This is a genomic window from uncultured Sphingomonas sp., from assembly GCF_913774285.1.
Taxonomy (GTDB): Bacteria; Pseudomonadota; Alphaproteobacteria; order Sphingomonadales; family Sphingomonadaceae; genus Sphingomonas.
This window is the reverse complement of the sequence record NZ_CAJYHX010000028.1, coordinates 278531-334429: the sequence shown is the minus strand read 5'-3', so window position 1 is coordinate 334429 and position 55899 is coordinate 278531. Positions and strand designations below refer to the sequence as shown.

Genomic DNA, 55899 nt, shown 5'->3' with positions numbered 1-55899 from the left:
CGATGATCGACGCCTGGTTCGCGCATATCGACCGCGCGATGCTCGACGAGCTTTCGCTGGAGGCGCTGGCGGGCATGAAGATCCGCGCGCGTATCACCGCGCTGGTCGAGGCGCGGCTGGCGCTGCTCGCCCCCTATCGCGACGCGCTGCGCCGGGCGCTGGCAATCCTCGCCATGCCGCAGAACCTCGCGCGGGCGAGCAAGCTCGGCTGGCGCGCGGCCGATGCGATGTGGCGCGCGGCCGGCGACACCGCCACCGACTATAACCACTATACCAAGCGGATGACGCTCGGCAGCGTCTATGCCGCGACGATCGCCGTGTTCGTGCAGGACGAGAGTGAGGAATGGGCGGACACCCGCGCCTTCCTCGCGCGGCGGATCGAGGGGATCATGCGGTTCGAGAAGGCCAAGGCCGGGTTCGTGAGCCGCACGACCAACCGGCCGAGCCTCTCCCGCTTCATCGGCCGGCTGCGCTACCCGGCGATCTGAGGCCGCGCCGGGCTAGCCCGGTCCGCTACCATGCGTTCGCCGTCGATCGTGATCGGGCTGGCGAGGCCCGGCAGCCCGTCGCGCACGATCGCCATGCCGCGCGCGATCACCTGCGGATCGGCGAACACCTCGTCGACGCGGTTGATCGGCCCCGCCGGCACGCCCTGCGCCTCCAGCGCCTCGTAGAGATCGGCCTTGGTCCAATCGAGGATCGCGCGGGCGAGCTGCGGGATCAGCGCATCGCGATTCGTCACGCGCGCCGGGTTGGTCGCGAAGCGTGCATCGCTCACCAGATCGAGGCCGAGGATCGAGCAGAGCTTGGCGAACTGCGAGTCATTGCCCACCGCCACGATCAGCTCGCCGTCGCGGCAGGCAAAGGCCTGATAGGGCACCAGATTCGCATGCCCGTTGCCCATGCGGTGCGGCACCGTGCCGCTCGCCATCCAGTTGAGCGCCTGGTTGGCGAGCACCGCTACCTGCGTATCGAGCAGCGCCATATCAATATGCGCACCCACCCCCTCCACATCGCGGCGACGGAGCGCGGCGAGGATCGCCACGGCCGAATACACGCCGGTGAAAATGTCGGCATAGGCGACGCCAGCCTTCTGGGGCGCACCGTCGGGCTCGCCGGTGAGGCTCATCGCCCCGCCCATGCCCTGGATGATGAAGTCATAGCCGGCGCGGCCCGCATAGGGCCCGGTCTGGCCGAAGCCGGTGATCGAACAGACGATCAGGCGCGGGTTGGCAGCGCGCAGGCTGGCCGCATCGAGCCCGTACTTCACCAGCCCGCCGACCTTGTAGTTCTCGATCACGACATCGGCATCGGCGATCAGCGCGCGGGCGGCCGCCTGCCCCTCGGGCGTGGCAATGTCGATGCCCACGCTGGTCTTGCCGCGGTTGCAGGCGTGGAAATAGGCGGCATCGCGGTTCGCGCCCTTGGCATCGTGGAGGAAGGGCGGGCCCCAGTGACGGGTGTCGTCCCCTGCCCCGGGCCGCTCGACCTTCACCACCTCGGCGCCCAGGTCGGCGAGCAGTTGCCCGCACCACGGCCCGGCCAGGATGCGGGCGAGCTCGACGACCTTGATGCCGGCGAGCGGCTTCACGAGCGCCGGATCTCGTAGACGACGTGCGGCTTGTTCTCGCCGGCCGTGATACGCGGCAGCGTGCCCGGGCGCAGCACGCCGCCGACTTTCTCCATCGCGCGGCGCGAGCGGACATTGTCCGCCCCCACCATGAACGTCGCGGTCGCAACCTCGCGGTGGATATGGGCGAGCATCAACGCCTTGATCTCGCGATTGTAGCGCCCGCCCCAATAGGCACGGGCGAGATAGGTCCAGCCGATCTCGATCTCGTCGGCCTCCGGTACCCAGTTGTCGTAGCGCGACGCGCCGATCACCGCGCCGCTCGCCCGATCCAGGATCGTCAGGCCGCCCCCGCTTCCCAGGCAGGCATCGAAAAAGGCATCGAACACCGGCCGCTGCCAGCGATCATGCGCCGGGTGCACCTCCCAGACAAGAGGATCGCTGGCAACCGCATAGAGCGGTTCCCGATCGGCCTCCGTCATTGGCCGGATGCGGACGAGAACGCCCTCCAGCACCGGCTGCCGATCGGGCGCCATCAGAACGCCGCGATGCCGGTGATCGCCCGGCCGAGGATCAGCCCGTGCACGTCGTGCGTGCCCTCATAGGTGTTCACCGTCTCGAGGTTGATCGCATGGCGGATCACATGGAATTCGGCCGAGATGCCGTTGCCGCCGTGCATGTCGCGTGCAGTGCGCGCGATCTCCAGCGCCTTGCCGCAATTGTTGCGCTTGATGATGCTGATTGCTTCCGGGCTGAGCGTGCCCGCATCGAACATCCGGCCGCAGCGCAGCGCCGCCTGCAGCCCGAGCGCGATCTCAGTCTCCATATTGGCGAGCTTGAGCTGCACCAGCTGGGTCGCCGCGAGCGGCCGGCCGAACTGATGGCGATCGAGCGTATATTGCCGCGCGGCATGGAAACATGCCTCGGCCGCGCCCATCGTACCCCAGGCGATGCCGTAGCGCGCGCGGTTGAGGCAGCCGAACGGACCCTTCAGCCCCTGGACGTTGGGGAGCAGCGCATCTTCGCCGACTTCCACGCCGTCCATCACGATCTCGCCAGTCACCGAAGCGCGCAAGCTCAGCTTGCCCTCGATCTTCGGGCTGGTGAGACGCTTCATGCCGCGCTCCAGCACGAAGCCGCGGATCGCGCCGTCATGCGCATCGCTCTTCGCCCAGACGACGAAGACGTCGGCGATCGGCGAATTGGTGATCCACATCTTGGCGCCGGTGATCCGGTAGCCGCCGTCGATCTTCTCGGCGCGGGTGCGCATGCCGGCGGGATCGGAGCCCGCATCGGGCTCGGTGAGGCCGAAGCAGCCGACCCATTCGCCGCTCGCCAGCTTGGGTAGGTACTTCCGCCGCTGCTCCTCGCTGCCATAGGCATGGATCGGATGCATGACGAGCGAGCTCTGCACGCTCATCGCCGAGCGATAGCCCGAATCGACCCGCTCCACTTCGCGTGCGACCAGCCCATAGGCGACATAGCCGAGGCCTGCCCCGCCATAGGTTTCGGGGATCGTCGGCCCGAGCAGACCCAGCGTGCCCATCTCGGCCATGATCTCGCGGTCGAAGCGTTCCTCAAGATATGCGGAGGTCACGCGCGGGAGCAACTCGCCCTGCGCATAATCGCGTGCGGCGTCGCGCACCATCCGCTCTTCGTCGGTCAGCTCGCCGTCGAGCCCGAACGGATCCTGCCAGTCGAACCGGCCCATCTCTGCCATTTCAGTCGTTCCTCGGTGTCTCCGGTGCCGGGGCGGGGGCGGGTGCCGGCGCCACGACCGGGGGTTTGGGCGGCGTTGCAGCGGCCGCCTTCTCTATTTCGTCCAGCGCCTTGCGCGCGTTCACATAGCGCGAGGCGGCACTGGTCCAGCCCTCCGCTATCGACGCGCCGGGCATGTGCATCACTTCGGCGATCGCGGTCTCGACATTGCCGGCGGCCAGGGCACTGCGGGCGCGGCGCAGCCGCTCGGCCGGGCGGGGGCTCGGCATGCCGGCCTGATGCAACACGAACAGATCGCCCACGAAGCTGCGGAAACGCACCCACAGGCTGTCATCGGGCGCGGCGCCGAGCCTCGGCGCGATCGTGTCGAGCGCGATGCGCAGGTCTTCGATTGTCAGCGGGTCGTGCGCGGCGGTGGCGATCGCGGCCACCGCCTGCGGGTGCCGTTCGCCGAAGCGCGCGCGGAGCTGCTGCTCCAGGCTGCCCAGCGGCTGGCCGCGCTCGATGGCACGGCGCACGGCGGCGGCGACCATCAGCCGTTCGGCCTGGGTGGAGTATTGCGCCGCATTGCGTGCGCTCTCGTCAGCCTGGCGCAGCTCCAGCTCCAGCGCGTCGAGCCGCGCGGCGAGCTGGCTTTCGCGGGCATCGAGCGTCGCGACGTCGGTGGCGGGGGCCAGCACCGGCGGCGGCACCTTCAGCGGCTGGACTGACGGCGAGGCGGCCGCGGCGGGCTGGTTCGGATCGTTCGCCGTGCTCTTGAGATGCGGGCCGGCCAGCTCGATCGCGCCCGCCGTCAAGGCGACGCCGGCAAGGAAGCCCAGCCCGACGGGGATCATTCGATTACGGCGCGGACTCAGGGTTCGGACCGGCTCGGGCGCCAGGGGCTCGTCGCTCATGGCCGCCCTTTTCGCCGCGCGGGCTTCCCGGGTCAACCAGCCCCGCGGGTCAATCGGCGAGCGCGACGGCGAGGTCGAGCAGCGCTTCGGTTTCCGGGCACGCCGCAACGGCGGTCACTGCCCAGCCCTGCCCCGCCCCGGCGGCGGCAGCCTCGCTCACCGCCGCGAGCCGGACAGTGCCGCGATCGTGGACGAGTTCCGCCAGCCGTGCGCCGGCGCGAGCGGACTGAACGAGGGCCACACAGCCCGCCAGCGCCGCGACGTCCGCGACGGAAACCGGCAGCACTTCGCTGGCATAGACCGGGATCACGTCGGCCACGATGCCGCCGGCATGCAGCGTCCGCTCCTGACCCGCGAGGTGCAGCGCACGGTGGACGCCCGCCGCCTCGGCCTGCGCGACCAGCGCCGCCGCTCCGGCACCGCCGGTGGCGATCACATCGAAATGCGCGCGCCGCGCGGCGGAGGCCGTGGCTTCCCCCACGGCGTGCACGGGCAGTCCCCGCAATGTCGCCAGCCCCTCGCCCGCAAGCCGGACCGCATTGGCGCTCGTCAGGATCAGCGCGTCATAGCCCGCAGGATCCGGCACGTCCCACGCCAGCGGCCGCGTCGCGAACAGCGGCAGGCGGATCGCGGTGCGTCCGCGTCCCTCTACGGCGGCGGCGGTGATGCGGTTGCCGGGCTCGGGCCGCAGCACCGCGATGGGACGGCTCATCCGGCGAACAGCGCACGCACCGCCTCGGGCGCGCGGTCGAGCAAGTCGCGGGCTAGCGTCGCGGGCAGCATCGCATCCTCGGGCGCGCCTTCGATCATGCCATGGACATGCGCGCTGCCGTCGGCGGCGTAGAGCTCGGCCTCGATGGTGAGGATCGCGCCCTCGATCGTCGCCAGTGCGGCGACCGGCGAATGGCAGTCGGCCATCAGCGCGGCGAGCAGCGCGCGCTCGGCCAGCACACAGGCACGCGTCTTCGGATGGTCGATCGCGGCGAGCAGCCCGAGCATCCGAGAATCGTCGGCACGTGCCTCGATCCCCACTGCCCCTTGGGCCGGAGCCGGCAGCATCACGTTGGTCGGCAGGATGTGGCCGACATCGAATCGCCCCAGCCGCTCCAGCCCCGCCGAGGCGAGCAATGTCGCATCCGCCTCGCCCGCCGCCAGCTTGGCGAGCCGGGTGTCGACATTGCCGCGGAACAGCACCGTGGTCACGTCGGGCCGGTGGCGCTTCACCTGCGCGGCGCGTCGCGGCGAGGCGGTGCCGATCACCGCACCGGGCTTGAGCGCAGCGAGCGTTTCGGCGCCGACCAGCCGGTCGCGCACGTCCGCGCGGGGCAGCATCGCGGCAATGGCAATGGCTTCGGGGCGGACGGTCTCGACATCCTTCATCGAGTGCACCGCGCAGTCGATCTCGCCTTCGAGGAGCGCGCGATCGAGCTCCTTGGTCCACAGCGCCTTGCCGCCGATCTCGGCGAGCGGACGGTCCTGCACCTTGTCGCCGGTGGTGCGGACGATGACGATCTCGCCGTCGATGCCGTGCGCGGCCTTGAGCGCGTCGCGCACCATATGCGCCTGGGTAAGAGCGAGCGGCGACCCGCGCGTGCCGATGCGAAGTGCAGTCATGGGGCAGGTGCTAGGGTCACGCGAAAGCGAGGGCAATGGGGGTCTTCGCGGATCCAAACGCCCTCGGCCTCTGGACCCCGCCGCCAAGCGGCTTAGATGGGAGACATGGCACTCATCCTCGGACTTGAATCGAGCTGCGACGAAACCGCGGCGGCCCTGGTGGAAAGCGACGGCACGATCCGCGCGCACAAGCTGGCGCGACAGGAAGAGGCGCACCGGCCCTATGGCGGCGTCGTGCCGGAGATCGCCGCGCGGGCGCATGTCGAGACGCTGGGGCCGCTGGTCGAGGCGGCGTTGGAGGAGGCGGGCGTGACGCTGGCCGAAGTCGACGCGATCGCCGCGACCGCAGGTCCCGGGCTGATCGGCGGGGTTATGGTGGGGCTCGTCACCGGCAAGGCGCTGGCGCTCGCCGCGGGCAAGCCGCTGGTGGCGGTGAATCATCTGGAGGGCCATGCGCTGTCACCCCGGCTCGGCGATCGCAGCCTGGAATTTCCGTACCTGCTGCTGCTCGTCTCGGGCGGGCATTGTCAGCTGCTGCTGGTCGAGGGTGTCGGCCGCTATCGCCGGCTCGCCACCACGATCGACGATGCCGCGGGCGAGGCGTTCGACAAGACCGCCAAGCTGCTCGGCCTCGGCTTCCCCGGCGGCCCGGCGGTGGAGAAGGCGGCCGAACGCGGCAACCCCAAGGCGGTGCCGCTGCCGCGCCCGCTGGTCGGGTCGGGCGAGCCGCATTTCTCCTTCGCGGGCCTCAAGAGCGCGGTCGCGCGGGCGGTGAACGACCATAGCGCCGAGGATCTCGCCGCCTCGTTCCAGCAGGCGGTCGTCGATTGCCTGGTCGATCGCACCCGGCTGGCGCTGGCGGTGACCCGCCCGACGGCGCTGGTCGTGGCGGGCGGCGTCGCGGCCAATACGGCGGTGCGGACGGCACTGGAGTCGCTGGCAGCCGAGCATGCCCTGCCCTTCGTCGCGCCGCCGCTCTGGCTGTGCACCGACAATGCGGCAATGATCGCCTGGGCCGGCGCCGAGCGCTTCGCCCAGGGACTTACCGATCCGCTCGATTTCCCGGCGCGGCCGCGCTGGCCGCTCGACCCCGATGCGGAAAAGGTGCGTGGTGCGGGAGTGAAGGCATGAAGATAGGGGTGATCGGCGGCGGCGCCTGGGGCACTGCGCTGGCGCAAGTGGCGGCCCGAGGTGATGCGCCGGTGCTGCTCTGGGCGCGCGAGCCCGAGGTGGTGGAGAGCATCAACACCAACCACGAGAACCGCCAGTTTCTCGCCGGCGTGCCGCTCTCGCCGAGCATTCGCGCGACGGGCAGCCTGGGCGATCTCGCCGGCTGCGACGCGCTGCTGGTGGTGGCGCCGGCGCAGCACGTTCGGTCGGTACTGGCCGAGATGACCGTGGGCGCGACCCCGCTGGTGCTGTGCGCCAAGGGGATCGAGGCGGGCACCCGGCTGCTGGTCGGCGAAGTCGCCCGCAGCGTGGCGCCGGAAGCGCCGATCGCGGTGCTGTCCGGCCCCACCTTCGCGCATGAAGTAGCGGCGGGGAAGCCGACGGCGGTGACGCTGGCGTGCGAAGATACGGACCTGCGCACGCGGTTGAGCGACCGGCTCGGTGCGCCCGCCTTCCGCCCCTATGCCTCGGCCGATGTGATCGGGGCGGAGATCGGCGGTGCGGTGAAGAATGTGCTCGCCATCGCTTGCGGGGTGGTCGAGGGCGCCGGGCTCGGCCTTAACGCCCGCGCCGCGCTGATCGCGCGGGGCTTTGCCGAGATGACGCGCTTCGGCCTGGCGCGGGGTGCGCAGGCGGAGACACTGACCGGGCTGTCGGGGTTGGGCGACCTGGTACTCACCTGCTCCTCGACCAACTCGCGCAACTTCTCGCTGGGGGTGGGCCTGGGCCAGGGCCGCAGCGCCGCCGAGCTGCTGTCGGATCGCAAGACCGTGGCCGAGGGCGCGTTCACCGCACCCGTGTTGCGCGAGGCGGCGGCCGAAGCGGGGGTGGAGATGCCGGTGACGCTGGCGGTCAATGCGCTGCTCGAAGGCGCGCCGGTGGCCGAGGTGATCGACGCGCTGCTCAGCCGTCCGCTAAGGGCGGAGGCGGTTTGAGTTCCCTCTAGCCCCTCTCCTGAAGGGGAGGGGTTCAAGAAATCAAACGTTACAACAACCCCAGCCCCGCCAGCTCTCCCATCAGCGACGGCGGCAGTTCGTCCGCCCCGCCCTCCAGATCGCCCAGGTCGCGCGGCGCGTCGGCATCCTCGAGATAGCGCCAGCCCTGGTGCGCCCGCTTGGGCCGCGCCTGGACCAGCACCAGCTTGGGCTCCAGCAGGATCGCGGTGCGCCCACCCTCCGCCTCGCCGAAGCCTAGAATCGGCGAGCGGCCGACCAGCTGGTGCTTGAGGATCCAGAACAACGAGCCGCCGTCGATCTCTTCGTGCCGCTTGGGCAAATAGCGCGTGGTCAGCGCAACGCCGCCCGCGGCAGCGCGCGCCTCCAGTCGGGATCGCAGGAAATCGACGCTGTCGCAGGCAAAGGCGACCTTGGTGAGATGGAGTGGCACGGGGCCGATTTGGGCGGTCCCTGCCCCGCGATCAAGTCAGCCGCCGAGGCCCACCAAGGTTGCCAGGCCGAGGAAGGAGAAGAATCCCATCACGTCGGTCATCATCGTGACGAACACCGCCGAGGATACGGCGGGATCGACGCGCAGCCGATCCAGCGTCACCGGGATCAGCACCCCCGAAAGCCCCGCGATCACGTTGTTGATCACCATCGCCGCCGCGATCACGACCGCCAGCCACGGGATGCCATAGACCAGCATCGTCCCCGCCCCAATCGCCAGCCCCAGCGACGCGCCGTTGGCGGCGGCGATGCGCAGCTCGCGCCAGATCATCCGCAAGGTGTTCGATTCGGTCAGCTGGTTGGTCGCGATCGCGCGAACGACCACCGCCAGCGTCTGCGTGCCGGCGTTGCCGCCCATGCCCGAGACGATCGGCATCAGCACCGCGAGCAGCGCGAACTTGGCGATCTCGCCCTGGAACAGCCCGACCACCGAGGCGGCCAACATCGCGGTGCCGAGGTTGACGAACAGCCAGGTCAGCCGCGTCCTGACCGTCAGCAGCACCGGCTCGTTGATGTCGCCCTCGCCCGCGCCCGACAGGCGGAGGATGTCCTCGCCGGCTTCCTGCGAGATGATGTGGACGATGTCGTCCACCGTGATCATGCCGACCAGCCGCCCGCTGAGATCGACCACCGCAGCGGAGATCAGCGCGTATTTCTGGAAGCGCAACGCCACTTCCTCCTGGTCCATGTCGACCGGGATCAGCGTCTGCTCGCGCTTCATCACGTCGCTGATCGTGATGCCGCGCGGGGTGCGCAGGATCCAGGAAAGCTCGCAGGTGCCGATCGGCTTGTGCGAGGGATCGACGACGAAGATTTCCCAGAAATCGGTGGTCAGCTCGTCATTGCCGCGCAGATAGTCGAGCACGTCGCCGACGGTCCAATGCTCGGGCACCGCGATCAGCTCGCGCTGCATCAGGCGGCCGGCGGATTCCTCGGGGTAGGACAGCGCCTCCTCGATCGCGGCGCGGTCGTCGGGGTCGAGCGCGCGGAGCACCTCGCGCTGGTCCTCGACATCCATGTCCTCGATGATGGCAACGGCGTCGTCGGTATCGAGTTCGGCGGCGATATCGGCCACCTGATGCGGCTCGAGCGCGTCGACCAGCGCCTCGCGCACCCAGTCGTTCATCTCGGCGAGCACGTCGCCGTCGATCAGGTCGGAAATCGCGGTGACGACATCGGCCCGCCGCTCGGACGGCACCAGCTCGATCAGGTCGGCGATGTCGGCGGGGTGGAGCGGCGCGACCAGCACATGCGCGGCCTCGTCGTTGCCCTCGTCCACCGCATCCAGCACCGCGCTGACGAATTCGGGCTTGAGTCGATCGTCCTCGTCGAGCTGGCTCTCGGGCGCGGCGGCCTCTTCGTGCAGTTCGGTCTCGCTCACCGTCCGACCTCCCGTGCTGCGGCCTCGTCGGGGGGTCGCTGCCACCCTCAGCCCGGATTTGCAAGTCGGCAGCGCACCGCTTAGGGCATCGCTGCAGTTTTAGAGAAGAGGTGCCCCATGGCCGATCCCACTACGCTCGTACTCACGCTCGACACCGGCGACGTCCGCATCCGCCTGCGCCCCGACCTCGCGCCCAACCATGTCGCGCGCATCGCCGGTCTTGCCGACGAGGGCTTCTACGACGGCGTGATCTTCCACCGCGTGATCAACGGCTTCATGGCGCAGGGTGGCGATCCCTCGGGCACCGGCATGGGCGGTTCGGACAAGCCGGACCTGGCGCAGGAATTCTCGAAGGAGCCGCATGTCCGCGGCGTCTGCTCGATGGCGCGCACCAACAATCCGAACAGCGCCAACTCGCAGTTCTTCATCTGCCTCGACGACGCGACCTTCCTCGACGGCCAGTACACCGTCTGGGGCGAAGTGATCGACGGCATGGACCATGTCGACGCGCTGCCCAAGGGCGAGCCGCCCGCGAAACCCGGCAAGATCGTCAAGGCCCGCACCGAGGCTTGAGGCGTGCTCCGTCTCCCGCTTCGTTGAGGCGGGAGAGGCTGGCGCGGCGGTCGGCGATGAAGCCCAAGGGGATTGCACCGCCTTCCCACTACCCACCGTCATCCCCGCGATAGCGGGGATCCATTGACGCCGAAGCGTCGTTTCTTTCCCCAGCGTCCTGGCAAATGGATTCCCGCCTTCGCGGGAATGACGATGGTGCGGAAGGCGAATGCGCCCTCCTCGCTTCATGAGATGGTAAGCCCGCCACGCCTATGGCTTCGTGCTCCACTCCGGTGACCGGCATGTTGCAAACCATTCGCAATCGCAATAATTCCTAAAAGGGTGGATTTCGCGCGCGCGCTGTGCTTAGGCGGGCGCGATCCTTTCCCCGTTCCCTTGAAAAGGCGGACTGCTCCCATGAACATCCACGAATATCAGGCCAAGGAACTGCTCGCGAAGTTCGGCGTGCCCGTGCCGGCCGGCTTTGCCGCGATGAGCGTCGAGGAGGCCGTCGAAGCCTCGAAGAAGCTGCCTGGGCCGCTCTATGTCGTGAAGGCGCAGATCCATGCCGGCGGCCGCGGCAAGGGCAAGTTCAAGGAACTGCCGGCCGAAGCCAAGGGCGGCGTCCGCCTCGCCAAGACCGAGGACGAAGTCCGCCACGCGGCGACCGAGATGCTCGGCAACACGCTGGTGACGATCCAGACCGGCGCCGCCGGCAAGCAGGTCAACCGCCTGTACGTCACCGACGGCGTCGACATCGCCAAGGAATTCTACCTCGCGCTGCTGGTCGATCGCGCCACCGGCCGCGTTGCCTTCGTCGTCTCGACCGAGGGCGGCATGGACATCGAAACCGTCGCGCATGACACGCCGGAGAAGATCCACACCTTCGACGTCGATCCCGCGACCGGCTTCATGCCGCACCATGGCCGCGCCGTCGCCAACGCGCTGGGCCTGGAGGGCGATCTCGCCAAGCAGGCGCAGAGCCTCGCCGGCAAGGTGTACGACACCTTCCTCGGCACCGACGCCTCGCAGATCGAGATCAACCCGCTCGCCGTCACCGACGACAACAAGCTGATGGTGCTCGACGCCAAGGTCGGCTTCGATTCGAACGCGATGTACCGTCACAAGGACCTGATGGAACTGCGCGACGAAACCGAAGAGGATCCGATGGAGCTCGAGGCGTCGAAGTACGACCTCGCCTATATCAAGCTCGACGGCGACATCGGCTGCATGGTCAACGGCGCCGGCCTGGCGATGGCCACCATGGACATCATCAAGCTGAACGGCATGTTCCCGGCCAACTTCCTCGACGTGGGCGGCGGCGCGAACAAGGAGAAGGTCACCGCGGCGTTCAAGATCATCCTGAGCGATCCGGCGGTGAAGGGCATCCTCGTCAACATCTTCGGCGGCATCATGCGCTGCGACATCATCGCGGAAGGCATCGTCGCTGCCGCCAAGGAAGTGAACCTCTCGGTGCCGCTGGTCGTGCGCCTCGAGGGCACCAACGTGCAGCAGGGCAAGGACATCCTGGCCAATTCGGGCCTGCCGATCGTCGCCGCCAACGACCTGGGCGACGCCGCCCAGAAGATCGTGGCGGAGGTGAAGAACGCGGCGTGAGCGAGGTGGCCGCCTCGGCTGTGAAGACGGTCGAAGGCGGCTGCCGCTGCGCCCGCGTGCGGTTCCGGGTGACGGGCGATGCGCTCGTCACCATGGCCTGCCATTGCACCGGCTGCCAGCGCATGACCGCCAGCGCCTATTCGCTGAGCGGGCTCTATCCGGCAGAAGCGTTCGCGGTAATCGAGGGCACGCCGGTGATCGGTGGCCTGCATGGCCCCACGCGGCATTTCCACTGCGACCATTGCAAGAGCTGGCTGTTCACCCGACCCGAGGGTCTGGACGCCTTCGTGAATATCCGCAGCACGATGCTCGACGCCCCGATGTCCGCCCCGCCCTTCCTCGAGACCTTCACCGAGGAAGCGCTGCCCTGGGCCGCGACTGGCGCTTCGTACAGCTATCCAAAATTTCCGCCCCCGGAATCCTTCGGCACGCTGATGCAGGCGTACGCCGAATCGCTTGCGAGCGGTTGACGTTCGCGTAAACGTAACCCAATTGTCCGGGGATAACCCTGGCAGACAGGAAGGATGCGAATGAAGGTCCTGGTACCGGTCAAGCGCGTGCTTGATTACAACGTGAAGCCCCGCGTGAAAGCGGACGGGACGGGCGTCGATCTGGCGAACGTCAAGATGAGCATGAACCCCTTCGACGAAATCGCGATCGAGGAAGCGGTTCGGCTGAAGGAGAAGGGCGCGGCGACCGAGATCGTCGTGGTCACGATCGGCGTCGCCAAGGCGGAAACCGACGTGCTGCTCACCGCGCGCGCCATGGGCGCCGATCGCGGCATCCTGATCCAGACCGACGACGAGGTCGAGCCGCTGGCGGTCGCCAAGCTGCTCGCCAAGGTGGCCGAAGAGGAGCAGCCCGGGCTGATCATCCTCGGCAAGCAGGCGATCGACGACGATTCGAACCAGACCGGCCAGATGCTGGCCGCACTGCTCGGCTGGGCGCAGGGCACCTTCGCCTCCAAGGTCGAGATCGCCGGGGATCGCGTGCACGTGACCCGCGAGATCGACGGCGGCCTCGAGACCGTGGACCTCAAGATGCCGGCGATCGTCACCACCGATCTCCGACTTAACGAGCCGCGCTACGCCACGCTGCCGAACATCATGAAGGCCAAGACCAAGCCGGTCGCGAAGAAGACCGTCGCCGACTACGGCGTCGACGTCACCCCGCGCCTCAAGACGCTGAAGGTGGTCGAGCCGGCCAAGCGCCAGGCAGGCATCAAGGTGGGCTCGGTCGACGAGCTGGTCGAGAAGCTCAAGGGCATGGGAGTCGCGTGATGAAGACACTGGTTTGGGTCGAACACGACCATCAGAGCGTCAAGGACGCGACGCTTTCCACCGTCACCGCCGCGGCAAAGCTGGGTGAAGTCCACCTGCTCGTCGCCGGCAAGGGTGTCTCGGCAGTGGCCGAGGCCGCGGCGCAGATCGAAGGCGTGGGCAAGGTCCATGTCGCCGACGACGCGGCATACGAGCATTTCCTGGCGGAGAACGTCGCGCCGCTGGTCGTCCAGCTGATGGGCGATCACGATGCCGTGCTGTTCCCGGCGACCACGACGGGGAAAAACGTGGCGCCGCGCGTCGCCGCCGCGCTCGACGTGATGCAGATTTCCGACATCCTCTCGGTCGAGGGTCCGGATACCTTCACCCGGCCGATCTATGCCGGCAACGCGATCGCCACCGTGCAGACCAGCGACAAGAAGCTGGCGATCACCGTGCGCGGCACCGCCTTCGACAAGGCAGCCGCAACCGGCGGCAGCGGCACGGTGAAAGCCGTCGCGGCCGCGGGTGACAAGGGTCTGTCGACCTTCGTCGGCTCGGAAATCGCCGCGTCGGAGCGTCCGGAGCTGACTAGCGCCAAGATCATCGTCTCGGGCGGCCGCGCGCTCGGCTCGCAGGAGCAGTTCCACGCGCTGATCGATCCGCTGGCGGACAAGCTGGGTGCTGCCGTCGGCGCCAGCCGCGCAGCAGTGGACGCAGGGTACGCGCCGAACGACTATCAGGTTGGCCAGACCGGCAAGATCGTGGCACCCATGGTCTATGTCGCGGTCGGCATCTCGGGCGCGATCCAGCATCTCGCCGGCATGAAGGATTCGAAGACGATCGTCGCGATCAACAAGGACGAGGACGCCCCCATCTTCCAGGTGGCGGACATCGGCCTGGTCGGCGACCTGTTCACGCTGGTGCCGGAGCTGACCGAAAAGCTCTGAAGCTCGCGTGACGCTTGACTTCGAACGCGATGGGGCGGCGCACCTTGCCGGTGCAGCCGCCCCTTTTCTTGCAGAGCTGCGCGCACTGGCGGCTGCGCTGCCGGCCGGCAAAGCCGGGCTCCGCCTGCACGGTATCGAAAGCCTTGCTGAGCTCCTCGCTCCTGACGCTCTCGGCGCGGCGGCCGCCCACCGCTTGGGCATGGCGGCCCAGCCGGTGCGCGCGATCTGGTTCGACAAGAGCGCCGCGAACAACTGGGCACTAGGCTGGCATCAGGATCGCACCACCGCTGTCCAACAACGTGCCGAGGTGCCGGGCTACGGCCCCTGGTCGACCAAGCAGGGGTTGCTCCATGTCGAGCCCCCATTCTCGGTCCTTGAGTCGATGGTGACGCTGCGGATCCATCTCGATCCGGTACCCGAGGACAACGCGCCGCTGCTCGTGGCCCCCGGATCGCAACGGTTGGGAAAGATTCCGGAAGCAGGAATAGCCGCGACGGTGAAAGCATGCGGCGCCGCGACCTGCCTGGCCGAGGCCGGTGACGTTTGGGCGTATCAAACGCCTATCCTGCATGCTTCGGCCGCGAGCCTTGCAGATGGCCACCGGCGGGTGCTGCAGGTTGACTACTCTACGTTGGACTTGCCCGCGCCCTTGGCGTGGCTTGGCATCTGAGGCGTAAACCCGCCGGCGAGGAGGGTCGCCGGCGGGTCGGGCCTCGCCCAAAGGGGGGAGCGCGCGAGGCCCTCGACAGCGGTCAGGGCATGAGGACGCTGTCGATCACGTGGATCACGCCGTTCGACTGGTTCACGTCGGCGATGGTGATCTTGGCCTTGCCGCCCTTGGCGTCCTGGATCCACCAGCCGCCGCTCGGGCCCTTCATGATCGTGATCGGCTCACCCTCGACGGTGGTGAGCGTCGCCTTGCCGCCATGCGCCTTGGCATTGGCCGCGATCTGCGCCGCACTCATCTTGCCCGCGACGACATGGTAGGTGAGAATCTTGGTGAGCGTCGCCTTGTTCTCAGGCTTCACCAGCGTGTCGACGGTACCGGCAGGCAGCTTGGCGAAGGCGGCGTTGGTCGGCGCGAAGACGGTGAACGGACCCGGCCCCGATAGCGTGTCGACCAGCCCCGCGGCCTTCACGGCGGCGACCAGCGTGGTATGATCCTTCGAGTTCACCGCATTCTGGACGATGTTCTTGGTCGGATACATCGCGGCGCCGCCGACCATCGGGAATTTCTGCACGGCCGCAACAGCGCCGGTGGCGAGCAGCGCGGCACCGACGATTCCGGTGACCGAGGCGAGACGGGTCTTGCGCATCTTCTAGCTTCCTCTTGCTACGCACCCCTCTTTGCGGAGATGCGCCGGAGCTACGGGACGGCCGGCGCCCCGGATGCAGCGATTCTTAAAGAATGGTGATTTTTCCTGCCGCGACCGGCGGGCCGCTCGGTCCGGCATGCGGCGCGGTGTCGGCGTCTTCCATCGTCACCGCCAGCGTTGCCCCTTCGGCGAGCAGCGCGCGCTGCGCCGGCGCCACCGCCATGTCGCGGTTCCCCTGTGCGGCAACCAGGCCGAGCGACACCGGCTTGCCGCCCGCCGGGATCACCCACAGCTCGGGCGCGCGGCGGCTGGCCGGCATCGCTTCGGTGCGGACGTGGAGCATGCCCTGCTCGGCATCGTAGCGCGCGGCGAAGGCGGCACCCGCGGTACCGGTGATCTGCGCGACGACGACCGGCGGCGGCGGCAGCACCACCGGCTGCGGCACCGGGCGCAGCAGCAGGATCGCGAGCAGCACTGCCGCGGCCGCGCTCGCCGCGATCGCCGTGGCGCGCCAGCGGCGCAGCGCGACGACGGTGCCGTGATCCTCGCCGGGGAGCCGCGCCTCGATCCGCTGCCACAGCCCGGCCGATACGGGCGCATCGACGCCGCCCAGCGCCAGCGGCGCGAAATCGAGCACCCAGCGCTCCACCGCAGCGGCAAAAGCAGGGTCCGCCAGTTGTCGGCGGCGGGCAATGGCGAGATCCTCGGCCGCCAGCAAGCCGAGCGCGAGTTCGGCGGCGAGCGCGATGTCCTCGTCTTCGAGGCGGAGCGGATCAGCCATCGCCGAGGCACCCCCGCAATTGCAGCAGCCCGCGCCGGATCCAGCTCTTCATCGTACCCAGCGGCACCGCGGCGGCGGCGGCGAGCTCGGGATAGGTGCGGCCTTGGAAAAAGGCAGCGCGGATCGCCCCGCGCGGCTTTTCCTCCAGCGCCTCGAGGCAATCGAAGATGCGCGCCTGCGTCTCCCCCGCTTCGAGCAGCGTCTCCGCAGAGGGACGGCCGTCAGGCAGTTCGAGCGCGGCTTCGACCGGTGCAGTCTCGCCCAGTCCGCGGGCGCGGCGCCAGTCGATGGCGGTGTTGCGGGCGATCGTGCACAGCCAGGTGATCGGGCTGGCGCGCGACGCGTCGAAGCGCCCTGCCCTGTCCCACACCTTCAGATACACTTCCTGCATCACATCCTCTGCGGCCTCGCGGTCCTGGCAGATACGCAGGCAGACGCCCATCAGCTTCGCCGCCGTCAGATCATAGACGGTTTTGAGCGCCTTGCGGTCACCGCTCGCGACTTCGCCGAGCGCTTGGACGAGCCGGGCGCGCGCGCCGTCGCCGGCCGAAGGAGTGGAAGAAGCCACGCGCGCAACCTAGCGAATCATGCAAGGGGAGCAAGCGCGGCGTGACGGGCGCCGCGTGCGACGAGCAACGCGGCCATCCTGCGCCTCGACGTCGCGGTTCGTCGCGTCGGTGGTGGCCCTGCCCGCCCCGCTTCCCCTATAGCGGCGCGATGCTTCGCCTTCCCCTGATCCCGATGCTGCTGGCGCTGCTCTGCGCCGCCCTCCCCGCCCAGGCCCAGCAGAACGCCTTCGACCTGGTCGGACCGGACCTGAAGCTGACGGTGACGCGGGGCAGCACGACACTGCCGATCGGCGCGGTCCCGTCGCTCCAGCCGGGCGACAAGGTGACGGCCGAGGCGGCGCTGCCGCCCGACCAGGCCGCGCATTATCTGCTGGTCGTCGCCTTCCTGCGCGGCGCAACCAACCCGCCGCCCAAGGACTGGTTCTTCGTCGCCGAGACCTGGCGCAAAAAGAAGAACAAGCTCGAGCTAACGGTGCCGGAGGGCGCCGAGCAGGCGGTGCTGCTGCTCGCGCCCGACACCGGCGGCGGGTTCGATGCAGTGCGCGATGCGGTGCGGGGGCGGCCGGGCGTGTTCGTGCGGGTGGCGCAGGATCTGTTCCAGGCCTCGCTCGATCGCGCCCGGCTCGATGCGTTCGTCACCGCCATCGCGCGGATCGGCGACACCGCGCCCGAGCGGCTCGCCACCGCCGCGCCGGTGCTCGCCAATGCGCTGCGGATTAAGCTCAACGCCGAATGCCTGTCGCGCCCGCGCGGGCTGCAGGCGGCCTGCCTTACTCAGAATCGCGATTCGCTGGTGCTGCAGACCCAGCGCGGCACCACGCTGGCGGAGACGCTGACCGGCACGCCCGCCGACCTCGCCTACAGCATCGCCGCGACGCCCCAGGCGGGGGGCGGCTATTACAGCTCCTATATCGGGCTGGCGCGCGACGTCGCCAAGCTGTTCGGCGCGTTTCGCAGCCCGCAATATCAGTATCTGCCGGCGCTGGCGCTGGGCCGCGGCGACACGCTGAAGCTGCTGCTCAACGCCGCCCCCTCCTTCCAGAGCCCGCGTTCGGTGCTGGCCGCACCGCTGCCGCCGATCGGCCCCGCCACGCCGCCGATCTGGCAGGCCGGCGGCCCGACACCGGTGTGCCTCGCCAAGCCCGATCTGGTGCTGCCGCTGGAGGACGCGCCGCTCCTGTACGCCACCGATTTCGGGCGGTCGCTGTCGGTAAGGGTGACCAGCAATGAAGGGGCGACACGCGACGTGCCCGTGCTGCCCGATGTCGAAAAGGGCGGCGTGAAGCTGGACGGCGCGGTGCCGGCGGACCTGGGTACGGTCTCCAACGCAGTGCTGCAGGGGCGCTGGGGCTTCGATGCCTTCACCGGACCGCGGCTGCCGGTGCAGCTCGACAAGATGGGAGCGTGGCGCGCGGTGCCGGACAGCAACGTCGTCGTCGGGCGCGAGCATCCGCTGGTGCTGCGCGGCGGCGCGGCGTTCTGCGTCAGCCAGATCGCGCTGAGCGATGCGGCCGGCACGCGCACGCCGGTGCCGTTCAAGGTGACCGGCCAGGATGAGCTGACCATGACGCTGCCGCTCAAGGACGCCAAGCCCGGCGCGCTGACGCTGAACATCGCCCGCTTCGGCAGCGCGCCGCCGGACACGATCCCGCTGGTCGCCCGGCTGGAGGCGAGCCGGCTCGATCGCTTCGTGGTGCACGAAGGCGATGCCGAGGGCATACTGGAAGGCGCCCGGCTCGACCAGGTGGCCGGGCTCGACTGGCACGGGCTGCACTTCGCGCCCGGCGCCCTGTCGCGCGGCGGCGACGGCGACCGGCTGGTGCTAACGGCGGAGGCTCCGATCCCCGCCGGTGACGGCGAGGCGGTGGTGCGGCTCCGTGACGGCCGCAGCGTCAAGCTGGCGGTCCGTGCGACGGCGCCGCGCCCCGTAGCGACGCTGCTCAGCCGCGCGGTGAGCGGCAAGCCGGTCACCGGCGCATTGCCGATCACCCTGCCCGACGGCGTGCTGCCCGCCGACGCGTCGATCGACTTCTCGTTCAAGGTGATTCGCGGCACACTGGGGGATGGCGGCGGCGTCGAGATCGCCGGCGCCGAGGGCCCGACCGCCCGACTCGGATTCCGCGACGGCGCGCTGCAGCGTGTGGGCGCCGATGTGGTGGTCGCGCATTTCGCTCCGCGCGCACTGCTGGGCGCCGGCATTGCGGGGCCGCTGCGCTACCGGCTGGTACAGGACGGCACGCCCGGCGACTGGCAGCCCTTGGTCATCCTCGCCCGGCTGCCGCTACTGTCCGGCCTGAGCTGCCCGGGCGACGGCGCGCCGTGCACGCTTGCCGGCCAGGACCTGTTCGTCGTCGCGGCGCTGAGCGATTCGCCCGATTTCGCCCGGTCGACGCCGGTGCCGCTAGGCTTTGTCGGCGGCACGATCCCGGTGCCCGCGCCGACGACGGGCACGTTATATTTGCGCCTCCACGATGCGCCGGAGGCCATCGCGCGCGTGTCCCTTCCCAAATGAACCGAAGTATCTTTCGGGCACGTTGACGACTCACCCGCGCGTCGATCATGATCTTTCTCGTCACGACGCAGAAACGTGACAACAATCGACACATCGTCGGAGGAGAAGGAACCATGATCGTCAAGGCCCTCAAATTGATAGCGCTACCATCGTTGCTTGCGATGGGGGTAGCGGTCGGTAGTGCCCAAGCGCAAACGATCTGTTCGAACCAGACCGGCACCAACAACGGGTTCTTCTTCACCTTCTTTCGTGATTCCGGTTCGGGGTGCATGACGCTCGGCAGTGGCGGCAATTACAGCGTCAACTGGAACCTGGGATCGAGCGGCAACCTCGTCGTGGGCAAGGGCTGGCAGACGGGATCGATCAACCGGGTCGTCGGCTATAATGCGGGCGTGTTCGTGCCGGGCAACAACGGCTATCTCGCGCTCTACGGCTGGTCGACCAACCCGCTGGTCGAATATTATGTCGTCGATAATTGGGGCAATTTCACGCCGCCGGGCAATGCGCAGCAGCTCGGCACGGTGAACACCGATGGCGGCAGCTACCGCATCTACCGCACCCAGCGGGTCAACGCGCCGTCGATCATCGGCAACGCTACCTTCTACCAATATTGGAGCGTGCGGACCGCCAAGCGGGCGACCGGCACCAACAACACGATCACCTTCCGCAACCATGTGAATGCCTGGGCCAATGTCGGCATGAATCTCGGCACGATGAACTATCAGGTGCTGGCGACCGAAGGCTTCGGCAGCGTCGGCAATTCCAACGTCACCGTCTGGCAGCAGTGACGGCACGGGTGGGAGGGCACCCGGCCCTCCCGCCCAAGCTCATTGCACCGTCGGCAGTGCCGCGCGGCAATCCTCGGCGCATTCGCGGCACATTGTCGCGCAGAGCTTGCAATGTTCGTGGTCGTGCTTGGCGCATTCCTCGGCACAGAGCTCGCAGGCGCGGATGCACGTCTCCAGCATCGCCCGCAGCATCGCGATGTTCTGCCCGGTGCGCCGCGTCGCCAGCCGCGCCGTCGCCCCACAGACGTCGGCACAGTCGAGACAGGTGCGCACGCACTGCCGCATGTCCATCGCCTCGGCGACGCAGGCATCGGCGCAGCTGGTGCACATCAGCGAACACAGCATCGCATGGCGCGCCGCCTTGGCGAGTTGGGCATTGGCATCGGCGCCCACATCGGGGTGCAGCGCGATCATCTTCTCAAGCGACATGGATGACTCCTTGCTGGCCGGCATCGGTTCGCCTCCAACGGCTCGCGCATCCTACGGTTCAGAAGAAATGCCGTGGAACCAGCACGATGCGCCGCCCGTTACCGAACGTAACAGGAACATCCGGAGGCGATCATGGCCGAGACACTGCATAACCCGAAGCTCGACGAACATCCCGGCTCGAACACCGAGAAGGATCCCGACGACTGGGTCTCGGGTGACGATCCGATGACCGGCGCCCAGGCCTCCTACCTCACCACGCTGCTCGAGGAAGCGGGCGAGACGCCGATCGAGGGCGATCTCAACAAGGCGGAGGCCTCGAAGCGGATCGATGCACTCAAGGAACAGCTCGGCCGCTGATGGGCGGCAGGCTCAGCCCGCCTTGGCGAGGGTGTCGAACGCCTTGAGGCGGGTAAGCAGCGCGCGCATCTGGTCGAGCGGCACCATGTTGGGGCCGTCGCTGGGGGCGGTGTCGGGCGCCTGGTGCGTCTCGATGAACACCGCCGCCACGCCTACCGCCACCGCCGCGCGCGCGAGGACCGGCACGAACTCGCGCTGACCGCCCGAGCTGGTGCCCTGCCCGCCCGGCTGCTGCACCGAATGGGTGGCGTCGAACATCACCGGATAGCCGGTCTCCGCCAGGATCGGCAGCGACCGCATGTCGCTGACTAGCGTATTGTAGCCGAAGCTGGCCCCGCGTTCGCACAGGATGATGTTGTCGTTGCCCGTGGAGGCGAGCTTGCCGGCGACGTTCTTCATGTCCCAAGGCGCGAGGAACTGGCCCTTCTTGACGTTCACCGCACGGCCGGTCTGGCCGGCGGCGAGGAGCAGGTCGGTCTGGCGGCACAAGAACGCCGGGATCTGCAGCACGTCGACCACTTCGGCCACCGGCGCGCACTGGCCGGCATCGTGGACGTCGGTCAGCACCGGGCAGCCGAACGCGGCCTTCAGCTCGGCGAACACCTTGAGCGCCGCGTCCATGCCGATGCCGCGCGGCGCGTCGATCGAGGTGCGGTTCCCCTTGTCGAACGAGGTCTTGTAGAGGAAGCCGATGCCGAGCTCGGCGCACAGCGTGGTCAGTGCCTCGGCCATGAAGAAGGCATGGTCGCGGCTCTCCATCGCGCAGGGGCCGGCGACGAGCACGAACGGCTTGTCGTTGGCGATCTCCAGGGCACCGACCTTGACCGTCTTCATCGTCAAATCCATCAGAACGCGCCGCAATCGGCGAGAATGGCATCCACGTCGCGGCCGCGCGCCGCCTGCATGCGAATGGTGGCTTCGTTGGATAGCACGTCCCACGCCGCCGCTTCGATTTCGGGCCACAGCGCCCGCGGCACCGCGACGATGCCATCATGATCGGCGAAGACCACGTCGCCATTGGCGATGCGCACCTCGCCCATGGTGATCGGGCGGTTCATCGCCTTGACGGTGCCTTCATATTTGATGTCGTCGCAGGTCTGGCTGCGGGCATAGACCGGCAGGCCCAGCGCGCGCACGTCGGCGGTGTCGCGTGTCGCCCCGTCGATCACCGCGCCCACCGCACCCGATCGGATCGCGAGATTGGCGTTGAGGTCGCCGAAATAGGCGAAATCGGGCAGCTCGGTCGCGACCATGATCACGTCGCCGGGCCGCACGAAGCGATAGGATTGCAGCGCGCCGTAGATGCCGTTCCACGCGCCGCCCGGCTCGCGATCGGGCCGGTTGGGCAGCGCGGCAAGCTCAAGCGTCTTGGCGCGGCCGAGGAACTTGCCCCCCGTGGTCGGGCGCAGCGCCTTGGGCAGCACCACCCGGTGGCCGCGCTCCTTGAGGATGTCCGACAGCACCGGCGACGAGAGATGCGGCAGCATGGCCCGGAAGCGCGTCACTTCCGCCTGGCGGAAGCCGGCGGCCACCGTTTCTGCGATCACCAGGTCATGATGATGGTTGATGTCGATCTGCTCGATCGGATCGAGATCGAACAGGATCGGGCGCGTGCCAAAGCGGCGCGTCGCTGCGCCCTCGCCGGTGCGGCGGACGATGTAGAGGCTCATCGCCTCGACGATCGTCTCCGGCAATTCGACGCTGTTCGGAATGCGGCCCGTGCCATAGGCGGGCACCTGCCCGTCCCAGCAATATTGCTTGGCGCGGGTGACCGCGACGAGGCTGTCCGCCTCCGGATCGGCGAGCAGCCGCTCGATTGCCCGGCCGATCGTGTCGGCGGTGACGAAGGGCGCGGTGCAGAGCAGCTGGATCCAGATGTCCGCGTCCGGGCGCTGCGCACATTCCCAGGCGAACATGCCGTGCCCGTCGGTCGCGTTGGTCGCCAGTTCCGCCGGGCGCTGGAGCCAGGTGACGGGCAGGTCGCTCGCCAGCTCGGCCATCGCCGCGCTTTCGGTATCGAGGCAGACCTCGCTGATCGCCGGGCAATCGAGCGCCTGGAGCAGCTTGCGGCGGAACAGATGCTCGCCGTCGAGGATGCGGGTGTTCTTGTCGGAAACGCGCTCGCTGCTGCCCTTGGCGGGAACGAAGGCAACGATCTTCAGGGGCTTAGCCATTCAACATGTCCTTGGCATGCAGCATGCCGTGCAAAAGGCCCGCACCATCGACCACGGGCAGGACCGAGTAGCCGCCCTCGCGCTCGCGCAACAGCAGCAGCGCATCGCCGAGGGTGGCGGCGACATCGATCACGCGCGGGTGCGGCTGCATCAGCGTGCTGGCGGGGGTGTCGTAGACGTCGCGGCGAGACTGAAAGTGCCGGCGGATGTCACCGTCGACGACCAGGCCAAGTAATTTGCCGTCTTCCCGCACCACGCACGCAGCCCCCATCCGGCCACGCGACATGGTGCTGAGCAGATCCGCGACCGGTGCGTTGGGCCCAACCACCGGCAATTCGTCGCCGGTGCGCATCAGCGTGCGCAGCGGCAGCGACTGCCGACCGAGCAACCCGGCGGGATGGTGGCGAAGGAAATCGGCGCGGGTGAAGCCGCGGCTGCGGCTGGCGGTGACTGCCAGTGCATCGCCGATCGCCAGCTGCAGCGTGGTACTGGCGGTGGGCGCCATGCCGATATGATCGGCCTCGCAGGTGGTGCAGGCGGGAATCAGGATGTCCACCGCGCGGCCGAGCGGCGAGTCGGGGCGGCCGACCACGCCGATCAGCACGCAGGCCCGGCCCTTCAGCACCGGCAGGATGCGCAGGATCTCGTCGGTGGTGCCGCTGTTCGAGAAGAGCAGCACGACATTGCCGTCCTGCACCGCGCCGAGATCGCCATGCGCCGCCTCTGCCGCGTTGAGCGCATAGGCAGGCGTGCCGAGGCTGGAGAAGGTCGCCGCGACCTTGGCGGCAATCAGGCCGGACTTGCCCATGCCGAGGCAGGTGAGCGGGCTTGCCTGCCCGACGATCACCGCCACGGCATCGGCGAGCGACGGCGGCAATGCGGCTTCGAAGGTCTGGAGCGCGCGGCGTTCGGCGGCGATCACCTCGGCCGCCCAGGCGAGTGCAGGCGCGGGAGCAAGCTCGGCGTGCGGCGCAATCACGGTATGCTTCATGCCCCGCGGCCCCCGGCGGTGGGCCGCCCGCAGGAATGCGCGTCGGACAAGGGGGATGCCGCCAATGCCTGCTCCGTTACGAACCCGGGCCAAGACGCCCCTAGTGTCTCTTATAGGAACAGCCACCTTCCGACCGGGCGGGCCGCTAGGAAAAACTTGCCTAGTGCGGGACATGCTCGGAACCCTCGGCACGGCCTCCCGTTTGGCGGGCATTCCCCCCATGATCCGATCTCGGAGCACCCCAATGGCCGACCCGCAACGATCCTCGCGCCTGCTCACCGTGCTGGCTGCGATCCTCGCGCTGGTGGGCCCGGCGATCGGCGGCGGCGGCCTGTGGCTCGCGCTGCTGGGGGGATCGATCTATTATCTGCTCGCCGGGCTGGCGCTGCTCGCTACCGCCTGGCTGCTGTATCGGCGGCGCGCGACCGCGCTGACGCTCTATGCGGTGCTGCTGGTCGCGACGATGGTCTGGGCGGTGGCCGAGGCCGGGTGGGATTTCTGGGCGCTCGCCCCGCGCGGCGACATCCTCGTGCCGCTCGGCATCGTGCTGGCGCTGCCCTTCGTCACCCGGCGGCTGGGCTCGCCGCGCTGGCCGGGGCGCGCCTGGCCGCTGGTCGGCAGCCTCGGCATTGCCGCCCTCGTGCTGCTCGCCACCGCCTTCACCAACCCGCACGACCTGACCGGCGAACTTCCCGGCGCGCGCGGGATCGCGCCGGCGAGCGTGCTCGGCGGCACGCCCAAGGAGGACTGGAACGCCTATGGCCGCTCGTGGCGCGGCGATCGCTGGTCGCCGATCGACCAGATCACGCCTGCGAACGCCGCCAAGCTGGAAAAGGCCTGGGAATTCCACACCGGCGACCTCAAGACGAGCGCCGATCCGGACGAGTTCACCTATGAGGTGACGCCGATCAAGGTCGGCAACCTCGTCTATCTCTGCTCGCCGCACAACATCGTCTTCGCGCTCGACGCGGAGAGCGGCAAGCAGGTCTGGCGCTACGATCCGCAGATCCGCGCCTCGCAGGAGATGCAGCATCTCACTTGTCGCGGCGTCTCCTACCACAGCAACGGCGCGGCGCCCGGCACCGGCGGCATGTGCGACAACCGGCTGATCATGGGCACCAACGACGCGCGGCTGATCGCGCTTGACGCCGCCAGCGGCCGCCCCTGCCCCGGCTTCGGCACCAACGGCCAGGTCGATGTGTGGCCCGGCCTGCCCGGCCAGCAGCGCGGCTGGTGGCAGATCACCTCGCCGCCCGTCATCATCGGCAATCTCGCGGTGTTCGGCGGCGCGGTCTATGACAACAAGACGACCTTCATGCCCTCGGGCGTGGTGCGCGCCTATGACGTGAACACGGGCCGCGCGGTCTGGGCGTTCGACCCCGCCAACCCCAACGATACCACCCCCAAGGCGCCCGGCACCGGCCGCTACACCCCCTCCAGCCCGAACAGCTGGACGATCGCCGCCGCCGATCCGGCGCTGGGCCTGGTCTACATCCCCACCGGCATGGCCGCGATCGACCAATGGGGCGGCCGCCGCACGCCCGAGACCGAGCGCTTCGCCACCTCCGTGATCGCGCTCGAAGCGGCGACCGGCAAGGTCCGCTGGACCTTCCAGACCGTCCACCACGACCTGTGGGACATGGACGTCCCTGCCCAGCCCGCGCTGGTCGACCTCAACCTGCCCGGCAAGGGCCGGGTGCCGGCGCTGATCCAGTCGACCAAGACCGGCAACCTGTTCGTGCTCGATCGCCGCACGGGCCAGCCGGTGGTGCCGGTGCGCGAGATCCCGGTGCCGCAGGGCGCCGCGCCTGGTGACCGCACCTCGCCCACCCAGCCCGAATCCGCGCTCAGCCTGATGCAGAAGAAGCGCGTCACCGATGCCGACATGTGGGGGGCGACCATGTTCGACCAGCTCGCCTGCCGCATCAAGTTCAAGCGGCTGCGCTACGAAGGGCCCTACACCCCGCCCTCGCAGCAGGGCACATTGGTCTTCCCCGGCAATTTCGGCGTGATGGACTGGGGCGGCATGGCGATCGATCCGGTGCGCATGATCGCCTTCGCGCATCCCAATTACATGGCGTTCGTCGATCGGCTGGTGCCGCGCAAGGAATCGGATGCGGCGCCCCACGGCCAGCGCGGTCCGGCCGGCGGCTCGGACTTCAGCGGCTCGGACATCAAGGGCTTCAACCCGAACACCGGCGCGCCGTTCGCGGTGGCGCTCAATCCCTTCCTTTCCGCGCTCGGCCTGCCGTGCCAGGCGCCGCCCTGGGGCTATGTCGCCGGCATCGACCTGGTGAGCGGCAAGACCGTGTGGCAGCACCGCAACGGCACCTCGCGCGACCAGACCCCGGTGCCGCTGCCATTCAAGCTGGGCGTGCCCTCGCTCGGCGGGCCGATGCTGACCGCGGGCGGCGTGGCGTTCATGGGATCGGCGCTCGATTACTATCTTCGCGCCTATGACGTGACGACCGGCAAGGTGCTGTGGCGCGGCCGCCTGCCGGCCGGCGGGCAGGCAACACCGATGAGCTACTGGTCTGCGAAGAGCGGCCGCCAGTTCGTTGTCATCGCAGCGGGCGGCCATGGCTCGCTGGGCACCAAGCGGGGCGATTCGATCGTTGCCTATGCTCTGCCCAAGGGTGCGCAGTGACTCTCCCGAGTCGTTACGCTCTGCGTATTGATCCAGGATATGGGTTTGACTTTCCCGGTGAAATACACCCCTGATCCGGAACGGGCAGGATCGGCCCGCAGAACGGGGACGGATCACTTTGCGACGCTCGCTGATCCTGATGGGTCTTACCGGTCTGCTGCCGATCGTCGTGCTCGGCTCGGCCTATGGCGCGGTGACCCTGCGCGAGCAGCGCGCCGCGCTGGATCGCCAGGCCGCGCTCGCCAGCCGATCGACTGCGCGGCTGGTGGGACGCGAAATCGCCGCGACGATGGACGCGGTGAAGATGATCAGCCGTTCGCCGACACTCGACGGCGGCATCAATCGCCCGCGCTTCACGCTGCTGGGTCTGCGCCTACTGGAAGACCATCCCGAATGGGCCGCCCTCAGCGTCGCTGATTCCGACGGCAATCGCCTGCTCGACCTGCCTCGGCCGATCGGGGGGAAGCTGGGCAAGGTGGTCGATCCGGTCAGCCTCGCCCGCGCCGTGCGCACCCGCCGCCCGCAGGTGGGCCACGTCATCCACGGTGCCGGCCTGACCGCGTTCGCGGTGCGCGCGCCCGTGCTCAATCACGGCGCCGCGCCCTATGTCGTCTCTGCCGTGGTGCCGGTCACCGCCATGCAGCACCTGGTATATGCCGAGGAAATCCCCGCCGGATGGCGGCTGCGGATCTTCGACAAGCGCGGCGCGGTGATCGCCCAGTCGGGATCGGTCGAGCAGGAGGCAATGCGGTCGGCGGTGACGACCGTGCCCGAAGCCGGCTGGCACGTCGAAGTGGCGGTGCCGCGAGGCAGCTTCGCCGCGCTCACCCGCCAGGCGCAGCTCGTGCTGATCGGCGGCAGCATCGTCGCGCTGGCGCTGTTCGCCGCGCTCGCCTTCGCGCTCGCGCGAGAGCTTGGCCGCTTCCGCCAGCGCCAGGCCGCGACGCTGCAGGCGCAGCGGCTGGAGGCGCTCGGACGGCTCACCGGCGGCGTCGCGCACGACCTCAACAATCTGCTGACGCCGATCCTCGGCGGTCTCGACCTGCTGCGCGCCCGGATCGGCGAGGATGCCAAGGCGCTCCGGTACATCGACAGCGCGACGAGCAGCGCCGAGCGCGCCCGTACGCTGGTCGCGCGGCTGCTCGCCTATGCCAAGCGCCAGACGCTGACTCCCGAAGCGATCGATGTCGGTGCGCTGCTGGCCGATCTGTACGAGCTGCTCCAGCGCTCGGTCGGCCCCACCATCGCCTGCACGATCCGCACTGCGCCCGACCTGCCTGCCGTCCGCGCCGATCGCAACCAGCTGGAGCTGGCGGTGCTCAACCTGGTGATCAACGCGCGCGATGCGATCAAGACCGACGGCCGGACCGCCGGAACGATCATCGTCGAGACCCGCCTGCCCCGCCGCGACGAGGCGCGCGGGCTCGCCCGCGGAGACTATCTGGCGCTGGCGGTGCACGACGATGGCTGCGGCATGGATGCCGCCACGCTGCGCCGGGCGATGGAGCCCTTCTTTACCACCAAGGCAGGCGATCGCGGCACCGGACTCGGCTTGTCGATGGTCCATGGCTTTGCCGAACAATCGGCCGGGCGGTTGGTGCTGGAAAGCGCGCCGGGCCAGGGCACCAGCGCAATGCTGATCCTGCCGGCGACCGACGCGCCCGCGCCGGTGCTCGACACGCTCCGCGACCGGCCGACGCGCACCGCCGAGATCCTGCTGGTCGACGACGATCCCACGGTGCGCGAGGCCGCCGCCGAAGTGCTGCGCGCGCACGGCCATCTCGTCGCCGAAGCGGAGTCCCTGAGCCAGGGCATGGCCGCCCTTACCGGTGCGCCCGAAACGGCCCTCGTCATCACCGATTACATGATGCCCGGCGGGACCGGCGGGGAGTTCATCACCCGCGCCCGCAATGCGGGCCTCCCCCAGCCCTTTCTGCTGCTCACCGGCTATACCGACGCGGCGGAGGACCTGCCCGGCGACGTGCCCCAGCTGCGCAAGCCGTTCCGCGAGCGCGAACTGCTGGACGCGGTAGACGCCCTGCTCGGCTGAGCTCACATCTCGCCGGGACCGGGCAGCCAGACCGGGTCGAAGCGAATGCGGCGCGGCGGCACCGGCGAGATCCTGCGCAATGCCTCGATGTCGGCAAGCACGACGCGCTGGCCATGCCGGGCGATCAGCCCCTCGCGCTCGAGCAGCCGCATCGTCCGGTTGACGTGCACCGCCGTCAGCCCAAGCACGTCGCCCAGCAGTTCCTGCGTCAGCGGCAGGTCGAAGCGGCCGTCTTCCACCCCGCCGATCCTGGCCAGGCGATCATGGAGATCGAGGAGCAACCGCACCATGCGCTCGCGCGCCGACGATTTGCCCATCGCGGCGACGATATCCATCAGCGCCAGCCGCTCGACCTGGACCGACATGAAGAACAGCGGCCCGATGCGCGGATGGGCGATCAGCACCTCGCGCATGCGGGTGAGCGGCACCTTCGACACGCGACATTCGGTCACTGCGGTCAGCGTATCCGCCGCGGTGTCGAGCACCATGCTCGGCGTGCCCATCATGTCGCCGGTAATATGGACCTTGACGATCTGACGCTGCCCGGCGGGCAGCCGGATCGCCGAGCTGGCCCAGCCTTCGAGCAGCAGATAAATCCCGTCGACCGGCTCGCGATCGCGGCGGATCGGAGTGTTGCGGCGATAGACAACCTCCGGATCGCCGAGCCCGCGCAGTATGTCGGTTTCCTCATCGGTGAGCGTTGCCTGCTCGTGGAATCGCGTCAACGGGTAGTTCGGCACCCCAGATGGTCCCCTGTACTGGATGTGTCCCCCGCCGGCAGAGGGCCGGCAAACGGAGCGGCGGCCCATGCACGCGGGGCCGCGATCGCTCGCGAAACGATGCCTAGCCGGAGCACTTCCGGCTGGCAATTCCATCCATAGGGGTAATTCGACTTAACCTGTTATAAGGTTTGACTTTTCACAAGTGACGCCGCGTTGCATCTGATCACACCTCAGGCAGCGCCTCCAGCAGCTTGTCGGGGGTGATCGGGAAGCTGCGTACGCGCACCCCGCAGGCATGGTGAATGGCGTTGGCGATGGCGCCCGCCGCACCGCAGATGCCGAGCTCGCCGACGCCCTTTGCCTGGAGCGGGCTGCCTGCGGGATCGCGCTCGTCAACCAGCACCACGTCGAGCGCCGGCACATCGGCATTCACGGGCACGTGGTATTCGGCGAGGTCGTGGTTGACGAGATGGCCGTCGCGCGGGTCGAAGACGAGCTCCTCGGTCAGCGCGCTGCCGATACCCCAAACCATGCCGCCCAGGCACTGCGAGGTCGCGGTCTTCTCGTTGAGCGCACGGCCGAGGCCGAACGCACCGGTCATCCGCCGCACCCGCGTCTCGCCGGTATAGGCATTGACCCCGACCTCGACGAAGAAGGCGCCGTACATCGCGATGGCGAACTTCTCGTCGATCCCGCCATTCTTGAAATGGCCGGTTTCGGTGAGATCGGTTTTGAGCAGCTCGGTAAACGGGATGCGGCGATTGCCGGTGATCGCCTCGCCGTCCTTGAGCGTCAGATCCGTTTCTTCGACGCCGAGCTGCTGCGCCAGTTGCTCGCGGATCGCCTCGCAGGCGGCGAACACCGCCGATCCCGTGGACGCCGCGCCCCAGCTGCCGCCCGAGCCGGCGCCCGGCGGGAAGCGCGTGTCGCCGAGCTGGACGAGCACCTTCTCCGGCGGCAGGCCGAGCATTTCGCCCGCGATCTGCCCCAGCACCGCGTAGGTGCCGGTGCCGATATCGGTCATGTCGCTTTCGACCACCGCGGTGCCGTCGGCGGCGAGCGTCACCTTGGCCTGCGCCTCGTTGAGATTATGGACGCGGCAGGCAGTCGCCATGCCGGTACCGATCCACCATTCGCCCTCGCGGCGCTGCATCGGGCGACGATCGCTGCCGTCCCAGCCGAAGCGTTCCGCACCGACCTTGAGCGATTCCGCGAAGCGGCGCGAGCTATAGGGCAGCCCCTCACTCGGGTGCTGCTCGGGGATGTTGCGCAGCCGCAGCTCGACGGGATCGATGCCGCTGGCCAGCGCCAGTTCGTCCATCGCCGCTTCGAGGCACTGCATGCCCACCGCCTCGCCCGGTGCGCGGACCGAGCCGGCGGTCATCCGGTGAATGCGGGCGAGGTCGATACGCAGCGTTCGGTGCTCGCCGCGATAGAGGAATTCGCTCGCCTGCGTCACCGGCTCGGCGAATTTCTCGCCGGGCAGGTTGGAGACCCAAGCCTCATGGCCGAAGCCGTTCAGCCGCCCGTCCGCATCGGCGGCGAGGCGGATGCGCTGGCGCGTTTCCGAACGACGCATCACGGTCTGGAACACCTGCTGGCGGCTCATCACCACTCGCACCGGTCGGCCAAGCTCGATCGCCGCGACTGCGGCCGCGGTCAGCTCCGCGCTGATGCCCAGCTTCGAACCGAAGCCGCCGCCGACATAGGGCGAGATCAGCCGTACCTGCTCGGGCTTGATGCCGAGCGCGTCGGCAAGCTCCTTCTGATTGTATTTGAGCATCTGCAGGCTCGAATGGGCGGTGAGCGTGGTGCCGTCCCATTCGGCGATGCTGGCATGCGGCTCCATCGCCGCGCTGGCATGGCCTTCGGTGGTGTAGGTGACGTCGACCGCATGGGCGGCGTCGCGCATCGCGGCGTCCAGATTGCCCTGCTGCACCGGCTCGCCGAAGGGCTCGTGGCTGGCGCGGCCGTCCTCCGAATCGAGCGGCACCTTGGCGGGGTCGTCGGCACGATAGGCGATGCGCAGCCTTGTGGCGGCGTCGCGCGCCTGCTCGAAGGTCTCGGCGACAACCAGCGCCACCGGCTGGCCGAAATAGTCGACCTTGTGGATCTCGCGCACCGGCGACTTGCCCGCGCCGCCCTGCGCCGAGCGGGTGATCATCCGCGGATCGGCGATCACCGCCAGCACGCCGGGCATGGCGAGCACGGGATCGGATTCGATCTCCACGACCTCGCCGCGGCTGATCGTGGCGAGGACCAGCACACCTTCCGCACAGTCCGCGATCTTGTACTCGGCCGCATAGGGGGCGACGCCGCTGGTCTTGGCGCTGCCGTCGGGGCGATCGAGCGGGCGGCCGATGATGCCCTGCGCCATCGCATCGAGCCGGTTGCGGTCGTCCGGCTTGTCCATCGTGTACAGGCGAGTCACAGCGTACCTCCCGTCGCTTCGCGCAGCACGGCCTTGAGCGTGCGGCGGGTGAGCGGAATCTTGAAATCGTTGCTGCCCTGCCCGCGGGCCTCGTCGAGCAGCAGCGCGGCGGCCTGGTCGAACAGCGCATCCGAGGGCGCCTCGCCTTCGAGCAGTTGCTCGACGCGGGCATCGTGCCAAGGCTTGTGCGCCAGCCCGCCGAACGCGAGCCGCGCCTTGGCGATCTTGCCCTCCTCGAGATGTATCACCGCCGCCACCGAGACGAGAGCGAAGGCATAGGAGGCGCGATCACGCACCTTGCGATAGAGCTGCGTGCCGCCTGCGGGTGCCGGCAGCACCACGCCGGTGATCACGTCGCCGGGCTCCAGGACATTGTCGCGCTCGGGCGTGGCGCCGGGCAGGCGGTGGAAGTCGCGCACCGGCACCATCCGCTTGTCGCCCTTGGCGCTGTGGATCTCCACCGTCGCGTCGAGCGCCGACAGCGCCACCGCCATGTCGCCCGGATAAGTGGCGATGCACGCGTCGCTCGCCCCCAGGATCGCATGGATCCGGTTGAACCCGCCGATCGCCGCGCAGCCGGTGCCGGGCTCGCGCTTGTTGCACGCCTGGCTGAGATCGGTGAAATAATAGCAGCGCGTCCGCTGGCAGAGATTGCCGCCGGTCGTCGCCTTGTTGCGCAACTGGAAGGTCGCGCCCGCCAGGATTGCGCGGGCGAGCACCGGATAATCGGCACGGATGCGCGGATCGGCGGCGCAGGCGCTGTTCGAGACGAGCGCGCCGATGTGCAGCCCCTCGCCATGCGCTGTGATCCCGCCGAGCGGCAGGCGGTTGACGTCGACCAGCGCGGTCGGCGTCTCCACCTCCAGCTTCATCAGGTCGAGCAGGTTGGTGCCGCCGGCGATCGGCTTGGCACCGTCGGCGACGAGCAGCTGGCCGGCATCGCCCAGGCCGTGGGCGCGCTGATAGTCGAACGGCTTCATGCCTGCGCCTCCGCCACTTCCGCAATCGCCGCGACGATGTTCGAATAGGCCCCGCAGCGGCAGAGATTGCCGCTCATCCGCTCGCGGATCTCTTCCTCACTGAGCTTGGGCGTGCCCGCGACATCGTCGCTGACATAGCTGGTCCAGCCCGCTGCGATCTCGTCGAGCATCGCCTTGGCCGAGCAGATCTGGCCCGGCGTGCAGTAGCCGCACTGATAGCCGTCGTGCCGCACGAAGGCGGCCTGGAGCGGGTGCGGCGCATCGGGCGTGCCGAGCCCCTCGATCGTGGTGACGCTGTCGCCGTCGTGCATCACCGCAAGGGTGAGGCAGCTGTTGATCCGCTGGCCGTTGAGCAGCACCGTGCAGGCGCCGCACTGGCCGTGATCGCACCCCTTCTTGGTGCCGGTGAGCCCGGCGTCGCGGCGGAGGAAATCGAGCAGACTGGTACGGGGATCGACGTCGAGCTCGTGATCGACGCCGTTGATGGTGATGGGCATGCGCGGCCTCCCTGGTCAGGGGGGCGAACGCGCAGGCGCCGGGATCGGTCCCGACTTAGGTTAACAAGAATGGGAGTCGGTCAGTGCCCCTTGCGCGGGATCAGGTGGAGCAACCCCGCCACGACCGCACCGACGACCAGCCCCGCCACCGCCGAGCCCAGCGCATAGACCAGCCAGGCCACCATGCCGCCCAGCGCGCCGGTCGCGGCACCGGCCACCTCGGACCAGTGATGCAGCGCATGCGGGATCGCGCTCAACCCAAATTCCTCGAGCCCGTGGAGCAGGATGCCCCCGCCGACCCAGGCCATCGCCGCAACGCCGATATGCGACAGCGCAGTGAGCAGCACCGGCATCGCCGTCACCAGCCCGCGCCCGAAGCCTGCCACCGCGCCCGTCGCGCCGCCGCGGCTGAGGTGCAGGCCGATATCGTCCATCTTCACGATCAGCGCGACGACGCCGTACACCCCGATCGTGATCGCGAACGCCACCAGCACCAGCGCCCCGGCGCGCGTAACGAACGACATGTCGGCGGGAAGCTGCGCCAGCGCGATCACCATGATCTCGGCCGAGAGGATCAGATCGGTGCGAATCGCGCCGAGCACCTGGCGCTTCTCCAGCGCCTTGGCGTCGGTGATCTCGGCGACTGCATCGGAATCGTGCGTGCCGGTGAGTGCCTCGAGGATCTTCTCCGCCGCCTCGAACGAGAGATAGGTGCCGCCAAGCATCAGGATCGGGGTCAACGCCCAGGGCGCGAAGGCGCTGAGCAGCAGCGCCAGCGGCAGGATCACGATGAGCTTGTTGGCGATCGAGCCCAGCGCGATCTTGCCGATGATCGGCAGCTCGCGATCGGGGGTGAGCCCCACGACATAGCGCGGCGTGACCGCGGTATCGTCGATCACCACGCCGGCGGCCTTCACCCCCGCGCGACCGGCCGCAGCGCCTACGTCGTCGAGCGACGCCGCCGCCAGTTTCGCCAGCGCCGCGATATCGTCCAGCAATGCGACCAGGCCACCCGCCATCAAATCCCCCTCATGGTTTGTCCCGGGCTAGCCGAGATGAAGCGGAAATGCACGCGGAGGACCGAGGCTCCCGCCGGTGCACTGCGCAGTCGCCACAAAACAACCATCGTCCCCGCGGAGGCGGGGATCCATTCGCCGTGCCGCCGGGGGCAGGAACCGCCGATTCAGCGCCAATGGATTCCCGCCTTCGCGGGAATGACGAAGGCGGTGTGGGGCGGGCTTTCGGCGCCTTACATCCCTTCCCGTCCGCTCAATTCGGCAGGTCGATGGCCCTCTCGATCTTGAACTGCACCGATGCCCCCGCCGCGCCCGTACCCGGCTGGCCACCGCCGACCGTCGCGCGATAGGTGCCGGCGAGCACGCGGTGCTGCCCCTCCACCTTCACCGTGCTGAGGTCGCGTGGCGAGAGGGTGAACGTCACCTTCCGCGCCTCGCCGGGCTTGAGCGACACGCGCTGGAAGCCCCGCAAGGCCACCTTGGGCGCGCCGGGATCCTCGGGGAAGTTGAGGTAGAGCTGCGCCACCTCGTCGCCCGCCCGCGCGCCGGTGTTGCGCAGCTCGGCGGTGACGGTCAGCCCCGCCCCTTCCTTCTCCACCACCGGCGTCCCATAGGCGAAGCGGGTGTAGCTAAGCCCGTACCCGAACGGATAGACCGGGGTGCCGGTGAAGTAGCGATAGGTCCGCCCCTGCATGCTGTAGTCGCCGAACGACGGCAGGTCGTCGACGCTGCGATAGAAAGTCAGCGGCAGGCGGCCCGAGGGGCTGGTCTTGCCCGAAAGCACATTGGCGATCGCGCTGCCGCCCACCTCGCCCGGATACCAGGCCTCCAGGATCGCGGCGGCATTGTCCTTGGCCCAGCTCAGGTTGATCGGGCTGCCGTTCATCGCGACGACCACCAGCGGCTTGCCGGTCGCCCTGGCGGCATCGAGCAGCGCCTGCTGGTCGGGCAGCAGGTCGAGGCTGGTCTTGTCGCCGCCCTTGAAGCCCGGCACCTGGATCGGCGATTCCTCGGCCTCGAGGTCCGAGGTGATGCCCACCACCGCGACCAGCACGTCCGCCTTGGCAGCGGCAGCCTTCATGGCCGCCACCGGATCGGCGCTGATCCGCTTCCAGACGAGATCGATGCCGGAGAGCACATGCTCGTCGGCGCGCACCTCGATCGGATAGCGCTTGCCCTTGACCAGCTGCACCTCGCGCATCGTCGGCAGGCTGCCCCAGCCGGACTTGGTGAGGTCGACGAACGGCTTGCCCTCGAACGTCATCGCCCCGCCGAAACCGGTCAGGCCCAGCCGGTAGGTGCCGGTCTCGGGGGGCACGAGAAAGCCGGTCCAGATGGTGCGGTGATGCTCGGACACGGTCGGCAGGTCGAGGCTGCGCGCCGAGACATCCGCCTCGACACGGGTCACCACCGGCGTATCGGCGAACTGCATCTTGGCGACCGCGTCGCGGAAGGTGCCCGGCGCGAACTCGGTGGGCGCCGGCGTCACCGGATTGAAGTAACGCGCGAGCAGGCCCGGCTTGCCGCTGGGCGTGCGCAGTGCCGAACCGGGGACGCGGTCGCCATCGGTCACCGAGGCACCGAAGGGCGCGTAGCTCACATTGGCGCGCGGGAAGGCGCGGCGCAGGCCCTCGACCACCGAGACCGGCGGACCCGAGAGCGACGAGGAGTAATTGCCGCGCAGCACGCGCGTGGCGTCGCCGAGCGGGCCGATCACGGCGATGCGGCTGCCGCGCTTCAAGGGCAACAGCCCGTCATTCTTGAGCAGCACCAGGCTCTTCTCGGCCGCATCCAGCGCCAGCGCGCGGTGCGCCGGTGCGCCGACATCGCTCGCCTTGCCGCTGGTGGTGCGGATGCCGGGCAGGTCGCCGTTGCGCAGGCGCGCGGAGAAGAGCCGCACCAGCGTGCGGTCGATCTCTCCTTGCGTGATCAGCCCCTTGGCGAGTGCATCGCGGTAGCGATCCCCCAGCCCCGCCGTATCGGTGAGCGTCGCACCATTGCACTCATTGTCGACCCCCGCCCGGATCGCCGCCGCCACTGCGCTGGGGCCGTCGGGCGCGTAGTGGTGGTTGTCGCTGATGTCCTTCACCGCGTCGCAATCGGAAACGACATAGCCTTTGAAGCCCCAGGCGCCGCGCAGATGCTCCTTGAGCAGTTCGTCGCTCGCGCAGGCAGGCTGGCCGTCGATGCGGTTATAGGCGCACATCACCGATCCCGCCTTGCCCTCGACGATCGCCGCGCGGAACGCGGGCAGATAGGTGTCCTCCAGATCGTGGCGCGAGACGAACACGTTCGCCGCGTGCCGGGTCGATTCGGGGCCGCTATGGACGGCGAAATGCTTGGGCGTGGCGATCACGTTCGGCAGGTCCGGGTTCGGCCCCTGCATGCCCTGGATGAAGGCGACGCCGATCTTCGCGGTGAGGAACGGATCCTCGCCATAGGTCTCCTGCCCCCGGCCCCAGCGCGGATCGCGGAAGACGTTGATGTTGGGCGACCAGGTATCGAGCCCGGTGCCGATCCGCCCCATCCGCCCGGTCTGCCGGGCGAGCGCATGGAGCCCCTGCACCTCGCTGCTGATCGCGGCAGCGACGTCATGGACCAAAGGCGCATCGAAGCTGGCGGCGAGGCCGACCGGCTCGGGGAAGTTGGTCGTCGGCAGCGTGCCGAGCGCGCCGTGGAGCGATTCGGTCCACCAATTGTAGCGCGGGATATTGAGCCGCGGGATCGCGGGGGCCACGTTGAGCAGCTGGCCGAACTTCTCCTCCGGGGTGAGCTGCGCGACGATCGCCGCTGCCTTGGCATCGGCCTCGGCACGCGGGTCGGCGGTCTGGGCAAGCGCGGGCAGCGGCATGAGCGCGGCGGCCAGCAGCGCGGCGCGGATGGTGCGGTTCATCTAGTGTTCCCCTCTACGGTCTCGTCAGACCGGTTGCAGCCCGTGTTCGTGAATCTTGCGGATCAGGTCGCGGTGGCGCGGCAGTCCGGCGCAGAGCCGTTCGGTCTGCGCGGCATTCTCGCGCATCGCCCGTTCGGCGAGCCGCTGGTCGCCCGATAGCGCCTCGGGCTCGACTTCGCTGCGGAAGCCCATGCCGTAGAGGACATATTGGTAGCTGGCGGGCGGGAAGATCTCCTCCACCCGGTCGAACTCGTCATGAAACCAGGGCGGCTGGTAGCGCCACAGGGTGAGCAGTTCCTGGAGCCGCTCGGGGATCGTCTCGGACAGCAGATTGTCGCGCCAGAATTCGGTGTCCGTCCGCTTGGTCAGGACGTAGTGGAGCTTGAGGAAGTCGATGATCCGCCCCCAGCGATAGAGCGTGGTGGCGTTGAAGCGCTTCGCGACCACGTCCATCACCTCGCGCACCGCCGGCATCTGCTCGGCGATCAGCTTGGCCGACAGCTCGATCAGCACGATCGCCGAGGCTTCGAGCGGCTCGAGGAAGCCGGCGGCGAGTCCGACGGCGACGACATTGTTCTTCCAGAAGCGCTCGCGATGCCCCGAGCGGATCGGGATGCGGCGGACGGCCACGTCTGCGCCGGCAGGGCCGAGGTAGGCGCGCAGTGTCGCCTCGGCCTCGTCGTCGCTGGTGTGGGCCGTGGAATAGACATAGCCGGTGCCGCGCCGCGTCGGCAGGCCGATGTCCCAGATCCAGCCCGATCCTTGGGCGGTGGAGAGGGTATGGGTGGCGATCGGGGCATTCTCTTCCGGATAGGGGACCTGCGCGGCGAGCGCGGCGTCGCAGAAGAGCACGTCGCCGCAATCCTTGAAGCCGACCCCCATCGCCTCGCCGAGCAGCAGCGAGCGGAAGCCGGTGCAGTCGACGAACAGGTCGCCCTCGATCCGCCCGGCCTGTTCGGTGTCGATCGCGGCGATGTCGCCATTCTCCGCCAGTTCGACCGAGCGGACATCGGCGAGGACGTGGCGGACGCCGAGCTTCGTCGTGCAGTGGCGCGTCAGGAAGGGCGCGAACTTGCCCGCGTCGAGGTGATAGGCATAGTTGGCCTGCCCATCATATTCGGGCGTCGTGATCGTCTTGGGGGCAAGGCCTGCGTCGCAGATCCGGCCCTGGGGAGTAACCGTGTCGCAGAAGCTGCGGCCCTTCGAGTCCGTGATCCAGTGCGGCACCAGGCTCAGCTGGTGGAAGCCCTGGGGCAGCATCAGCGGGTGGTAATAGGCGTCGTCCTCGGCGCCAGTGGTCCAGCGGGCGAACAGCGCGCCCTGCTTGAAGGCGGCGTCGCATTCGCGGAAGAACTCGGTTTCGGAGACGCCGATCTTGGCGAGCGTGGTCCGCAGCGTCGGCCAGGTCCCCTCGCCCACCCCGATGATCGGTGTGTTGGGGGATTCGACCAGCGTGACGGTGAAGCCGCCGGGCATCCGGCTCCGGTGGCGCGCGGCGATCACCCCGGCGGTGAGCCAACCGGCGGTGCCGCCGCCGACGATGACGATGTTCCGAACCCGTTTCACGCGCGCCGACCCGTGCAAAAAGAAGAGGATGCCGGATGGTACCGGCATCCCCAGTCGTGGGAAGAGACCTTAGAAGCGATAGCGCACGCCCGCCGTGAAGCGCCGGCCATAGGCGAACACGTCGAGCAGCTGGTTCGAGAAGCGGCCATGGGTGCTCTGCACCTCGTCGGTGATGTTGAGCGCTTCGCCGAAAATGTTGATCGCTTGCGTGATCTGGTAGCTCGCGCTCAGATCGATCTGCAGGCTGGAGTTGACGAAGGTCGGCTCGGCACCGAACGACCCGGTATTCTGCGCCTGGCCGAAGGCGAGCAGATACTTGTCGCGCCAGTTGGCCGCCGCGCGGAATTCGATACCGTTCTTGTCGTAGAAGCCGACGAAGTTGGCCGAATTGGCGAGACCGGTCACCGCGAAGCCGCTCTGGCTGATGTCCGCCGGATTATAGGGTTTGTTGGTATCGACCAGCGTCGCATTGGCGATGAAGCCGAAGCCGCTGTCGCCGAACGTGTTCTGCCAGGCGATTTCCACGCCGCGCACGGTTGCCTTGGGGCCATTGACCCGCTGCGAGACGGCGAACTGCGCGGCCTGACCGGTCGACGGATCCACGACATTGTTGATCGGCTGCCGCTGGACGCCCTGCACGATGAAGTTGCGCACATCCTTCAGGAAGAAATTCACCGCGGCATACGAGTTGCGCTGGTAATACCATTCCACCGCCGTATCGAAATTGTCGGCCAGGTATGGCTGCAGCGTGGGGTTGCCGCCATCCGCGGTCAACGCGCCGATACGCTGGCCCACGCCGATGTTGAGCGCCGGCGTCAGCAGGTTCAGCGTCGGCCGGGTCAGCGTGCGCGAGGCATCGAGGCGCAGGTGCAGCGCATCGGTTAGCTCGAGCTTCATGTCCAGCGACGGCAGAAGGTAGGAATAGTCCGATTTAGTGGTGATCGCCTGCTGATCGCCGAACCCGATGGTCAGCAGCGTCGGATCGGTTGTGCTCGGCGTGATCGAGATCGGCAGGCGGCCGATGCCGGTCGAGCTCACATGCGTCACTTCCTCGCGTACGCCCGCGTTGAAGAAAAACGGCATGCCCGCGATTTCGCTCTTGAAGTTCGCCGAGACATAGAGCGCCCAGGTCTTCTCCCCAATGTCGCGGGTGCTGCCGACGTCGTTCGCCACGGTGAACTGGCCGTTGAAGCCGGTACAGCAGCCGGTGTTGTAGCCTGGGATGACCTTGGTCTGCGGATTGCCGAGTCCGGTGAGATAGGCCTGATAGTCCGCCGCCCGGAAGTTGAGCAACACCGGCGGCAGCGCGCCCGTATAGCCCGGCAGGAAGTTGCCGGTGCCGACCGTGCCCTTGAACAGGCTCGCCGGGAGGGTCACGCCGCCGGTGGTGCCCGATGCCGGACCATAGCCCGAGTAAGCCTGCCAATAGTTGTTGGCGAAGGTGTTGGCACTGCGGAAGCTGAACTGGTCGTCGAGATAGGAGCCGCCGACCCGGAGGGTGAGGTCCTCCTGCTGCCATTTCAGGCCGAACCGCGCCTGCTTAATTTCATCGGTGTTCTTGTTGGCGATGTTGACCGTCACATGGCTGCCGATCGCCGCCAGATCCGCCCAGCGGCTGGCATTGCCGTTGACACCATAGTCGTGAAGGACCGGGATCACGTCCTTGCTATCGCCGTTGACAGAGATGCCAAGTGCTGGCCCGATCCCGAAGCCATAGCCGACGTCGGCACCCTTCGAGTTGATGCGGCCATCCGGGTTCAGCCAGCTCTTCGACCAGCTGCCATCAGCCTCGACCTGGAGATTCTCCGTCGCGTCCCACTTCATGTTGAGGCCGGTCTGGTTGGTGCGGCGGTAGTTGCTGTCGGTACCGGCGGTGAAATCAGTCTGCGAGCCAGCCTGGGTGAAGTCGACGATCGTGCCGTTCTTGTCGAGCTTGACGTTGCGCAGATTGCCCTGGTTGAACCAGATGCCGAAACCGAAATTGTCCGTGTTGACGCGCTGGTCGGAATAATTGTCGTCCAGCGTCAAAAGGATGTTGTCGGCGGGCTTCCATTGCAGGGCGATGCGGCCGTCGACGCGCTCGTCGCGGGTATAATTCTGCGTGGCGCCGAACTGCTGCTCGAACCAGCTGACGATCGTCTTGCGCTGGCTGGGGTCGGCAGTGGGGTCGTCGGTGGGAATACAGGTCGCTGCGGTGCTGCCGGCCTGCTGGCAGGGCGCGATCTTGCCGCCCGGCCAGCCATGGACGAACACATTGTTCGTCTTGGTATCGTGACGCGTGTAGATAACGTTGGCGAGCACGCCGAAGGTGTCGTCCGCGAAGGTCTTGCTGACCAGCAGGCCGCCGGTCGGCACCAGCTTGGCGCCCTTGTCCTGCACCGAACCCGAGGCGGAAACCGCGAGGTGGAAGCCCGGCCGGTCGAACGGCTTGGGATAGGCGACATTGATCGTCGCGCCGATCGAACTCGACGACAGCGACACGTCGGGCGTCTTGAGCACGGTCAGGCCGCCGACAAAGTCCGACCCCACGGTCGAGAAGTCGATCGAGCGACCGCCGGTCGCGGTCGAGAGGCGGCGCCCGTCGACCAACGTCTCGTTGAAGTCGCCGCCGAAGCCGCGCACGGTCACGCCGTTGGGCTCGCCGCGCGGCCCGTCCCGCTGAATCGAGATGCCTGGCAGGCGCTGCAGCGAGGCCGCGACGTTCGAATCCGGGAACTTGCCGATATCCTCCGACGAGATCTGCTCGATCACGCCCGAAGCATTCCGTTTCGCATCCAGATTGCGCTGCAGCGAGCCGCGAATACCGGTGACGATGATTTCTTCGTCCTGCGCCTGGCTGGTCGACGGCACGGCCGTTTGCGCCTGTGCCGGCGACACCAGGCCCAGCACCATCAAGCTCGTGGCCCCCGCCAGTACATGGCGCGCAAGACGCGGGCGCCGCTGCGATGAACCGATTCCGACGATGTTCGACATGTGCTTACCCCCTCCGTGTTTATTGTTGGGATCGATACAGATCCGCACGCCCCGCACCGCAGTGCAACGCGACATATGCTCGGAGAATAGGCGCAAGCCTTCGCATCCGCACAAATAGCGGCACAGCATCCTCCCCGATTCATTCTTCTTCTGCGAATCTGTAATGAGGTGTAGCCGTTGACGTTAGCGCTATCAACTGGTTTTTTGTCGGTGTATTCTTGCCTTTTAGTCGGGCCATAGGCGCCAGAGACGCGACCCGATATGCAGGAAGGGCGCGTGCACCGCGTGCGGATGGGAGAGGACAAGGCATGGCTGAAGGCGTGACGTTGCTCGATTCGGTGGAGCACCGCGATTTGCGGGTCCGTCCTGCCACGGGCCCCCTGCCCTATTTCGTGCCCGTCGTGGCTGCCGAGTTTGCCGCCGCCGCCGCCACGTGCCCCGTCCTACTCACCAAGGATGCGGAGACCGGACGCTTCTATGTCGGCGCGATGCTAGGCTTTGAGCCGGGTGAATCGCTGGTCGAATTACGTGCCGGCGAGGGTTTCTGGCCGCTCCACATCGAGCGCCAGGGCTTCTTCATTGCCGGCGATTCAATCGCGATCGACCCACAGGATTCGCGCTTTACCGGCGAGGACGGCGAACCACTGTTCGGTGAGGACGGCGCCCCGGCGCCCGCGCTCCGCGCCATCCAGCAGACGCTGGTTCACCTCCACCGCGGCGTGGAGGCGACCCAAGCCTTTGTCGACGCCCTCCTCGCCAACAAGCTCCTTGAGCCGATCGACGTGACGCTGCGCTTCGACGACGGCACTTCGCTCGACCTAGCCGGGCTCTACACGGTGAGCCTGGACTCGCTCCACGCACTGGACGATGCGGCGGTGCTCACGCTGTTCCGCGCCGGGCATCTCCAGCTTGCTTATGCCGTTGCAGGATCCCTCCGCCAGATCGCGGTGCTGGCCGCACGCCGCAATCGCAAGCTCGCAGCCTGACGATGCTGCACGAAGTCGCCGCCGACATTTCCCCCGACGACTTCGCGGAGGCGCGCCGCGCCTGCGTGCCGATCGTGCTGCGGGGAGCGGCGGCGGAGCTTCCGGTCACCAGGGCGGCGGCAAGTATAGAAGGCCTGTGCAGCTATCTGCGCGGCTTCGACAGCGGGCGGACGGCGCAGGCGTTCGTCGGCGATCCGGCGATCGGCGGGCGCTATGCCTATGGCGACCGGCCCGACGGCTTCAACTTCGCGCGCGAGATGCTCGACCTGGATACCGCCCTCGCCCGGATCGCGCGCGCGGCGGCCCACCCGGACGAACCCAGCATCTATTGCGGCTCACTCCCCGCCGAGGATCACCTGCCAGGCTTTGCCGAAGCCAATCCCCTAACACTGGTGCCGCAAAGCGTGCTGCCGCGGCTTTGGATCGGCAACGCCTCGGCGATTGCCTGCCATTATGACCGATTCGACAATCTCGCCTGCGTGATCGCGGGCGAGCGGCGCTTCACGCTCTACCCGCCCGACGCCATCGGCGACCTCTATATCGGCCCAATCGACCATACCATGGCGGGCCAGCCGGTGAGCCTCGCCGCCACCGCAGACCTGCAGGATTCCCGCTACCCCCGCTTCGCCGCTGCCAGGGCACGGGCGCTGACGGTGACGCTTCTCCCGGGCGACGCGCTTTATCTGCCCAAGCTCTGGTGGCACCAGGTGGAGGCGACCGCTCCGTTCAACCTGCTGATGAACTATTGGTGGGACGATTTCGCCAGCGGCCCCGATTCGCCCTATACCGCGCTGCTTCTGGCGATGACGACGCTTGCCGAGCGCCCACCGGTCGAGCGGGCGGCGTGGCGCGCCTTTTTCGACCATTATGCCTTCCGCCCCGAGGGCCACCCGCTCGCGCATCTGCCGCCCGAGCGCCACGGCATCCTAGCCGACAGCCGGGAGAATCGCGGGCGGATCCGCGCCTTCGTGATGCAGTTGCTGCGCGGCGGCTGAGGCTCAGCCGTGCTCGGTGCCGAAGGCGCGGTCGCCCGCGTCACCCAGCCCCGGCACGATATAGCTGTGCGCGTTCAGCTCGGCGTCGAGCCCCGCCGTCCAGATCGCGACATCGGGATGCGACGCCCGCACCGTCGCCACCCCCGGCCGAGCCGCGAGCAGGCAGACGAAGCGAAGGTCGCGCACGCCCGCCGCCTTCAGCCGATCGAGCGCCGCTACTGCGCTGTTGCCGGTCGCCAGCATCGGATCGACCATCAGCACCGGACGCGACGCGATGTCCGCAGGCGCCTTGAAATAATATTCGACCGCCTCGAGCGTCTGCGGATCGCGATAGAGGCCGAGATGCGCCACTGCCGCCTCGGGCAGCAGATCCAGCAGCCCCTCCGCCATGGCGAGGCCGGCACGCAGCACCGGCACCACCACGGGAGGTGCACAGCCCAGCACCGGCGACTCCATCGCCGCCACCGGCGTCTCGATCGCGCGCGGTGCCAGCGGCAGGTCGGCCAGCGCCGCCGCCCCCAGCAGCGTTGCCACCGCGCGCAATTCCGCGCGGAATCGCTCGGGTGGCGTGGTCCGGTCGCGCAGCCGCGTGAGGCGGTGCTGGACCAGCGGATGGGCGACGATCGTCAGCCCCTCGATTGCGATATCGGGTTCGGCCATGGTTCCGCGTCGTGCGCGATGCACTGCCGGCATGCAACCCGCCGGTGCCTGGGGAATCAGCGGAGAATCGGGAACTCGGGCACTGCGGTTGCCGTCGCGGGCACGGTGAGTAGATGCCCCGGCGCCGAAACCCCGGGCCTCGCCGATCGTCACGCCGGGCGCCGCGCCCACCTTGCTCTCCACCACGTGCCACACGCCGGTGCGCAACCGGGCCATCCTCCCCGTCCTCTTTTTCTTCGCTCCGGGCTGTTGTATCCAAGCACATATGTTAGCGTTACCGTAGGCGGGAGTGCACTGTCTTTTACTTGGAAAAGAAGGCCGCTCGCGGCAGCGAAACTGCGCTGAGAAGATAGGTCGCCGAAGCGGCCTTGCTTGGGAGAGAGAGCGATGGGCAAGGGACATTGGGCGGCCGGCGCGGCACTGCTGGCGAGCCTTTGGGTGGGGCCGACAGTAGCGCAGGTACAGACGCAGGTCCCTCCGGTGGTGGCGGGTGCGCCCACCGTGACGGTGCAGCGGATCAAGGTCCATTCGCCATCGATCGAAGGCAATCTCGAAGGCGAGAGCGCCGATCGCGACGTGATCGTGGTGCTGCCACCCGATTATGCCGGCGCACCGCACAAGCGGTACCCCGTCGTCTATGCACTGCACGGCTATTCGATCGGTGCCGAGCAATGGATCAAGGAGATCCATGTGCCCCAGGTCGTCGAGGGTGCCTATGCGCTCGGCGCCAAGCCGGTCATCCTGGTGCTTCCGGACAGCAAGACGCTGCACAACGGATCGATGTATTCGAGCTCGTCGACAACGGGCGATTTCGAGCGCTTCGTCGCACATGATCTCGTCGCCTATGTCGACGCGCACTACCGCACGCTGGCGACGCGGGAGAGCCGCGGCCTCGTCGGCCATTCGATGGGCGGCTATGGTGCCAGTCGCATCGGGATGAAGCATGCCGATGTGTTCGGGGCAGTCTACATGATGAGCCCCTGCTGCCTGTCCGCGCGCGACGCCAGCCTGCTCGATGCAGATGGACTCGCGCAGATTGCGGCCATCAAGACGCGCGAGGATGCGACGAAGCTCTCCTGGGGCCTGCGCGCCACGCTGGCAGCGGCGGCGGCATGGTCGCCCGACCCCAAGGCAGCGCCGCTCTACCTCGACCTGCCGATCCAGGACGGCAAGCTACGGCCCGAGGTGCTGGCGAAATGGGCTGCCAATGCGCCGCTCGCCTTTGTCGACCAATATATCGGGGAACTGCGCCGCTACCGCGCGATCGCGATCGACGTGGGTGACAAGGACGGCCTACGAGGCGACGCGCAGGCGCTGCATGAGGTGTTGGACCGCTACGGCGTGGCCAACAGCTTCACCCTCTACCCGGGTGACCACACCAGCGCGGTGGCGGAGCGGTTCCAGAACTACGTCCTGCCCTTTTTCAGCAAGAACCTCGTCTTTGCCAGCCAGCGGTGAGGCCGTGCCGGCCGCGACGCGAGCCGATGCCGGATCGCGTCGCGCGCGGCGTCGTGCCAGGTCGGGCGCAACGCTTCGGAGCCATGGCCCCGCCATTGGTCGTCGCGCAGCTGCTCGATCATGCTTACCCTCCACCCTACACCAACGCTGCAGTGCGGCGAAGCGTTCACTATTTCTTTACCATGATCCAGCAGTTTTGCGCTGCCTCAGGATAGCTCGCGGTGCATCGACGCGAGTATCGCCGGGATCTGCTGGGCAAAGGCGAAATAGCCCTTGTCGCAATGCGGCCAGGCGCGCGCATCCCAATCACGGCGATGCTCCGCGATGCGAATGGCATGTTGTGCGCGGCAGGCAGCCAAGGACTCCGCAACCTGTCCAACCGGCGCGTAGCCCGTCACGATCTGCGCACAGCCCTCCGCCTGCGCGAGTGCAAGGACCGAGGGCACGTCGTCCGCCCACATCGCGGGAACCTGCCAGTGCGTAGACGCGCGCTGCAGGCCGTCCGCAACCGCGGCAATGTCTGCCGCGGCGGTACAATGCTGACGGCAGGCGACTACCCGCCGGACTGCCAGATGCTCGGGCGCCAGCTCCGTTTCGAGCGAAAGATCCTCGGGGGTAACCAACAAGAGCGTCCCGGCCCCCTCCTCCGGGGCGCTTATCGCGCGGATCGGCGCGCGTGCAGGAACACATGTTTCACGTGGAACATCCGCTTTGGTAGCCAGCCCCCGCGGGTTGAACCGACCGCCGGTGCGAGACCGGATCCGCTCGGCATCTGCCAGATATGCCTTGCCCCGCGTGTGCAGCCCGGCGACCCAACGCCACGACAGGGTATTCGACGCCGGATCGGCATCGACGAAATGACGATAGGTGAACGCTGCGCCCAATTCCCATGGCAGCCCGAGCGTGAAGATCCAGATTGAGGCGAACTGCATGCGGGCCCAATTGTGCAGATAGCCGGTATCCCGAAGCTCGGCTGCCCAGGCGTCAAAGGCATCGATCCCCGTCCGCCCTTCCACCGCGGCCGCGTACCCTGCCGGCATGCCTTGCGCCGTCAGCCGCGCACAGGCGGCACGCCAATCCCTCCACACCGTCGGATGCTGTTCGAGCCATCCTTTCCAATAGGTGCGCCAAAACAGCTCGGCGAGAAACTTCGAAGCCGCCGCGCGACCATGGTGGTCTAAGACCGCTGCAGCCACTTCCGCCTCGCTGATCAGCCGCCGCCGCAACGCAGCCGAGAGCCTGGATACGCCATGATGCCGGCCCGGCCCGCGATCTTCATTGCGATGTGCAGCATAGTCTTGCCCGGCGTGCGGCAGGAAGGCGGCGAGGCGGGCCTGCGCGGCGCTGCGCGACAGCGGGAAGTCGAACGAAAGGGTCGGCCCACGGCCCGGTGCGGAGAGCAGCATGACAGCAAGCTGCCATGCCCCCCGAAAAGGTCAAACCTGCCACTAAGGGCAGCGAAACGATCCTAAATCCGCTCGCCGCTCAGCCGCTGGCAGATCATGTCGAGCTGGTCGAGCGTCGAGTAGCTCACCGTCAGCGTACCCCCCTTCTCGCCATGGGCGATCCGCACGTTGAGCCCGAGTACGTCCCCTAGGTGCCGCTCGAGCGCGGTGATGTCGGGATCGCCCTCGCTGCGGTTGTCACTGGCCTTGCGCTTGGGGGCCGGCTTCGCGGTGCGGGCGAGCTTCTCGGTGTCGCGGACAGACAGGCCTTTGGCGACCACCTCGCGCGCAAGCTTCTCGGGATCGGGCGAACCGATCAGCGCGCGCGCATGCCCCATCTCTAGCGAGCGATCGACCACCATCTCGCGCACCGGCGCCGGCAGATCGAGCAGACGCAGCAGATTGGCGATATGGCTGCGCGACTTGTGGACGATCTTGCCCAGCGCTTCCTGGGTATGGCCGAACTCGCGGATCAGCCGAGCATAGCCCTCGGCCTCTTCGATCGCATTGAGGTCCTGACGCTGGATGTTCTCGATCAGCGCGATTTCGAGCGTCTCGGCGTCGCTCAGCTCGCGGACGATCACCGGCACCTCATGGAGCCGTGCCCGCTGCGCCGCCCGCCAGCGCCGTTCGCCGGCGACGATTTGGAAGCTCTGGCCGTGCGGCCGCACGAAGATCGGCTGGATCAGCCCGCGGGTGCGAATCGACTCCGCCAGCGTATCGAGTGCCTCTTCGTCGAAATGGCGGCGCGGCTGATTGGGGTCGGCGACGAGCGAGCTGATCGGCAGCATCCGCACGCCCGAGCTGCTGGTCGGGTTGCCCTTGATCGGCTCTTCCGGAAGGCTTTCGCCAAGCAGGGCAGAAAGCCCGCGGCCCAGACCGGGGCGGGGCTTGCGGGCGGCGGCGGGAGAATCGGTCATGCGGCTTTCTGCAATTTGGGTAAGCGATCGATCACTTCGCGTGCGAGCGCGATATAGGCTTCGGAACCGGCACAGCGATGGTCATAGATCAGCGCCGGCACCCCGTGGCTGGGCGCCTCGGAGAGGCGGACGTTGCGCGGAATAACGGTGTCGAACACCACCCTGCCGAGGACCGCACGGACGTCCTCTGACACCTGGTCGGTCAGCCGATTGCGGCGGTCATACATGGTCAGCGCGACGCCGAGGATGGACAGGCCCGGATTGAAGCGGGTTCGAATCCGCTCGACCGTATTGAGCAGCTGACTAAGCCCTTCGAGCGCGAAAAACTCACACTGCAGCGGTACCAGCAGCGCGTGCGCCGCGACCATCGCATTGACCGTCAGCAGCCCCAGCGAGGGCGGACAATCGACTAGAATCACATCCCACCGCTCGGCGGTGTGGCGGCGGATCGCCGCGTCCAGGCGATGGGTGCGCGCGTCAAACTCGATCAGTTCGATTTCGGCACCCGACAGGTCCTGCGTCGCCGGAACCACGTCGAGCCCTGGAACAGTCGTTGGTACCGCGACATCCTCGAGATCCGCATCAGAAACGAGCAGATCGTAGCTCGAATGCTCCCGCTCGCCCCGGCCGATGCCGAGCCCGGTGGAGGCGTTGCCCTGCGGATCGAAATCGATCAGCAGCACCCGCTTGCCCGTGGCCGCGAGGGCGGTGCCGACATTAATGGCGGTTGTGGTCTTTCCCACCCCGCCCTTCTGATTGGCGATCGTGATGGTGATCATCTGGCGCCTATCTGTGTTGCGACCACAATGCCCGATTCCGGCTGCGTGATGCTGGGTTCCACCTGGAACTGACCTTGCCATTTCGCGCCCGCGGCATCCACCTCCGATTGCGCGCTGCGCCCTTTTGGCAGCAACCAGACTGTGGACGAATCAGTGCAGTGAACTGTGGATAACATCAGCGCGGATAGCTCGGCCACCGCTCGGGCGGAGACGACCGCCACCGGCCCTTCCGGTCGATAGGACTCGACCTTGCTGCCGATCACCGTCACGCGATTGCCGACGCCGAGCCGCTCCGCGGCATCGCGCAGGAACTGCACGCGTTTGGTACGAGGCTCGACCAGTATCACAGGGCGATCGGTGAGCAGCGCCACAACGATGCCAGGCAACCCCGCGCCGCTGCCGACGTCCAGCCACGCCCCCTCGCGGGCCGGCGCTGCCAGCGGCACCAGTTGGGCGGAGTCGGTAAGGTGGCGGGCCCAGAGGCTGTCGAGCGTCGATCGCGCGATGAGATTCTGATGCTCGGCTTCTGCCACGAGAATGTCCCCGAAGGCAGCCAGCGACGTTTCACGTGAAACACCGAAGCGATCCCGCACCCAGCTTCTGGCTTCATCTTCAGTCATGCCACCGCCTTTCGCGCGTGTAACAAAATGGCGGAAAGGGCCGCAGGGGTGATGCCGCGAATACGCGCCGCTGCCCCCAACGTTTCCGGGGCGGCGATGGTCAGACGTTCTACCATTTCGTTCGAAAGGCCAGGAATCGCGGCATAGTCCATGTCGAGCCGAAGCCGCACGGCATCGTTCGCCCGCAGCTGCGCGACCTCGGCATCCTGCCGCTCGAGATAAGGCGCATAGCGCGCATCCTCGACATATTCCGCCAGCAGCACGGGGTCTGCCTCGGGCGCGACATCCAGCACATGCTCGAGCGTGACACCCGGAAAACGCAGCCACTCGCGCGCGGGGCGCTTTGCCCCGTCCTGCGCAACCGGCGCACCGCGCGTGGCAAGCTGATGCGCCGTGCGCTCGACGGCGAAGATCGCGTCGAGCCGAGCCCGGCCATCCCGACGGCAATCGAGACGAGCCTGACGCGCCGCGCCGAGCAGCCCGAGCGCCTCGCCAACCGGTCCCAGGCGCGTCTCGGCATTGTCCGCACGCAGGCGAAGCCGGAACTCGGCGCGCGCCGTGAGCATGCGATAGGGCTCGGTTACGCCCTGCAGCACGAGATCGTCGATCATGACGCCAAGATAGGAGGTAGCGCGATCGAGCACCAACGGCGCTACGCCCAGCGCCAGCGCTGCCGCATTGGCACCCGCCGCAAGCCCCTGCCCGCCCGCCTCTTCATAGCCGGTCGTGCCGTTGATCTGGCCGGCAAAGAACAGGCCGGGGATCTGCGGCAACGCCAGCGTCGATTCCAGCGCGCGCGGATCGATATAGTCATATTCGACAGCATAGCCGGGCACGGTGATCACCGCATGCTCTAGCCCCGGGATCGAGGCGATCATTGCCGACTGTACGTCGACCGGCAGCGATGTTGAGAGACCGTTGGGGTAGATCCAGTGATGGTCGAGCGCCTCGGGCTCCAGGAACACCTGGTGGCCGTCGCGGTCGCCGAAGCGATGGACCTTGTCCTCGATCGACGGGCAGTAGCGCGGGCCCTGCGCCTCGATCGCGCCGGTGAACAGCGGCGAGCGATCGAGCCCGCTGCGGATAGCATCGTGCGTCGCCTGCGTGGTGCGGGTGACGGCGCAGTGGAGCTGCGGAAGGGGGCGCGTCGCGTTCATCGGCGACATCGTCCAGGGCTCAGCATCGGAAGCCTGCTCCTCGGTGCGCGCCCAGTCGATCGTGCGGCCGTCGAGCCGCGGCGGCGTGCCGGTCTTGAGTCGTCCCATCGGCAGCGCCAGTTCGCGGAGCTGCGCGGCGAGGCGGAGCGCCGAGGCCTCCCCTACCCTGCCGCCTTCGAACCGCTCCTCGCCACGGAACAACCGGCCGCCGAGAAAGGTGCCCGTTGCCAGCACGACGGCGGGTGCGGTGAGACTGCTGCCGTCGCGGAGCTGCACGCCGGCTATCCGGCCGCCTTCCAGTACCAGCGCTTCCGCCTCGCCCTCGACGAGGGTCAGATGATCCTGCGCCCGCAGCATCGCTTGGATCGCGGCGGCGTAGCGCGTGCGATCGGCCTGCACCCGCGGCCCCTGCACGGCGGTGCCCTTGGAGCGGTTGAGCATGCGATAATGGATGCCGGCAGCGTCCGCCGCGCGCGCCATCAGCCCATCGAGCGCGTCGATCTCGCGGACGAGATGGCCCTTGCCTAGACCGCCGATCGCCGGGTTGCACGACATCGCGCCGAGCTTTTCCAGATCGAAGCTGAGCAGCGCGGTGCGGGCGCCACGGCGCGCGGCCGCAGCCGCTGCCTCGGTACCGGCATGGCCGCCGCCGATCACGATCACGTCGAATTGCATGAGACCGCTAAACGCCTTCGGCACGCACTTGTCCAGAGGGCTGCGGCGGAACGCCCCGCTCGTGTTCCACGTGGAACACTTTATTTACCGATGCAGAATTTTCCAAACAGCGCATCGAGCACATCCTCGACGCCGGCACGACCGGTGATTGCGTCGAGCGCGCGACGGGCGGCGCGGAGCTCTTCAGCGAGGAGCAGCGGATCATCGAGCAGCGACGCGCGCGCCAAGGCATCGGCCGCGGCGATGCACCAGCCACGCTGGCGCGCATTGAGCGCGACGAGGTCGAGCGGCGGAAGCAGCTCGGATGCAACCTCCGCCATGCGCTGCCAAAGCACATCGATGCCCCTGCCCTCGCGCACCGACACGACCATCTGCTCGGGCTGGGCAGGCACGCGGCCTTCGGCATCGGCGCGGGCGTGGACCCACAAGGCGCAGGCGTGCGGCGGTGGCGGATCGTCACCCAGCCAGAGCAACAGATCGGCTTCGGCCAGTGTATCGCGGGCGCGTGCCACGCCGATGGATTCGATGGGATCGTCGGTTTCCTCCGCGAGGCCGGCGGTGTCGATCAGCAGCCAGGCAATGCCTTCGCGGACCACCGGCACTTCAATGCGATCGCGCGTGGTCCCGGCGATCGGCGAGACGATCGCGGCGTCACGTTCGGCCAGCGCATTGAACAGCGTCGACTTGCCGGCATTGGGCGGGCCGCCGAGCGCGACGCGCAGCCCGTCGCGCAGCCGCTCCACCGGCGGCCGCGCGGCGACGGCCGCGATGTCGCGGCCCAGCGCCGCGGCGGCGGATCGTAGCGCCGGCAGCGGATCGGCACCCGCGACATCATCCTCGTCGCCATGATCAAGCTCGGCTTCGATGCGGGCGGCAAGTCCGAGCAGCCGGTTCGTCCAGTCCTCGGCATGCCGCCGCACAGCCCCACCCGCGCTGCGGATCGCGGCGCGGCGCTGCGCCTCGGTTTCCGCCATCAGCAGGTCGCCAAGCCCTTCCGCCTCGCTCAGATCCAGCCGACCGTGCAGCAGCGCTCGCCGCGTAAATTCCCCCGCCTCCGCTGCGCGAAGATCGTGGAGTTTCGCCAGCGCTGCCTCTACCGCCCGCACCACCGCACGGCCGCCATGCAAGTGCAGCTCGGCAAGATCCTCGCCGGTCGCGGATCGCGGTCCCGGGAAGCACAACACCAATGCCTGGTCGAGCGGCTCGCCCGCCGCATTACGCAGCGTCCGCAGTGCAGCACGCCGCGGTGCGGGAACATCCCCGGCCAGCTGTTGCACTGCAGCAAATGCCCGTGCTCCGCTGATGCGCAGCACCGCGACCGCCGCGGGCGGCGCCCCGCTCGAAACCGCGAAGATCGTATCCATGGCCGAGGTCGTCAGCTGCCCGGCTTCTTCGTCGCCGCATCGAACATGCCGCGCCAGAAGTTCATGCCCGCCTCGCCCATCGGCGCCCAGCTGCGCATCATCTGCTCGAAGCCTTCGGGCGTCCCGTGGTTCTCGATCGCCTGCACCATCAGTTTCACGTAACGATCATGCACCGGGGTGAGATCAGGCAGACCCATGGCGCGGCGCGCTTCCTCCGGCGTGCACTCGACTTCGACGTTGATCTTCATGTGATCCCTTCCGCGCTTGAGCGCATCCCCGGCCGGCTGCTAGGCCATGCCCCATGTATGCGCGCGACCATGCCCTGATCGCAACGCCCATCGGCCCGATCCGGATCGAAGGCAAGGAGGGGCATCTGGAGCACATCACCATCGGTGCCGATGGCTCCCCGCGCAATGGCAGCGCGGCCGCTGTCCGCGCCGCAGCGGAGCAGCTCGAACAATGGTTTGCCGGCGAACGGCGCGACTTCGATCTCCCGCTGGCGCCTGCATCGACCCCGCGGGGCGCGTGTCTGCGCGACGAACTGATCGCGGTGCCGTTCGGGCGGACGATCAGCTATGGCGACCTTTCGCGCGCATTGGGTTCAAGCGCCCGTGCCATCGGTCAACTATGTGCACGAAATCCGTTTCCGCTCGTTGTGCCTTGCCACCGCGTATTGAACCAGGGCGGCGGGCTCGGCGCCTATTCGGCCGGGCAAGGCCCAACCACCAAATCCTGGCTGCTCGATCATGAGCGGCGCTTAACCGGAGACTATCTGCTATGAGCAATCTGACGATCGACGCGCTGGACGAAGCGGGCAGTTTCTCCGCCTACGTCGCCCGCCCCGAGGGCACCCCGCGCGCCGCGATCCTCGTGATCCAGGAAATCTTCGGCGTGAACGAGGGCATCCGCAAGAAGTGCGACGGCTGGGCGGCCAAGGGGTATCTGGCGATCGCCCCCGACCTGTTCTGGCGCCTGCAGCCCGGCATCGAGCTCGACGCCGATGTACCGGAAGAGATGCAGCAGGCGCTCGACTGGATGGGCAAGTTCGACCAGGACAAGGGCGTTGCCGACATTGAGTCGACCATTCAGGTCGCCCGCGCCGAGCTGGGCGGCCGCAAGGTCGGCGCGGTCGGCTTCTGCCTCGGCGGCCGCCTCGCCTACATGACCGCGACGCGGACCGACATCGACGCCAGCGTCGGCTATTATGCCGTGGGTATCGACGGGCTGCTCGACGAGAAGCATGCGATCGCCAAGCCGCTGCTGCTGCATATTCCGCAAGCCGACCACTTCGTGTCGCCCGAGGTCCAGGCCAAGATGCACGAGGGGCTGGACGATCATCCCAAGGTCACGCTGTACGACTATCCTGGCGAGGACCATGGCTTCGCCGCCGAACTCGGCAACCGCCGTTCGGAAGAAGCCGCACAGCTCGCCGACAAGCGTACCGAGGACTTCTTCGCCGAGCATCTCGGCTGAGGCCCTCCCCTCCCCTCCCTGCGTCGCAGGGAGGGGTTCCGCGGGCTCAGAAGAGGCTGGTGATGCCTGCCGTGCCGGGCGTCCCCACCCAGCCTTCATAAATCATCTTGAGCGCGACGAAGACGATCACCGCCAGGCCGATATAGGCGATCCAGCGGTGGCTATCGATCAGCTTAGCGATCAGGTTCGCCGCCAATCCCATCAGCGCTACCGAGAGCAGCAGGCCCACGACGAGGATACCGGGATGCTCTCGTGCGGCACCAGCCACCGCCAGAACGTTATCCAAGCTCATCGAGACGTCCGCCACGGCCACGGCCCAGGCAGCGCCAGCAAAGCTCCGCGCCGAACGCACGCCAGAATGCTCGTCGCCCTCGATCTCGTCCGAGCCTCCACTCTCGCCGCCATGGCGGATCTCGCGCCAGAACTTCCAGCTGACCCAGAGCAACAGCAGTCCGCCCGCGAAGATCAGGCCGACGATTCCCATCAGCCAGCTGACGATCAACGCGAAGGCGATGCGCAGCACCAGCGCCGCGCCGATGCCGATCAGGATCACCTTCTTGCGCTGGTCCGCCGGCAGTCCCGCTGCCAGCGCGCCGACGACGATGGCATTGTCGCCGGCCAGCACCAGGTCGATCATCAGCACCGATCCAAAGGCGGCCAGTGCCGCCGGATCGCCGAGATTGGAGAAATCGGCGACGATATGCTGCCAGATGTCGAGCGGCGAGCCGATGCCGCCTGCCGCGGCGCTGAGAAGAAGATCGATCATGCCAAAACCCTAGCGCCCCCATCGGCGCACGCAACGCCTACGCTTGCCCGCCGCGACACGTTCCCTGCAGCCATACGCAAAAAGGCCGGGCGCCCGGGCCCGGCCTTTCCGAAATCACGAGCCCGGCGGCTCCGCGTTACTGGTTCATGCTGTCGAAGAAGTCTTCGTTGGTCTTCGAATCCTTCATCTTGTCGAGCAGGAATTCCATCGCGTCGATGGTGCCCATCTGCATGAGGATGCGGCGCAGCACCCACATCTTGGTGAGCTTGGCCTTTTCAACCAGCAGCTCTTCCTTGCGGGTGCCCGACTTGCCGACGTCGAGCGCCGGGAAGATGCGCTTGTCCGCCACCTTGCGGTCGAGGACGATTTCCGAGTTGCCGGTGCCCTTGAACTCCTCGAAGATCACTTCGTCCATGCGGCTGCCGGTGTCGATCAGCGCGGTGGCGATGATCGAGAGCGAGCCGCCTTCCTCGATGTTGCGCGCGGCGCCGAAGAAGCGCTTCGGGCGCTGCAGGGCGTTGGCGTCGACACCGCCGGTCAGCACCTTGCCCGAGCTCGGCACCACGGTGTTGTAGGCGCGGCCGAGACGGGTGATCGAGTCGAGCAGGATCACCACGTCCTTCTTGTGCTCGACCAGGCGCTTGGCCTTTTCGATCACCATTTCGGCGACCTGAACGTGGCGCGTCGCCGGTTCGTCGAAGGTCGAGCTGATCACTTCGCCCTTCACCGAACGCTG

At 68.1% G+C, this 55899-nt stretch carries 52 protein-coding genes (2 of these 52 only partly in view); 19 read left to right on the top strand and 33 right to left on the bottom strand.

What is annotated here, in order from left to right:
• A protein-coding gene (locus QZ670_RS15770) for a COQ9 family protein (RefSeq protein WP_294257002.1) crosses the window boundary here: on the top strand, nt 1–488 show its 3' portion. Its footprint begins 169 nt before the window's first position; the window shows 488 of its 657 coding nt (coding positions 170–657); its start codon lies off the left edge, out of view; the stop codon is at nt 486–488.
• Here the strand turns inward: QZ670_RS15770 and QZ670_RS15765 are convergent.
• The 6 genes from QZ670_RS15765 to hemC are packed head-to-tail and all read right to left on the bottom strand — an operon-like array spanning nt 473 to nt 5799.
• Nucleotides 473–1591 carry a CaiB/BaiF CoA-transferase family protein gene (locus QZ670_RS15765; protein ID WP_294257000.1) on the bottom strand — a complete coding sequence of 373 codons (1119 nt, stop codon included), beginning with the start codon at nt 1589–1591 and terminating at the stop codon, nt 473–475. The genes QZ670_RS15770 and QZ670_RS15765 overlap by 16 nt on opposite strands.
• Complete coding sequence (locus QZ670_RS15760; RefSeq protein ID WP_294256998.1) at nt 1588–2106, bottom strand: GNAT family N-acetyltransferase; 519 nt, start codon at nt 2104–2106, stop codon at nt 1588–1590. The genes QZ670_RS15765 and QZ670_RS15760 overlap by 4 nt, the downstream gene beginning before the upstream one ends.
• Nucleotides 2106–3290: an acyl-CoA dehydrogenase gene (locus QZ670_RS15755; RefSeq protein ID WP_294256996.1), complete on the bottom strand. Its 1185-nt coding sequence runs from the start codon at nt 3288–3290 to the stop codon at nt 2106–2108. The genes QZ670_RS15760 and QZ670_RS15755 overlap by 1 nt, the downstream gene beginning before the upstream one ends.
• Before the next feature lies 1 nt (nt 3291).
• Complete coding sequence (locus tag QZ670_RS15750; protein WP_294256995.1) at nt 3292–4185, bottom strand: hypothetical protein; 894 nt, start codon at nt 4183–4185, stop codon at nt 3292–3294.
• A 49-nt stretch (nt 4186–4234) separates the two neighbouring features.
• Complete coding sequence (locus QZ670_RS15745) at nt 4235–4897, bottom strand: uroporphyrinogen-III synthase (protein ID WP_294256993.1); 663 nt, start codon at nt 4895–4897, stop codon at nt 4235–4237.
• On the bottom strand, nt 4894–5799 hold the full coding sequence (gene hemC / locus QZ670_RS15740) for a hydroxymethylbilane synthase (protein ID WP_294256991.1): 906 nt from the start codon (nt 5797–5799) through the stop codon (nt 4894–4896). The genes QZ670_RS15745 and hemC overlap by 4 nt, the downstream gene beginning before the upstream one ends.
• A gap of 105 nt (nt 5800–5904) precedes the next feature.
• On the opposite strand from hemC, the gene tsaD reads away from it, so the two are divergent.
• Nucleotides 5905–6930 carry a tRNA (adenosine(37)-N6)-threonylcarbamoyltransferase complex transferase subunit TsaD gene (gene tsaD / locus QZ670_RS15735; protein ID WP_294256989.1) on the top strand — a complete coding sequence of 342 codons (1026 nt, stop codon included), beginning with the start codon at nt 5905–5907 and terminating at the stop codon, nt 6928–6930.
• A complete protein-coding gene (locus QZ670_RS15730; RefSeq protein WP_294256988.1) occupies nt 6927–7904 on the top strand; it encodes an NAD(P)H-dependent glycerol-3-phosphate dehydrogenase in 978 nt (325 codons plus the stop codon). Before tsaD ends, QZ670_RS15730 begins: the two co-directional genes overlap by 4 nt.
• A gap of 49 nt (nt 7905–7953) precedes the next feature.
• Here QZ670_RS15730 and QZ670_RS15725 read toward each other — a convergent pair whose 3' ends face one another.
• Nucleotides 7954–8355, bottom strand: coding sequence for a DUF1489 domain-containing protein (locus QZ670_RS15725; protein ID WP_294256987.1), 402 nt, complete (start codon nt 8353–8355; stop codon nt 7954–7956).
• 36 nt (nt 8356–8391) lie between these two features.
• Nucleotides 8392–9795 (bottom strand): magnesium transporter, encoded by a 1404-nt coding sequence (gene mgtE, locus QZ670_RS15720; RefSeq protein ID WP_294256985.1) that lies wholly within the window; start codon nt 9793–9795, stop codon nt 8392–8394.
• A 117-nt stretch (nt 9796–9912) separates the two neighbouring features.
• Between mgtE and QZ670_RS15715 the strand changes: the two genes are divergently transcribed.
• The 6 genes from QZ670_RS15715 to QZ670_RS15690 all read left to right on the top strand — a co-directional run bounded on the left by QZ670_RS15715 (nt 9913) and on the right by QZ670_RS15690 (nt 14843).
• Nucleotides 9913–10368: a peptidylprolyl isomerase gene (locus QZ670_RS15715; protein WP_294256983.1), complete on the top strand. Its 456-nt coding sequence runs from the start codon at nt 9913–9915 to the stop codon at nt 10366–10368.
• Between the two features lie 396 nt (nt 10369–10764).
• Complete coding sequence (gene sucC / locus QZ670_RS15710) at nt 10765–11964, top strand: ADP-forming succinate--CoA ligase subunit beta (protein ID WP_294256982.1); 1200 nt, start codon at nt 10765–10767, stop codon at nt 11962–11964.
• Nucleotides 11961–12434, top strand: coding sequence for a GFA family protein (locus tag QZ670_RS15705; protein ID WP_294256980.1), 474 nt, complete (start codon nt 11961–11963; stop codon nt 12432–12434). The genes sucC and QZ670_RS15705 overlap by 4 nt, the downstream gene beginning before the upstream one ends.
• A 60-nt stretch (nt 12435–12494) precedes the next feature.
• A complete protein-coding gene (locus tag QZ670_RS15700; RefSeq protein ID WP_294256979.1) occupies nt 12495–13244 on the top strand; it encodes an electron transfer flavoprotein subunit beta/FixA family protein in 750 nt (249 codons plus the stop codon).
• A complete protein-coding gene (locus QZ670_RS15695; RefSeq protein WP_294256977.1) occupies nt 13244–14173 on the top strand; it encodes an electron transfer flavoprotein subunit alpha/FixB family protein in 930 nt (309 codons plus the stop codon). Before QZ670_RS15700 ends, QZ670_RS15695 begins: the two co-directional genes overlap by 1 nt.
• Before the next feature lie 7 nt (nt 14174–14180).
• Entirely contained in the window at nt 14181–14843 is a 663-nt protein-coding gene (locus QZ670_RS15690) for a phytanoyl-CoA dioxygenase family protein (RefSeq protein WP_294256976.1), read from the top strand.
• A gap of 82 nt (nt 14844–14925) precedes the next feature.
• Here QZ670_RS15690 and QZ670_RS15685 read toward each other — a convergent pair whose 3' ends face one another.
• From QZ670_RS15685 to QZ670_RS15675, 3 genes are all read right to left on the bottom strand, one after another.
• Nucleotides 14926–15489, bottom strand: a complete 564-nt coding sequence (locus QZ670_RS15685) for a fasciclin domain-containing protein (protein ID WP_294256974.1) — start codon at nt 15487–15489, stop codon at nt 14926–14928.
• Between the two features lie 85 nt (nt 15490–15574).
• Nucleotides 15575–16270 (bottom strand): anti-sigma factor, encoded by a 696-nt coding sequence (locus QZ670_RS15680; RefSeq protein WP_294256972.1) that lies wholly within the window; start codon nt 16268–16270, stop codon nt 15575–15577.
• Entirely contained in the window at nt 16263–16838 is a 576-nt protein-coding gene (locus QZ670_RS15675; protein WP_294256970.1) for a sigma-70 family RNA polymerase sigma factor, read from the bottom strand. Before QZ670_RS15675 ends, QZ670_RS15680 begins: the two co-directional genes overlap by 8 nt.
• Nucleotides 16839–16987: 149 nt before the next feature.
• Here QZ670_RS15675 and QZ670_RS15670 point away from each other — a divergent pair, with 149 nt between their 5' ends.
• Together QZ670_RS15670 and QZ670_RS15665 are read left to right on the top strand one after the other, a co-directional pair.
• A complete protein-coding gene (locus QZ670_RS15670; RefSeq protein ID WP_294256968.1) occupies nt 16988–19351 on the top strand; it encodes a hypothetical protein in 2364 nt (787 codons plus the stop codon).
• Between the two features lie 113 nt (nt 19352–19464).
• Nucleotides 19465–20139 carry a glycoside hydrolase family 11 protein gene (locus tag QZ670_RS15665; RefSeq protein ID WP_294256967.1) on the top strand — a complete coding sequence of 225 codons (675 nt, stop codon included), beginning with the start codon at nt 19465–19467 and terminating at the stop codon, nt 20137–20139.
• A gap of 39 nt (nt 20140–20178) precedes the next feature.
• Here the strand turns inward: QZ670_RS15665 and QZ670_RS15660 are convergent, their stop codons facing one another.
• Nucleotides 20179–20568, bottom strand: a complete 390-nt coding sequence (locus QZ670_RS15660; RefSeq protein ID WP_294256965.1) for a four-helix bundle copper-binding protein — start codon at nt 20566–20568, stop codon at nt 20179–20181.
• A gap of 132 nt (nt 20569–20700) precedes the next feature.
• Between QZ670_RS15660 and QZ670_RS15655 the strand changes: the two genes are divergently transcribed.
• The gene (locus QZ670_RS15655) at nt 20701–20925 is read left to right on the top strand and encodes a DUF3072 domain-containing protein (RefSeq protein WP_294256963.1); all 225 of its coding nucleotides are present in this window, start codon (nt 20701–20703) and stop codon (nt 20923–20925) included.
• Between the two features lie 12 nt (nt 20926–20937).
• Here QZ670_RS15655 and kdsA read toward each other — a convergent pair whose 3' ends face one another.
• From kdsA to QZ670_RS15640, 3 genes are read right to left on the bottom strand one after another with little or no spacing between them, the layout of a single operon-like run.
• Nucleotides 20938–21759 carry a 3-deoxy-8-phosphooctulonate synthase gene (kdsA, locus tag QZ670_RS15650; RefSeq protein WP_294256962.1) on the bottom strand — a complete coding sequence of 274 codons (822 nt, stop codon included), beginning with the start codon at nt 21757–21759 and terminating at the stop codon, nt 20938–20940.
• 11 nt (nt 21760–21770) lie between these two features.
• Entirely contained in the window at nt 21771–23099 is a 1329-nt protein-coding gene (locus tag QZ670_RS15645) for a hypothetical protein (RefSeq protein WP_294256960.1), read from the bottom strand.
• Nucleotides 23092–24090 (bottom strand): KpsF/GutQ family sugar-phosphate isomerase, encoded by a 999-nt coding sequence (locus QZ670_RS15640; protein ID WP_294256959.1) that lies wholly within the window; start codon nt 24088–24090, stop codon nt 23092–23094. The genes QZ670_RS15645 and QZ670_RS15640 overlap by 8 nt, the downstream gene beginning before the upstream one ends.
• A 244-nt stretch (nt 24091–24334) precedes the next feature.
• On the opposite strand from QZ670_RS15640, the gene QZ670_RS15635 reads away from it, so the two are divergent.
• Both QZ670_RS15635 and QZ670_RS15630 read left to right on the top strand, forming a co-directional pair.
• Nucleotides 24335–26737 (top strand): membrane-bound PQQ-dependent dehydrogenase, glucose/quinate/shikimate family, encoded by a 2403-nt coding sequence (locus QZ670_RS15635; protein WP_294256958.1) that lies wholly within the window; start codon nt 24335–24337, stop codon nt 26735–26737.
• A gap of 139 nt (nt 26738–26876) precedes the next feature.
• The gene (locus QZ670_RS15630; RefSeq protein WP_294256957.1) at nt 26877–28787 is read left to right on the top strand and encodes an ATP-binding protein; all 1911 of its coding nucleotides are present in this window, start codon (nt 26877–26879) and stop codon (nt 28785–28787) included.
• Between the two features lie 2 nt (nt 28788–28789).
• On the opposite strand, the gene QZ670_RS15625 is transcribed toward QZ670_RS15630, so the two are convergent.
• The 8 genes from QZ670_RS15625 to QZ670_RS15590 all read right to left on the bottom strand — a co-directional run bounded on the left by QZ670_RS15625 (nt 28790) and on the right by QZ670_RS15590 (nt 41784).
• Nucleotides 28790–29512, bottom strand: coding sequence for a Crp/Fnr family transcriptional regulator (locus tag QZ670_RS15625; protein ID WP_294256956.1), 723 nt, complete (start codon nt 29510–29512; stop codon nt 28790–28792).
• 220 nt (nt 29513–29732) lie between these two features.
• Nucleotides 29733–31922 carry a xanthine dehydrogenase family protein molybdopterin-binding subunit gene (locus QZ670_RS15620; RefSeq protein ID WP_294257094.1) on the bottom strand — a complete coding sequence of 730 codons (2190 nt, stop codon included), beginning with the start codon at nt 31920–31922 and terminating at the stop codon, nt 29733–29735.
• 14 nt (nt 31923–31936) lie between these two features.
• Entirely contained in the window at nt 31937–32920 is a 984-nt protein-coding gene (locus QZ670_RS15615) for a xanthine dehydrogenase family protein subunit M (RefSeq protein ID WP_294256954.1), read from the bottom strand.
• Entirely contained in the window at nt 32917–33417 is a 501-nt protein-coding gene (locus QZ670_RS15610; RefSeq protein WP_294256952.1) for a 2Fe-2S iron-sulfur cluster-binding protein, read from the bottom strand. The genes QZ670_RS15615 and QZ670_RS15610 overlap by 4 nt, the downstream gene beginning before the upstream one ends.
• Nucleotides 33418–33497: 80 nt before the next feature.
• Nucleotides 33498–34436: a DUF808 domain-containing protein gene (locus QZ670_RS15605; protein ID WP_294256951.1), complete on the bottom strand. Its 939-nt coding sequence runs from the start codon at nt 34434–34436 to the stop codon at nt 33498–33500.
• Between the two features lie 250 nt (nt 34437–34686).
• Complete coding sequence (locus QZ670_RS15600) at nt 34687–37326, bottom strand: glycoside hydrolase family 3 C-terminal domain-containing protein (protein ID WP_294256950.1); 2640 nt, start codon at nt 37324–37326, stop codon at nt 34687–34689.
• Between the two features lie 24 nt (nt 37327–37350).
• Nucleotides 37351–38892 carry a tryptophan halogenase family protein gene (locus QZ670_RS15595; RefSeq protein WP_294256949.1) on the bottom strand — a complete coding sequence of 514 codons (1542 nt, stop codon included), beginning with the start codon at nt 38890–38892 and terminating at the stop codon, nt 37351–37353.
• A gap of 69 nt (nt 38893–38961) precedes the next feature.
• Nucleotides 38962–41784, bottom strand: coding sequence for a TonB-dependent receptor (locus QZ670_RS15590; protein ID WP_294256948.1), 2823 nt, complete (start codon nt 41782–41784; stop codon nt 38962–38964).
• 389 nt (nt 41785–42173) lie between these two features.
• Here QZ670_RS15590 and QZ670_RS15585 point away from each other — a divergent pair, with 389 nt between their 5' ends.
• Nucleotides 42174–42851: a SapC family protein gene (locus QZ670_RS15585; RefSeq protein ID WP_294256947.1), complete on the top strand. Its 678-nt coding sequence runs from the start codon at nt 42174–42176 to the stop codon at nt 42849–42851.
• Between the two features lie 2 nt (nt 42852–42853).
• Entirely contained in the window at nt 42854–43846 is a 993-nt protein-coding gene (locus QZ670_RS15580) for a cupin-like domain-containing protein (protein WP_294256945.1), read from the top strand.
• Between the two features lie 3 nt (nt 43847–43849).
• Here the strand turns inward: QZ670_RS15580 and upp are convergent, their stop codons facing one another.
• Nucleotides 43850–44722 (bottom strand): uracil phosphoribosyltransferase, encoded by an 873-nt coding sequence (gene upp / locus QZ670_RS15575; RefSeq protein WP_294256943.1) that lies wholly within the window; start codon nt 44720–44722, stop codon nt 43850–43852.
• 171 nt (nt 44723–44893) lie between these two features.
• Here upp and QZ670_RS15570 point away from each other — a divergent pair, with 171 nt between their 5' ends.
• Entirely contained in the window at nt 44894–45964 is a 1071-nt protein-coding gene (locus QZ670_RS15570) for an alpha/beta fold hydrolase (protein WP_294256942.1), read from the top strand.
• 206 nt (nt 45965–46170) lie between these two features.
• Here QZ670_RS15570 and QZ670_RS15565 read toward each other — a convergent pair whose 3' ends face one another.
• From QZ670_RS15565 to QZ670_RS15535, 7 genes are all read right to left on the bottom strand, one after another.
• A complete protein-coding gene (locus QZ670_RS15565) occupies nt 46171–47370 on the bottom strand; it encodes an FAD-binding domain-containing protein (RefSeq protein ID WP_294256941.1) in 1200 nt (399 codons plus the stop codon).
• 62 nt (nt 47371–47432) lie between these two features.
• Complete coding sequence (locus QZ670_RS15560) at nt 47433–48329, bottom strand: ParB/RepB/Spo0J family partition protein (RefSeq protein ID WP_294256940.1); 897 nt, start codon at nt 48327–48329, stop codon at nt 47433–47435.
• Nucleotides 48326–49108, bottom strand: coding sequence for a ParA family protein (locus QZ670_RS15555; protein WP_294256939.1), 783 nt, complete (start codon nt 49106–49108; stop codon nt 48326–48328). The genes QZ670_RS15560 and QZ670_RS15555 overlap by 4 nt, the downstream gene beginning before the upstream one ends.
• The gene (gene rsmG, locus QZ670_RS15550) at nt 49105–49728 is read right to left on the bottom strand and encodes a 16S rRNA (guanine(527)-N(7))-methyltransferase RsmG (RefSeq protein ID WP_294256937.1); all 624 of its coding nucleotides are present in this window, start codon (nt 49726–49728) and stop codon (nt 49105–49107) included. The genes QZ670_RS15555 and rsmG overlap by 4 nt, the downstream gene beginning before the upstream one ends.
• Complete coding sequence (gene mnmG / locus QZ670_RS15545) at nt 49725–51560, bottom strand: tRNA uridine-5-carboxymethylaminomethyl(34) synthesis enzyme MnmG (RefSeq protein ID WP_294256934.1); 1836 nt, start codon at nt 51558–51560, stop codon at nt 49725–49727. The genes rsmG and mnmG overlap by 4 nt, the downstream gene beginning before the upstream one ends.
• A gap of 80 nt (nt 51561–51640) precedes the next feature.
• Nucleotides 51641–52924, bottom strand: a complete 1284-nt coding sequence (gene mnmE, locus QZ670_RS15540) for a tRNA uridine-5-carboxymethylaminomethyl(34) synthesis GTPase MnmE (RefSeq protein ID WP_294256933.1) — start codon at nt 52922–52924, stop codon at nt 51641–51643.
• Nucleotides 52925–52935: 11 nt separating this feature from the next.
• Nucleotides 52936–53172, bottom strand: a complete 237-nt coding sequence (locus QZ670_RS15535) for a DUF6489 family protein (protein WP_121072777.1) — start codon at nt 53170–53172, stop codon at nt 52936–52938.
• Between the two features lie 53 nt (nt 53173–53225).
• Here QZ670_RS15535 and QZ670_RS15530 point away from each other — a divergent pair, with 53 nt between their 5' ends.
• Both QZ670_RS15530 and QZ670_RS15525 read left to right on the top strand, forming a co-directional pair.
• A complete protein-coding gene (locus QZ670_RS15530) occupies nt 53226–53705 on the top strand; it encodes a methylated-DNA--[protein]-cysteine S-methyltransferase (RefSeq protein WP_294256929.1) in 480 nt (159 codons plus the stop codon).
• Nucleotides 53702–54397, top strand: a complete 696-nt coding sequence (locus QZ670_RS15525) for a dienelactone hydrolase family protein (RefSeq protein WP_294256928.1) — start codon at nt 53702–53704, stop codon at nt 54395–54397. The genes QZ670_RS15530 and QZ670_RS15525 overlap by 4 nt, the downstream gene beginning before the upstream one ends.
• Nucleotides 54398–54443: 46 nt before the next feature.
• Here QZ670_RS15525 and QZ670_RS15520 read toward each other — a convergent pair whose 3' ends face one another.
• Nucleotides 54444–55163 (bottom strand): TerC family protein, encoded by a 720-nt coding sequence (locus QZ670_RS15520; RefSeq protein WP_294256926.1) that lies wholly within the window; start codon nt 55161–55163, stop codon nt 54444–54446.
• 136 nt (nt 55164–55299) lie between these two features.
• Nucleotides 55300–55899, bottom strand: the 3' portion of a protein-coding gene (rho, locus tag QZ670_RS15515) for a transcription termination factor Rho (RefSeq protein WP_064313625.1). It continues 657 nt past the right edge of the window; only the last 600 of its 1257 coding nucleotides appear in the window; its start codon lies off the right edge, out of view; its stop codon occupies nt 55300–55302.

What these genes read in the sequence shown, in the direction of transcription:
- QZ670_RS15730 (WP_294256988.1), top strand. Translation starts at nt 6,927, where the DNA reads ATGAAGATAGGGGTGATCGGCGGCGGCGCCTGGGGCACTGCGCTGGCG.
- QZ670_RS15750 (WP_294256995.1), bottom strand. Translation starts at nt 4,185, where the DNA reads ATGAGCGACGAGCCCCTGGCGCCCGAGCCGGTCCGAACCCTGAGTCCG.
- QZ670_RS15755 (WP_294256996.1), bottom strand. Translation starts at nt 3,290, where the DNA reads ATGGCAGAGATGGGCCGGTTCGACTGGCAGGATCCGTTCGGGCTCGAC.
- QZ670_RS15555 (WP_294256939.1), bottom strand. Translation starts at nt 49,108, where the DNA reads ATGATCACCATCACGATCGCCAATCAGAAGGGCGGGGTGGGAAAGACC.
- upp (WP_294256943.1), bottom strand. Translation starts at nt 44,722, where the DNA reads ATGGCCCGGTTGCGCACCGGCGTGTGGCACGTGGTGGAGAGCAAGGTG.
- mnmG (WP_294256934.1), bottom strand. Translation starts at nt 51,560, where the DNA reads ATGCAATTCGACGTGATCGTGATCGGCGGCGGCCATGCCGGTACCGAG.
- QZ670_RS15620 (WP_294257094.1), bottom strand. Translation starts at nt 31,922, where the DNA reads ATGGACAAGCCGGACGACCGCAACCGGCTCGATGCGATGGCGCAGGGC.
- QZ670_RS15745 (WP_294256993.1), bottom strand. Translation starts at nt 4,897, where the DNA reads ATGAGCCGTCCCATCGCGGTGCTGCGGCCCGAGCCCGGCAACCGCATC.
- QZ670_RS15700 (WP_294256979.1), top strand. Translation starts at nt 12,495, where the DNA reads ATGAAGGTCCTGGTACCGGTCAAGCGCGTGCTTGATTACAACGTGAAG.
- QZ670_RS15535 (WP_121072777.1), bottom strand. Translation starts at nt 53,172, where the DNA reads ATGAAGATCAACGTCGAAGTCGAGTGCACGCCGGAGGAAGCGCGCCGC.
- QZ670_RS15660 (WP_294256965.1), bottom strand. Translation starts at nt 20,568, where the DNA reads ATGTCGCTTGAGAAGATGATCGCGCTGCACCCCGATGTGGGCGCCGAT.
- QZ670_RS15580 (WP_294256945.1), top strand. Translation starts at nt 42,854, where the DNA reads ATGCTGCACGAAGTCGCCGCCGACATTTCCCCCGACGACTTCGCGGAG.
- QZ670_RS15610 (WP_294256952.1), bottom strand. Translation starts at nt 33,417, where the DNA reads ATGCCCATCACCATCAACGGCGTCGATCACGAGCTCGACGTCGATCCC.
- QZ670_RS15680 (WP_294256972.1), bottom strand. Translation starts at nt 16,270, where the DNA reads ATGGCTGATCCGCTCCGCCTCGAAGACGAGGACATCGCGCTCGCCGCC.
- QZ670_RS15630 (WP_294256957.1), top strand. Translation starts at nt 26,877, where the DNA reads ATGGGTCTTACCGGTCTGCTGCCGATCGTCGTGCTCGGCTCGGCCTAT.
- QZ670_RS15570 (WP_294256942.1), top strand. Translation starts at nt 44,894, where the DNA reads ATGGGCAAGGGACATTGGGCGGCCGGCGCGGCACTGCTGGCGAGCCTT.
- QZ670_RS15760 (WP_294256998.1), bottom strand. Translation starts at nt 2,106, where the DNA reads ATGGCGCCCGATCGGCAGCCGGTGCTGGAGGGCGTTCTCGTCCGCATC.
- QZ670_RS15715 (WP_294256983.1), top strand. Translation starts at nt 9,913, where the DNA reads ATGGCCGATCCCACTACGCTCGTACTCACGCTCGACACCGGCGACGTC.
- hemC (WP_294256991.1), bottom strand. Translation starts at nt 5,799, where the DNA reads ATGACTGCACTTCGCATCGGCACGCGCGGGTCGCCGCTCGCTCTTACC.
- sucC (WP_294256982.1), top strand. Translation starts at nt 10,765, where the DNA reads ATGAACATCCACGAATATCAGGCCAAGGAACTGCTCGCGAAGTTCGGC.
- QZ670_RS15530 (WP_294256929.1), top strand. Translation starts at nt 53,226, where the DNA reads ATGTATGCGCGCGACCATGCCCTGATCGCAACGCCCATCGGCCCGATC.
- kdsA (WP_294256962.1), bottom strand. Translation starts at nt 21,759, where the DNA reads ATGAAGACGGTCAAGGTCGGTGCCCTGGAGATCGCCAACGACAAGCCG.
- QZ670_RS15695 (WP_294256977.1), top strand. Translation starts at nt 13,244, where the DNA reads ATGAAGACACTGGTTTGGGTCGAACACGACCATCAGAGCGTCAAGGAC.
- QZ670_RS15665 (WP_294256967.1), top strand. Translation starts at nt 19,465, where the DNA reads ATGATCGTCAAGGCCCTCAAATTGATAGCGCTACCATCGTTGCTTGCG.
- QZ670_RS15655 (WP_294256963.1), top strand. Translation starts at nt 20,701, where the DNA reads ATGGCCGAGACACTGCATAACCCGAAGCTCGACGAACATCCCGGCTCG.
- QZ670_RS15685 (WP_294256974.1), bottom strand. Translation starts at nt 15,489, where the DNA reads ATGCGCAAGACCCGTCTCGCCTCGGTCACCGGAATCGTCGGTGCCGCG.
- mnmE (WP_294256933.1), bottom strand. Translation starts at nt 52,924, where the DNA reads ATGGATACGATCTTCGCGGTTTCGAGCGGGGCGCCGCCCGCGGCGGTC.
- QZ670_RS15615 (WP_294256954.1), bottom strand. Translation starts at nt 32,920, where the DNA reads ATGAAGCCGTTCGACTATCAGCGCGCCCACGGCCTGGGCGATGCCGGC.
- tsaD (WP_294256989.1), top strand. Translation starts at nt 5,905, where the DNA reads ATGGCACTCATCCTCGGACTTGAATCGAGCTGCGACGAAACCGCGGCG.
- QZ670_RS15560 (WP_294256940.1), bottom strand. Translation starts at nt 48,329, where the DNA reads ATGACCGATTCTCCCGCCGCCGCCCGCAAGCCCCGCCCCGGTCTGGGC.
- QZ670_RS15600 (WP_294256950.1), bottom strand. Translation starts at nt 37,326, where the DNA reads ATGAACCGCACCATCCGCGCCGCGCTGCTGGCCGCCGCGCTCATGCCG.
- rsmG (WP_294256937.1), bottom strand. Translation starts at nt 49,728, where the DNA reads ATGACTGAAGATGAAGCCAGAAGCTGGGTGCGGGATCGCTTCGGTGTT.
- QZ670_RS15520 (WP_294256926.1), bottom strand. Translation starts at nt 55,163, where the DNA reads ATGATCGATCTTCTTCTCAGCGCCGCGGCAGGCGGCATCGGCTCGCCG.
- QZ670_RS15640 (WP_294256959.1), bottom strand. Translation starts at nt 24,090, where the DNA reads ATGAAGCATACCGTGATTGCGCCGCACGCCGAGCTTGCTCCCGCGCCT.
- QZ670_RS15670 (WP_294256968.1), top strand. Translation starts at nt 16,988, where the DNA reads ATGCTTCGCCTTCCCCTGATCCCGATGCTGCTGGCGCTGCTCTGCGCC.
- QZ670_RS15565 (WP_294256941.1), bottom strand. Translation starts at nt 47,370, where the DNA reads ATGCTGCTCTCCGCACCGGGCCGTGGGCCGACCCTTTCGTTCGACTTC.
- QZ670_RS15645 (WP_294256960.1), bottom strand. Translation starts at nt 23,099, where the DNA reads ATGGCTAAGCCCCTGAAGATCGTTGCCTTCGTTCCCGCCAAGGGCAGC.
- QZ670_RS15590 (WP_294256948.1), bottom strand. Translation starts at nt 41,784, where the DNA reads ATGGTGCTGGGCCTGGTGTCGCCGGCACAGGCGCAAACGGCCGTGCCG.
- QZ670_RS15605 (WP_294256951.1), bottom strand. Translation starts at nt 34,436, where the DNA reads ATGGCGGGTGGCCTGGTCGCATTGCTGGACGATATCGCGGCGCTGGCG.
- QZ670_RS15525 (WP_294256928.1), top strand. Translation starts at nt 53,702, where the DNA reads ATGAGCAATCTGACGATCGACGCGCTGGACGAAGCGGGCAGTTTCTCC.
- QZ670_RS15585 (WP_294256947.1), top strand. Translation starts at nt 42,174, where the DNA reads ATGGCTGAAGGCGTGACGTTGCTCGATTCGGTGGAGCACCGCGATTTG.
- QZ670_RS15635 (WP_294256958.1), top strand. Translation starts at nt 24,335, where the DNA reads ATGGCCGACCCGCAACGATCCTCGCGCCTGCTCACCGTGCTGGCTGCG.